The following is a 57,671-nucleotide window of genomic DNA, read 5'->3' on the forward strand; positions in this document are numbered from 1 at the left end:
CTGGGCCCGCCTCAAGCACCTGGCCTACCAGGCCAACACCACCGTCTACCAACTCAAGCAAGGACTGCTCGACGACTACCTGCGCCGCGAGCTGGCTCAGCCCACACTCCGGTTTGCGTAAGTCCTAAAAGTAAGATAATGCACTATACTTTCTTGGTTTTTAATAACAAAAGCATTGTTATTTTCAAAATCTATCTCGAATTCTCTTACAATATCTACAAAAGGGTCAAATGAATTGCGTAATTGTGGCTGTAAGAACCGAAAACGATCAAGTATTTCAGATGGTTGCGTTTTTGCCTGTATCGCTATTGAAGTGATGAGCTGAGTTGTTATGTTTCCTGCATAATTTGTATGAATGTATTTGTCTGGGTGATAGCCTATGGTAAATAGATCAAATTCCGTCACGTAGTAATCAAACAAGTATTCTTGTATTTCAGGAAGAGAAATGTTGTAGTTTTGGTAGTTCTTAAGCGATGATATAACCTTCCCTAACGTCATTTTCAATTCATATGACTTGGCAAATACATGCTTTAGGTCAGTAGTCCCGGCTATCCACCCCCTATATGTTACTAATTTAGTGCTGAGTATCTTTTCATCCAGCTTTTCTTTCAGTACAAGAGGATTTTTGAAGTCATGCTTAGTGGATGGAAATCCAAAGACATGAAATCTATTGATTATTTCACCTAATTCTTCAGGAGATATGTTTAAAGATTTTGAATTATTATAAACGGTAATTATTGGGAATATCCATTCATCAAGGGGAGTTGAGGTTTGCAAGTAATACACGCTATTCAATATGTCGTAGTCATGGGCTGCAAATTTGTGTTGAATGAAAGGCGAATTCTCGTCAACATGTTTATTTAAAATTATACCCTCAAATAAATTAATTCTTGAATCAACTATTGTTTGATGGAAATTTTGATAAAGCTCATGCCTTATCGTGAATTTATCAGTTTCGGAATGTTGATTAATAAGAAAAATTATTTTGTAGTCCATTGGCCATACCCCTATTTGATTAATATCAGTTGTTAATTTTTTTTCAATGTTATCAAGAGGCAGAATAATACTGGCTCTTTTAGCAATTGTAATGCGAATGAAATCATCTACTAGTTTGGGGTAGTAACTTGATAAGAAGGACAAATGATAGTGTGACAACAAGTTACTGTTAGAATGAAGAGTATCTAAACATTTGAAATTCACAGCGCCTTTAATTCTACTTAGAACCAACTCGTTGTATTTATTTTGATTTAAGTAACTGTTTCTAGATATAGACAATCTTTGCTTATCGCCATTTCGACTATTTATAATAAATGGCTGAGAGAGAGATGTGACTTGTATACCATCCTGCAATGAAATGCCTTGGTGATAGTGTAGCGAGTTACTGTTTTGGCGACCACGAACCAATAGATATACACCTTCGTTGTCAGTTTCTAAAGCAAGGTCTCCAGAATAATTCGCACCTAAATTTATTTGGTTTGGGTGCCATGTTTCCTCTTTTTTGTCTTCTACGATAGATGTTCGAAACTCGCTTATATAAAGCCAGTTATACAAAGAATGGATTAGGGAGACCTCTTTGGTAGGATGTAAGTAGATCCTGATTATAGTTCCGCCTTTTTCAAGAGTGGGCTCATCTGCTATAGTTCTCACCCTGCAGAGGTTACCACTTCCTTCTATGGTGAGTTCAATGGGTTGTTTTAGCTCACCGTATCTGTCCATTCTTTTCGTTTTTACGATGATTTTATCGGACATTAAAAAATAGCTAAATACTCCTATTCCAAATTGGCTATTTGGAAAATCCTCTATCTTTGGGCTTGTCTGACTCCACAAGAATTTTTCCTCATTATACTCTTTTTGGTCGGTATACCTCTTCCCTGCTTTGGTAAAGCTGTTGCGTATCTCTTTAATGCCCATGCCTACTCCGTTGTCAGAGCACTCAATATATGTACGCCCGTTTTCTTCGCCTTTTCGAAAAACAATCTCGCCTTGCCAAGTATTCTGTGACGAGTTAGATGTTTGCGCTAAATATTGAAGTCTAGACCTTCTATAACGACAAGCATCAAGTGCATTTTGGTAGAGCTCTCTTATGAATACATGTTGGCTTCCGTAAATCGAGCCTCCAATGAGCAGTTCTTTGACTTCGCTCTCCGAAAGCCGGAACGACAAATGTGGAACTTCAAATAAATTCTTTCCTTTTCTGTCTTTTTCAATTTCAATCTTCTCACTTGAGAATAAAGGAAGGGTGAAATTATGAAATGAACCCGGGTAGAATTTTTTAAGAAATATGTTTAATAAATTACAATGATTGTTCAACAGGTCAATTTGATGCCTAATTGCAAAGTCTATAGCAGGATGCGTAGTTGTAATATGCACCTCGCACAACTCATTGTCTCGTTCCCAAAAAAGCTCGTTGATAGATGATGCGATTGCGTCAACAGATAAGTCTTGGTCAACACCTAAGTAGTCAACAATAACCTCATTAAGGTTGGCAATGTCAAATGACATACGCTCCGCTATAGACAAGACAGCTGCTAATAATGCCTCGTTAATGGTGATGTTATTGCCGGAGGTCCCTTTAAGTATTTTTTTGTCTTTTACAACGCCCTCTTCATCTTTATTAAATGCGTATGCTTCTTTAAAAAAATAACTAACAAAAACACTAAAATCAATTTTCAATAGAGTATTAATAAATTCTGTATTTGGTTCAGGAAAATGCTTTTTGAAATCCAAATTATAATCAAAGAGGCCGTCTTCTTCGATAGATTTCCATGCTTTTGGAGTGTTTATAATGGATTTTCGGAGCAACCAGTACGCAACGGCTTTGGCTTCAGATTGCTTTTCTTCAATGATAAAAGACTGAATCTTTCTTTTAAACCTAGAATACTTTTGGAGGCTATAGTCATAGTTGTTTCTCCAAATTCCTCCTAATTCTGTACTCTCAAAACTTATGGGATCAAATTCATTTGTGCTATTGTGAATTCCCGAAACAATTATTATCTCCTTTAATATCGATATTGTATAAAATACCGATAGCTCATAATTGTTAAAGTTGTGCTCACCACATATCTTGAGAAAGCTAGTGGAAAGGTGGTTTAGGTTATTTGTTTTGAACCATGGGGTATTAGCATAGTCTTCTGGCAGAGATGTGATTACAAACTCCCAGGACTTATGGGCAAAGAATGCCAACTGCTCCTTTTCAATTTCATCCAGGCCTTGGTAGAAAGGGTTTTCGTATAGTATAGAAGCCCATGGATGGGTCGGCTTAGCCGTAGGAGATTGTTGCTTGAGTGCGATTTGCCTTTCAGTCCAGAAGCTATTATCAGTAGCAATGATGATTTTAAAATCATCAGCGATGAATTTCAATGAAAGTTGTCTAATTTCTTGAGCTTTTTTGGTTGCATGCTTTATCAACCCTTTATCATTAAAATAGGGTACAACTAGTACCCAATAATGGATAATGGTATTGCCGAAGACCTTTTGCAGTTCTTTTTGATTTTCAATCAGCTTTTTTATGTCTTGAGTTATTTTGTCACGTTGCTTTTCATATAGATTATCATTACCATCAGCTGAGTAGCATTGATAAGCCTTCCCATCTGTTGAGAAACCTTCTATCCCATGGTCACCATGGGTCTTATCAGGAACCTTCTGATAATCTGTGCTATATTTAATATGTAACAGGTCTTCAATGTAATCCTGCCATTCAACACCTTTCATTTTTGTGCTAGTTTAAAGTTTTTTGTGTACGCACTCGAAGATACCATAAATTGCTAGTTGAGGACTAGGCTAGACGGTGTTGTGGACTTGTGTGCGAAACTAGCGGGTATGGAAATTTGACGTGGTATAGTAATGACGGACAGAAGAAGGACGTATATCTCTTGTGCTATGGCAACAAAATCCAGCGGGGCGTCGTCCGACAAACGGCGTAAACACGACGAAGCCTTCAAGGATGAAGCGCCGCGCCTGGCCAGCGAGAGCCGCAGCACGCCGGCGGCGGCCCGGCAGCTGGGTCGTACCCGGTAGGGCATCAGCCCCAAGCTGCTCTATCGTTGGCAGCAAGCACAGCTCGTGGCCGAAGTAGGCAGTGTGGAAGTGGCCCGCGACCCAGAGGTCCGCGCCCTGCGCGCCGCCAATAAGTGGCTGGCGCAGGAGCTGGACATTTTCAAAAAAGCCTTGGTCATCTTCGGCCTGCCGACCCGGTGAGCACATCGTCCCGCGGGCCGCTCACGTGCCTGTGCGCAAGCTGGCCTTCTTATAGCAGCGGGGGGATAAAATGACGCTAAGCGGGAATTTCTTTGAAAAGCCTTATTTTTGACGAGCTTAGGTTATTCCGTATGCGCTATTTTCTACCCGGCTGGCTTTTATTCCTTCTTGTAAATTTCAGTCACGCTGGGCAAGCGCAAGCGTGGCAGCCGCCAAATACCGACTTGGGTAGCCTGGTCCCCAAGCCCCAGGGCTCGCAGTTGCCTACTACGGGTAGTTCTCTGGAGCAGCAACAGGCCCGGACCCGCGCCATCAACCAAGCATCCATTGACCAGGTGGACCGCTACATTGCTACCCAACAGCAGCGGGAACGAGCACTGCAGCAAGAAATCCAGGTGGAGCAACAGCGCCGCGCCAGCGAGGAGCAAGCCCGTCAACAGTACAAGCTGGCCAATCAGCAACTCTACGAATCGACGTACCAGACGCTGCAAGGAATGCTGGAAGGTCGCCGGCACTGGGATTTGAAGCGGGCCGTCTTCCTGACTGAAAACGCCTTCATGAACGGGGGCCTGGACTACACCCAATTCAGTACCGACATTCACGAACTAACGCAAATCTGCCGAGGCCTTGCGGCGGACTCGGCGCGGCCCGACCTAGCGGCGCGCTTTATGGCCCTGCATCGGCTCATGACCGATACCATCCGGGTAACCTACAACGGCAAGCTGGCCTCGGTGCATATGCCGCCGCGCTACGATTTCAAGGACTTTTGGGGCCGGGAGGACTACACCATGCAGTTTGTGAACAAGCTGCTGGCGACTAATGGTGGCCAATGCCATTCTATGCCGCTGCTCTACAAGCTGGTAGCCGATGAGTTAGGCATCAAGTCATACCTGAGCATGGCCCCGAGCCATTCCTACATTCAGGTGAAAGACAATCGGGGGGTACTATATAGCTACGAAACCACACGCGGCTTTTTCGTCAGCGATTCCTACTAAATGAGTTCGGGCTTCATCAAGGCGGGTGCCCTGAAACATCGCTCCTACCTGGACACACTCACGCGAAGCGAAACGATGGCCTGCCGTGTGTTCGACTTAGCCCAAAGTTATGCCTGGCGCTACGGCCACGATGCTTTTTCGGCCAAGTGCGCGGCTCTGGGGCTGCGCTATTACCCGCAAAGTGTTCAAGGTCGGATGCTGGCCCATGATGCGGCCTTGATGGCGCTTATGGTCGCGGTTAAGACCAATGGCCAGCCGACCGAAGCCCAAGCCCGACTGAACCCGAAACTTCGCCCGCTTATGGAAGAAGTCGAGCGGCGGGCGCGGGCAGTCGATGAACTGGGCCACGAGGAAATGCCGGCCGACCAGTACGCCCGCTGGCTAAAGCAAGTTGAGCAGGAACAAACTCGTGTGGCTGGTCAGCAAGCCGCCTTCCGTTTCGAGCAAACCGCCAAGAAATAAGCTCCTATGCCTCACACTACCCGTTTTCTCTTATACTGCCTGCTGCTGGCGCTTTCGGCTGCCTGTGCCCGGCGTCCGGTCGCGTTGGAGCCGCTGGCCCTGCGCAGCAGCGCCTACCACGTTGCGGTGCCTGACCGGGGGCCAGTGCCGACGCAGCTCCCGGGCCTTCGACGGGCAGCAGTTCCTGCACCCGTTGCGGTGCCTTCGGCGGCGGACATTACCCATGATGCTTACGAGCAAGCCTATCAAGAACTCGCAAAAATGCTGGATGGCCGTTACCCGCTTAGCTTCAAGCGGGCAGTCTTTTTATCTGAAAACGCCTACTTCGACAACCGCCTCAGCTACGAGGAATTTAATACCAATATTACGGCCCTTAGCCAGTTAGCACGGTTGCTAAAAACAGCTAACGACCCCTATTTGCTATACGAACGGGCCGATAAAGAGCTAGTAGCCCGAAACGCGGCCATTTTTATGATGATGAAGGACACTACCCGGTTAGGCAAGGGTCGCCAAGTGCTTCCTTTTCGCTATGATTTTGAAGATTTTAACGGAGATTCGGATTGGCGTCAAATGTTTGTCAGCAAGCTATTGGTCGCCCACAAAGGGAATTGCCACTCACTACCGTTTCTCTATAAAATTATTGCGGACGAGAATGGTGCACCTACCTGGCTGTCGCTGGCTCCCAACCATATTTACCTAAAGCAGCACAACCTAAAAGATGGGTGGTATAACACGGAGCTAACCAGCCGCACCTTTCCAAATGATGCCTGGCTTACGGCTTCGGGCTATATCAGTAAGGAAACCATTGTAAGCGGTATTTACATGGATACGCTCAGCGCCAAACAAAATGTAGTCCTTTGCCTAGTGGACCTAGCTAAAGGATATGAGCGTCGTTTGGGACCGGCTTCGGCCGAATCTTTTACCCTGAAATGTACGGAGTTGGCCTTGCAATATTTCCCCCACTACATCAATGCCCAACTGCTGCGGGCTGAGGCCCTGCGGCATCGGTTCGAGCGCCAACAAAGTACCGTTACATCTCAACAGGCTTTTGCCGCAATGGAAGCGGCCTACACCCATATCTTCGAGACTGGTTACCGCGAAATGCCGGCTCAAATGTACGCGGACTGGCTACAAGCTGTGGTCAGAGAAAAAGCCAAATACCAAACCCAACACTAGCCCGGTAATATGCGAAACAATTACTCACTTACGTTGCTGGTGGGACTAGCCCTGCCGCTGGCTGCCCATGCACAACAACCATTTGAGCGGTTTGGGGTTAAGGTAAAGGTGGTTACGCTTAGCAATGGGCGTTACCCGGAGTTCTTTGGCAATGACAGCCTGCGGCGCATTGGCTCGGTTGTCTATAATACCCGCATGCGGCGAATCGCTTACTTGCTGCCAGCTGATTCACTCGTGGGTAGGCCAAAAGCTGAGGTCACTAGCCGCTGGCTGGTAGTGGACCCTTTGGCTGAACAGTTCTCCCATATCACTCCTTATGCCTACGTGTCGAACAATCCAGTTAATAAAATCGACCCCGATGGACGAGCAGAGAAAGATGTTATCCTGGGCGGCCCTAAAGCACAAGAAACGTTCAGGCAACTTGCCGCTTCAGTAGCAAGTTCTCTCACCCTGACAATGGACGCGGGGGGAAAAGTCAGTTATACCCAAGTCGGGAACAATCCACCTACTGCGGGTGCTCAACAGTTAATGGGCGCGGTTGATGACCATTCCGTCACCGTTAATGTTAATTCGGTGGGAACTGACCAGCAATTGACCGCTGACGGTGCCATAATAGCCGGTGGTGCTTTTATGGGTAACACGGTTACGCCAGGGGCGGCAGGAGAGAAAGCAACGGTTCAGACCAATCAAACCATTGTTCAGCCTGTTTTGGAGACAATGGATAACTACTTCAACCAGCCTGGCGCCACAACCTTGCACGAAGTAAATGAATCCTACGTTGGTGGAACTATGTCGCAACAATCCGGTACATCTTCTGGCAGGTCAGGCGCCCCCGGTAGTGTTTATCCCGCTGCCCATAATGCCGCGCAAGAGACCTCCCCGCAATCCGGTCAATACAATGTCAGGTTTTTTGATAGACAAGGAAACCCCATGACCACACGGGCTGCTGAGAACTCACCGGCTCAGGTTGGCAGAAGGGAGCATTACGTGCAGGAAGGCAGCCGACCACCGCAAGTAATTCAGACCATAACGCCCTAATACAGCCAGTACAATAATTCGTTTACCATACTTTGCCTCGATGAAGCTCTTTCTCGCTACTGCGCTCATTTGCTTTCTGGGTTGTAAAGCACCAGAATTAGCAAAGGCCGTTGTCTCGACCACAAGCGGGCGGTTCTCGGTCCAAGTTAGCGGGCCTTTGGGGAGCTACAAGGTGGCCCGTATTGATTCTATAAAAAGCGTTTATCTAATATATGCAAGGCGCAATGATACGCTTTTCAAAATCGTGTCAGATAAAGAAACGCCGAAGAGTTGCGCTAACATCAGACCGGGCCAATACTACAAATTCCAGTTACGTTCATTGCTCTTTACTGACCTCACGCCGGCAGAGCAAGCCAAATATCCTGGCCTCAAATCATTGGATACGCACCACATGGGCGGCTTAGATTATGACGGAAAGGGCCTAGTTATTAAGCTAGAAGGTGATTCTATCCGGGACTTGTATTACGCCAAGAACATTTCTGGCCTCTGTTTTAAGTAGAAGTGAGAGTAGCTATTTTTTGCTTTTGTCTGCTGTGTTTTGCAAATCTGGCTGTGGCACAAGTAAGCCTGGTAGTGCCGACCACCAGTAAGACCGATATAAAAAGTGTCTTGTACTGGAATAAGTTGACAGTTTTTCACCTTAAAAACTGTTCTCATGCAAGAGCATATTCAGGAGTTACTGCAACGCTTTCAGTACAGCGAGCAACTCAAGGAAACAGCGGTGTTTCGCATCCTCTTTGGCGGGGAAGACCCAACTCATGTGATGGTGGATTTGGACATCCATAACCGCTATACCCTGCTGAATTGGGTGAGTTTGTATCGGCAGAAGATGCAAACAGGTCTGCTTACTTTACCTGCCATGACGAAAACTCAGAAGCAGGATCTACAGGCGCTAAAACAGCGCAACACCGAACTCGAGCAAGCGTTGCAACAAGCAAACTTGCTGATTTTGGCACTTAATACGATGATTGAGGTAGCCGAGAAAGAGTTAAAGCTGCCCATCCGAAAAACGTCTGGTACCAAACAGTGCTGAAGCTCAGGCATAATGAGATTGCAAAGGTGAGCGTCGGCCGCCTTTGTCAGCTGTTTGGGGTAAGCCGACAAGCGTTTCACCAGCGCGAACACTACACGCAACGTTCGATTAGCCAATCGATGCTCGTGTTGGATGTGGTCGTGGCGTTGCGGAAGGAGATTCCGGGTCTAGGAACGCGGAAGCTGTATTTGCTGCTTCAGGAGCCACTCGCCAAGAGTGGCATTCATATGGGCCGGGATAAATTGCACCGCTTGCTGCAAGACCATGGACTAACCCTGCGGCAAAAGCGGCAATCGCCCAAGACCACGAACTCAAACCACAACTTTCATAAATACCCTAACTTACTGTTAGACAAGCTTATTTCGGCTCCCAACCAAGTATGGGTCTGCGATATCACCTATCTGTGTATTGCACTAGGTTTCGGCTACTTATCTCTCATCACGGATGCCTACTCCAAACTGATTGTGGGCTATTGTCTGTATCCATTGTTAACCAATGAAGGGTGCTTGAAGGCATTGGACATGGCCTTGACGCAGGAACGGCCCCCCGGAGCGGAACTGATTCACCATTCCGATCGAGGCAGTCAATACGGCAGCTTTCACTACATCCACAAGTTGAAAGAAGCGGGAATCGCAATCAGTATGACGCAGCACGGCGATCCGTATGAAAATGCCATTGCCGAACGCGTGAATGGCATTCTAAAAACAGATTTTCGGCTAAGTCGCGTCTTTCACAGCTTTACAGAAGCGGCACAAGCCGTGAAAGAAAGCATTCATAACTACAACCATCTGCGGCCGCATATGAGCTGCGGCTATTTAACGCCGGCGGCAGCTCATACCAGCGATCAACCTTTGAAAAAACATTGGAAGCCGAAGGTGTATAACACACCAAGATCCTCTTCGAAATCGAGCTAATTTTCTTATCTATAACTGTCAACAAAATTTCAGGATCGGACAACGGTCAACTTTTTTCAGGACGAGTCAAACTAACAAAGTGGATGCCTTTGTCCTGAAAACCCGTCACCAACGTGACCAGGTCTTTGAGTGAGCGGCCCAACCGGTCCAGCTTCCAGACCACGAGCGTGTCGCCCGCCCGCAGGCGGGTCAGCAGGTGTTGTAGCGCCGGCCGCTCTTTGGCGGACGATACCTTCTCCTGCGCGACTTCTTGGCAGCCGTAGGCCTGCAAGGCATCGGTTTGCAGGTGCAGTTGTTGGTCGGGGGTGCTGACGCGGGCGTAGCCGAAAATCACAGGCGTTATTCTAAAAAAGTCAAGAGTCGCGAAGATAACGAGTCGTTGATTTATGAGAACAACATATGAGACATTTATTGCCCAGCTTCAGCCGCCATCCAGCAGGAGCGTTCGGTGAAGCGGAAATACGCCCGTTTCCTGAGACACCCCCGACCCGCCAAAATCCGACCTCGGGGCCCTAACGGGAATTTCTGTTCTTACTCTTGCGCTACCCCGATAAGGGCGGGGTATTGCGCGGCGTCAGCTTTGCAACGGAAGGGGTAGCCCTCCGGGGCCAGGAAGTAGGCTACAAAGGGGCGCAACTGCGGGAGGCCCTGACGGCACCGGTGGAGCCGGCTATGGAGCCGGCGGTTGAGCAGAAGGATCGTCCCGGGGTATCGACCGCGCTGCCTCAGCCGGCGCCGCCTGTACGGCCGAAGCAAACCCGCCGGAAGGGGCGTAGGCAGTAGACAGGGCAGGGGGTGTCACCCTTCGTGTGCTGAGCGTGCACCTCACCGCTGACTTTCGGCCGCTCGTCAAGTAATCCGTGCCAGAGGTAAGGCGGGGCGGTAAGTTGCTTGATTCACCAAGTGGTTCAAGCGATGGAAGACGAAAAGGGGTTACGGAAAATCATGGAGTTTATGCGCCTGCTGGCCATCGGGCTGCTGGCCGTAAACATCTACTACTACTGCTTTGGCTATTTCCGCTCTCTGGGCTGGACGGCGGGCGTGGTAGAGCACCTGCTGGAGAGCTTCACGCGCAATACGTTTCTGTTCAAAGCCAGCTGGGTGAGCAAGAGCCTGGCCGTGGTATTCCTGCTGCTCAGCTGTCTGGGTACGCGCGGGCGCGCTAACCAGGAGCTTAAAGGTCGGACGGTGGCGGGCTCCGCCGCGCTGGGGTTGGTGCTGCTTTTTGGGTCTGATGCGGTGCGCAGCCTGACGCTGGGGCTCATCGTTCACGCCGACCGCGGCAGCCAGTACACCAGCGCAGCGTGCCGCGCCCGCATCGCCCAAGCCGGGGCCCTGCCCAGCTCCAGCCGGCTTGGTAACCCGTACGATAACGCCCAGGCGGAGGCTGGCTGGGGCACGCTCAAAACCGAACTGCTGCCCCACGGTACCGCCTTTGCCTCGCTCGAAGAAGCCCGCTTGTAAGTGGCCCACTACCTCGACATGTACTTCAACCTCGACCGCCGCCACTCCGCCCTGGGCTACCGCTCGCCCCAGCAATTTGAACACGACCTAAAAATCAGCCTACATTAGCTCACTGTCCGTTTTAACTGAACCATCCCAGGGACATGCGGTATCGGTAGACCTTCCGCTGGCAGTGGTTTATAGCTGATTGACAGCATCTGCCCCACACTTTTTGATGCTCTCCAACCTGGAGGCCAGCCATTTGCGTTGTCGGTATAAGCTGCGTAAGCTAATTACCTTAGTCAGTTTAGCCTACGCCTTATGCCTGAGTGTGGGCACAGTGGTCCACGCCAAACGTGCTCCGATTAAACGCAAAAATCATGGCTATCGGGCCACCAGCTTAAGCCGTCACGGCCTCAATATTTTGCGCCAACTCACCCGTCCCGTCATGAGTTCGCACGAACCGATGGCCAAGCTGGTGGATGCCTTACTGCGCTGTATTAGTTGAAAAGTCGCTCGCTATCAGTTAACTAAAATAGTAGGGTAGAGTACACATCTCGTTGTGCTTGTAACAGAAGTCAAGTACAATTCCTATTTTACTACTGCAAATACGGGTTCGTTTCGCAGCTACTGTAGCAGCAGTCGAACTGCTTTGGCATTGGATTCCAGTTCTACGATATAACTGCCGCGAGGCAATGCGGACAAATTAAGATTTGCTGCTCCGCTAATGCTTGGCAGTACGCGGCCTTGCCAGACCAGCCGACCAAGTAAGTCGTGTATCCTCACGTTCGTAGGGCGAGTAGAGATTCCTTGAATAGTAAATTTACCTTGAGTCGGATTCGGATATACAGTGAACGAAGCTGAGGCAGAGGGCGCCGTGGCTAACGTAGTTGCTGTGGCCATGACAGTAAAATCCCGAAGCTGATCGGCTACCCTGCGCGCGCATGGATCTGGCACAGCTGTTAATTGCACTGGGAAATTATAATCGGCGCAGAGTACGCGAAGCCGTAATGGTCGATTAAGTGGCGTTTGAGGGGGCAACGTGATGCTACGTGGAGAGCCACCAGATTGCAATCCATTAAATAATAATTCAGTAGCAGTGTCAAACCGACCGTCTTCGTTTACATCCAGCCAGATAAATCCTGGCATGTTATTGCCACCGTATCGATTGGTCAGCGTTACCGAGTAAGACACGTTGCGAGCTAGTACAATTGGTGCACGGGTGCACGTCTCGTCTAAATAACCTATTGCATTAGTGGGCTGGCTGTACGATAGAACCGAACTGATTATCAGGGAGTCGATAGCGCGCCCCCCCTCGGTCAATCCTGCTTGAGGCAGGCAGGCAGCCGGTTGTGGACCACTACCTACCCCGGTGACCGCAACGTACCCGGTGCGCGTGGCCGTATTCGTACCAAAGCGGTTACGCGCCGTGAGCGATACGGTGTAGGTGCCGGGCACGGTGTAGGTGTGACGTGGGTGCTGAGTGGTGGCCGACGTGCCATCACCAAAATTCCAACGCCAACTGGTGGGGCCGGCATAAGTCGTATCACGGAACTGCACCGTGCCGCTACACGAGTTAGCAAGGTCAGCGGTGAAGCCAACCAGCGGCAACGTAGCTACGGGCAGGACTACTACGGTGTAGTCTTCAGTCGAGCCCACAAAAAAGGCAGGCGTACAGGTGTCGGCGTATTCGGTGCCGAAGCTGCGGTAGCGCTGGATAGCTACCCGCAGCCGCGTGGCGCCCACTTTTGCACCCGGTGGAATGCGTACTACGAACTCGTGTAACGTTAAGCTGGGAGCGGTGCCTAGAATTTCAGCGCGAGTGAAGAACCCATCTTGGTTTGCGTCCAGCCATATCGTGACGTTCACCCACGGTCCGGGGCCGGCGAACGAAAAGGGCAACGATTCAGCCTGGAAGTTGTAGGTCCGTCCGGCCTGCAAGGCAGTGTGCTGGGCAGTGAAATCAAAGTACCCCCGCCCAGCTCCGCGAAACGCTGTATTGTTTAATGTTCCAAGCGAAACTCGGGTGAAATACGCCGGGCTGTCGGAGTTAGAGAGCCCGGAGGGTGTGCAATACGCCGGGCAGGCTTCCGCCACCACCACCGGGCGCCACGTTGTGTCTCGGCCGAAGGCATTTTCAGCTATCATGCGCACATCGTAGGTGCCGGGACGAGTGTACGTATGAGCGGGTGGCGAGGACAGAGTGCTGGTGGTGCCATCGCCAAAATCCCAGCGGTAAGCTGTGGCACCACCGGTTGTTTGGTTGGTAAACGTCACCTGAACTGCACCACAGGTAGCTGGGTGCTGCACGGTAAAGGCCGCAGCGGGCGCTGCCATGTTGCGTCGTACCACAACGCTGTAGTCTTCCGCTTGGCCGTGTTGCACTGGGGTACAAGAACCAGCAGTGGGACTACCCGGAGAGTCGGCTACAATCCGTAAACGAAGGGCACGGTCGTAAACGAGACCGGTCATGGAGGTAGAGATGTTGAGCGGAATCACAGGGTTGCGCACACTCAACCCTTGGTAAAGCAACTCGCCGGGGCCGGTCAGTTGCCCGTCGTCGTTTATATCCAGGTATACGCGCACATCCTGCGCATTAAGGCCAGTTGTCAGGTGTAACGTGTCGGGCCTTTCTGCTGTAAGTGTGGCACGCCAGGCACAGCTAAAGTCTTCATAACCGGCCTGCGCGTCGGCGGAGCGGTGGTCCAACCCCGCCAGTCGGACGCGCGTCAAACCGTACCCGCAACAATAGGCGGCTGTAGCGGGGGCGCAGGCAGCCGCCCGCGGCCCATCGGCTCGCACCGTGATATATCCGTTGCGGATGAGCGAGTCGCAGCCGCTGGAGTTGCAGGCCCGTAGACTGACCACGTAGGTGCCGGGTTGAGCATAGGTGTGCTGCGGGTGTTGCTGGGTGCTGATTGCGCCGTCTCCAAAGCGCCAATGCCATTGCGTCGGCGTGTTAAGCGTTTGGTCGCGGAAAGCGACGCTTGCCCCGCAACTAATCGAGTCTAGGGCTGCGAATCGCACCTGCGGCCGTAGCGAGGCAGTAGCTGAAACCACTACGCGGTAATCTTCTGTCTGCGAATACTGCGGCGTGGAGCAGGCGGTAGGCACAGGTGCATTGGCGTAGTCGGCAGCAATGCGTAGCCGTAAAGCCGCGCCTACGGGAGCCGTAGCAGGCACAGCGAAGGTCGCTGTATGCTGGCGGGCCGGGCCGGAACTAAGTACGAGTTCATCCGGCGTAAAGCTGCCATCGCGGTTGTAATCAATCCAAGCCCGCACGGCCTCATCGGCACTTGGGCTGGTGCGTACCACGAGCTGAAAGCTGCCGCCGCGCACGAGCCGGGCGGCCCGGGCGCGGCAGCTGTAATCCTGATAGCCGTCGACTGCTCCATTAGTTACGGTATCTAACTCGCCTAATTTTACTCTATAAATGCCCATACCAAATGATAAGTTAGACGCCGAAGCGTCATTAGGCTGACATGCGAGTATGGGCAAGCATTGAGATTTCCCCTCTGAGACTGTGAACAGCCAGAAAAGTAACATAACATGCCGAATCAATCGCTTGAAGAAATTATTTTTGAAACGATGTAAAGCTATGTGCGTCATAGTTGGTGTTTCTACATAATTTGCTCTTTCTAGCGCGACAAGTAGTCAAAGAACAAAAAAATTTAATCGAAAAATAGTCTATCAATGCATTTTTGATGTATTCAGAAGAATTTATATAGGACTTGCGCAGTTGAAATTTGCAAAGTGGCTCTAAAGCATTGAAAGCAACTTTTGCTTCTTTATTTCATCTAAAGCGAAGGTGGAAAAATAGCTATCATGCGCTGGAATCAAAGCTGAAATTTCAACTGCGTAATTCCCATTATATAAATTTATTTTCTGTAATATAGGACAGGTGTAACTGTGTAGCATATTGTGTTTTCTTTAAATACCCCTGAACTACACGCTTGTTTATGTAATTCAGGAAGTTTATTAAATTTTTTTGATATTATTTTTTTCACCTTTTTAGGGGAAAAAAAATCGTAAGAACTGCTAGAAATCATTATAAGTTCAATATAGTTGCAATTGTCCATTAATTCTACTAATGCTGTTTCAAATCCAACAGCTTTAAACCAAATATTTTTTGTATATATTGGTATTTCAACTTTAAAATTGCCATTTAAATCTGTCTTTCCTATCTCGACTGTATCATTAATTAAAATAAAGGAATATGACAAAGGTGCTAGACTTTCATCTACTAGAATGCCCTTAACTGTTTTGTTCTGAGCGCAAATTTCATTTGTTAAAAAAATGAAAGCAAAGCAGGTAAGTATTATCTTATTCATTTTATTGTGCTTTCTGTTTGTGTTTACTTTCGAGGTCTGTACTCATGAGTATAATCATATTCTTGTGGTGTTGCTTGCCCTAGGGCTCTATACAATATGATGAAACTTGCGTTAGGAATTCCTGGCTTATCTCTTTGCATGCCACTCACGTCATTCGACATATTCGGCGCAGATGCAGTTGACCCCAACTTTCCATCAGGATGAGTATGAAATTCTTGTAATACATTGTAATAAGAGAATTCGCCTTCATATTTTTTATGAAGTTCACCAAGGCCTCCATATGATTTGGTATTTGTATTATTCATATATTTTCCTAAAAGCATATCTGTGACTTTACCATTGCCACTAGATGAATACGAAAAACCTTTTATTTCTACCCCAACATATTCTGAAAGTTTTAAAGCAAAAGACTTCACTCCTTCTACTGAGGGTTGATTTTTCCCTCCTGTTTCAATTATATTATCCTTATTTCTAAAGTTTTGTCCATCTTTAAGTATGCCCTGCTCTATTCCACTAACTGCAACTTTAAAATCTCCGTTTTTTCTTTTCAGGATTTCACCATCCTTGTTAGTTCTTAATATTCTATCAGGTTCATTATTTATTTCACCTACTTGTTTAACCTCACCTGTCCTCTTATTAAACGTAAAATCAGTTAGCCCATTTGGGTCAAATCTGTTTATGGGATTATTTTGCACAAAATTATAAGGCGTTAGCCATTCTCGTTTCTCTGTCATTGGATCTACCACATGCCATCGTCCTAATTGCGCATCGTACATTCGGGCGCCATAATCGAGCCAATTAAGTCCAAAGTCCTCTTGCTTTTCTTTACCATTATACTGAAACCGGCTATTTGGAACACCATCCGTTTCAATTCCCACTAAATTAAGTCCCCACGGATCGTAATGGTTTTCCTGAAATGTTACGGGATCCACTGGGCGTAAGGCTAAATCGTCAAAGTAAGCTGGGGTACCACTCTCGTTGATTAACGATACACGTACGTAGCCCGCACTATCTGCTTTTACTCCGGCTTCTAAATGTTGCCATTCCTCCGTAGCAATTCGTTGCAGGGGGCGGTGTATCACCTTCACTAATTGGCTATCCTGGTCAAATAGTTCGTACCGCAGGAAGGCGTTGGGTAACTCGCTCCGACGCGGTTTCAGGAGTTGCGGCACTATTGCCAGCGAAAGACCAACATAGGGAAATGCCCGCTTCAGGGATGATTTATTGGCTTCCGGTAAGCTGGGGTGAGCCGCCACCTGTGAACCCGCTGCCAAGGCGCTGGTACGCAACAGTGCGCCGACCGGCGTCTTGTCGTAACGCCCATACACGTCCGCGGTGACGCTATCGCCAGGCTGCACGTTTAGGGTAATGCTGGGCCCTACGCGCCGGCCTTCAGCCGCTGATAGCCGGGCCACGTAGCGGCCCGTGCGGGCTTGTTGTGCATCCTGCTGCCGAGTTTCGGCAATGTGTTCGAAATCATGCTCTTCCTGTTCGGCATTGCTTGGCTCCATGCCTGCCGTGATTTGCGTTTCGTTGCCGCTCGGGTCGTTGGAATCGCGGAAAGCGAAACGTAAGTTGCCGAGGTGATCCTTTAAGTGGTACTCATACTTCCACTTAAGGCGAGTGGCGTTGGGCTGATAAATGACCCGTCCTTCGGCTGTAGAGGCGAAAGAAGGCACGCCCTGCTCGTACACAAATGTACCGGTATAGTCCGTTGTGTTGGTCAACGCATTATTGGTGTACACGCGCTTTTGCAGCTTCACGCCGCCAGCTGTATACGTATACTCGATGCGGTTGCCGTTTGGAGTGCTAACGCTGCCAAACTCTATTTTCTCCGGCAGGTTTAGAATGTTGTAAGTAATCCGGTAAATGCCTTTGTTGAGGTCTTGTTCCAGGTTACCGTTGGCATCATATCCGAACTCCGCTTGTCCGCTGCTGCCGTAGCGCACGTTATTATCTTCAAAATCGTGGGTTGCTGCCGTTACTTGGGTATCATCAACGCTTTGCAATCGGTTGCTCAGCTTACCAGTGGCGTCACGGTAACTATAATTCAGCGCGTCAAGGTCGCCGTACTGCGTTGCGTTGCCGGGGGCGCTAACTAACCCTTTACGCTGCAATTCCAGGATGTTACCGTTGGCGTCGTAGCGTACCAAGGGAATGGTGTAATTGGTATTGTGAATGTCCCAGCGGCTCTCCGAGCGTATCGGATCGTATTCGTGCGTGCGATACTGGGCCTCCGTAATACGCTTAAATTGGTCGTATTTGTAACTATAGCCGCGCAAGGTTTGGCCAGTGGCCGTATTTCCGGTACGCCACATTACTTCCGAAATATTGCCATCGAATTGCGCCACACTGGATGGCAGGTTGTGGTTGGCGTTGTACATCAACTCCATACCGAATAGATCGGGATCGGTTTTAGTTAAATCGTCCTCGTTCGGGTCGGCATCGTTGAACCGATTATTTGGATCGTTGGACAAGTTCCGATTATTAATGTTCGTCAGCCAGCCGCGAATATTATAGCGGTAGTCTACTGATTGGAGGAAATTGATGCCTTGGTCGGTACTGTGTAGCTTCTTATCTACCAGTTGCCCCAGCCTATTGTATTCATTACGAGCCAGTATAATCATGCCTTGCCCGTCAGTATTCTGTCTTACTTCCTCCAGCCGGCTCATATGGTCGTAGGAGTATTCCGTGCGAATAGTACGCGTTAGCCCACCGCGCGTATGGTCTAATACCGACGCGACCACATTGCCTATAAAATCGTACGTGGTAGTCACACGTTCAGTGCCACCAACTCCGTTGGAACTGATCGTCTGTAAGGGCCGAAAATCCGGATCGTGATACGTTTTGCTAAGCAACCAGCCACTGGCGGAGCCATTGCTGAGTTGCCGCTGTTTGTTGCCTGTCACCAGCCCACGGGTGGCCACGGCTCGATCTCCAGAGCCAGTAAAGTTCAGAGATGGATTTGCTAAAGCGTTGTAGTTATGATCGTCGTAGTAGGTAACGGTAAGCAAATCACCTTCACCTATGTTGCGAGGGTATGATTCGTTTAAACTGTATCCCGTATCGCTGTTGTCGCGTTTTTCAGAGAAAACTACTTCTTGGGGTGAGTCCAGGGCTGCTTGCACCGCACCTTGGCTTATGCCTGGCAAACTGGTAATTCCCGTTAACACGATCCGGCCCAATTCGTCATACTTGGCGAAGGACCATTTGCCGGTAGCGGCTTGTTTCGCATCCTGGGTTAACACCACTTGATTGCGTTGGTTATATGCAAGCCGCACCGCACCGCTGCCGGGCACTTGTTTTTCAGTAACCCTACCTTGGCCATCATAATCGTAGCGGAAACACCAGCGGGCACTGAAGTCAGACAATGCCGCGGCTGTCGGAGACCAGGCGTCAGGCACCGTTATTTCCTGCATTCCAGCCGGCGAAATTACTAGGCGTAAACGGTTGAAATCATCGTACACGTAATGAGTCAGCAAATCGCCTGAGCCGTCGAGTGGTGCGTAGGTAGCGACTACCATTAATGTCTTGGAAGAACCTACGCACGGGTCACCTAAGTAATCGATGTTAATGCGCACATCAAGGCGCTGAGTGTTCTGGCGTAGTTGACTTGCCACGTACTGACGAACCTGGGTCGTTACATCGGCTGAGCAACTGCCGAAGCGAAAATCAGTACAGGATGCACCCGGTACGCCCACGGTTCCAAAGGTTGCCGATTGAATGCCCGTCAGCCGCATGCCGGCAGGGGCCTGTAATACTAGGTCCCCACCATTGTTTTCACCCTTAGTGGCGCATACGATGCCGCTCTGCGCCACTTGGCGTTTCAGAACGATCAACCCGTCTCTGGTACTGTACTGTACCGTCAATGCATCCTGCTCGTCATACACTTCCGCGGACTTCAGGGTGCCGGGTTTGTAGAAAGCAGGCTTGGACTGCCGGGTTGCTCCTCCTGACAAAGGGCCCGTTTCAAGCTTTTCGTGTGATTGTGAGATCGGGGCATAGGGCCCTGACAACTCTGTGCCTATTTCTTCCAGCTTCCGGCTCTCCGGCAAAACCAAAACATCCTTAATGTAACCCTGAAAGAACGTAGAACAGCACGGTCGACCGCCGATCCACAGGTCGTTGTTGCCGGGATCGGCATCGCCTACGGCGGAATTCACGTAAAAACTGTTGCCCACCGCTACGCGGTTAAGGTATACCTGCGCCCGATTGGTGTTAGCGTTGAAGGAAAAGGCCACGTGCGTCCATTGATTCAACGGGGCGGTACCTCCGCTGTTGATCCACTCCCAGTGGTTGGACGAGTTTGCCACGGCCCAACGAATGGTGCCGTCAGGGAAACGGGCAATTTCGTACTCGCCTTCTTTGTTAATAATAATGCCTTCTTTGTTAGCGGTGGGATATATCCACGCTTCCAAGGTGAACTCGCGCTGCATCCGGAATGCCGAGCTCCCTAAGCCCGAGTCTTTAACAATTACTCGGCCGCTTAAGCCGTCAAACCAAGTTAGGTTCTCGGCGGAAGAGACTATTCCTGTGGCATGATCGTAGTTGAAGCGCCGTACCTCCCCGAATTCATTAGTACGATCCACCAATTTTTTAGTGTGATCGGAACCTTGGGCAGGCTGCCATGCTTGACCAACTGCTCCTTGCTTCACTATTCGATTTAGCGGGGAAGGCTCATATACCGTGCGTTCATAAGGATGATCATCGTTTGCGATTTGGTCACCGGTAGTGGTTACATCGTAAAAGGCTGCTTGTTGCTGCATGGCGTTGGCTTGAAACAAGCCATTATTACCCGTACCAGCGCTCCCCCCGGCGTAAGGCAAATATTTAACAGCGGGCCGGCCCAGCGCGTCGTAGGCGATGGGCGTAACAACATCTTGGTAATCAGTATTTGCGCGCGTGATAACTTCTTGTGTTGCACGCCCCAACTCGTCGTAGTACACAATTTTCTGCTGACGCGTGTCCGCCGTCAGAGCCCCAACTTGCGCCACCGTTTGGATCCCCCTCACTGTAGGGGTATTGGTAATAACATAATTCTTATTTTGCGTCACGGTTACCGTGACCGAAACTGGTGCGCTGGTCTGCCCTGAATTTGAGGTTCCTACCACCGTATAGGTGGTTGTGGCTGCCGGCGTTGCAACTACCGTTGATCCGGTCGTGCGGTCTAAGCCTGTTGCTGGTGTCCACGTGTAAGAACAAGCACCAGTGGCGGTTAAACTCACCGAGTAGCCAGCGTCTACGCTAGCGCTTTGGGGACTTATTTGGAGTGAAGGAGCGCCGTTGATGACTCCGTTGATAGTGGTAGTAATCCTGTTCCATCCAGTATTCGATACTCCTTCGGTCACGAGGTAGTATACTCCCGGGTTTAAAGTTTGAACCATGGAGGCAGAAGAACTGCCTGGACAAAGCAAACCCAAGCCTCGGTTCGAAGCCAGCAGCCCCCCGTTGACATTAAGCAAATAGAGGTTGGTTGGTATTCCCTGCGAACCACAGTTGGACAAGTCAACGGTCATGGTGTTGACCAGCGTAAAGCGGTAGTAGATATCGTCGCTTGCGTCGCCATATTCATTGCCGTAGCAATTGGAGCTGATGTTGCCAAGGGTGCTGCTGAATGGTACGTTGCACTGTAGGTTTCCTACATCTATCGGGTTGCTAATCGTTGCTCCAACAGGGGGCGGATTGACAGCCGCTACTCGCAAGTTCAAGTACACCATCCCCGTACCGGTACCGGGCTTCTCTCCCACTAGGTAGTAGGTGCCAGCAGCCAGGTTTTGAGTAAATCCGCATGAGGTACTCCGCGTTATTTCTTGGCCCTGAGCATTCAGCAGGTAGAAGTAACTGGTGGTGCTAGAAGGGCCGCAGGTAGTGACTTGGGCCGTACCGGGCGCCGCCATATCAAACCGCCAGTAGATGTCATCGCTGGGCTGGCCGTATTGATTGCCATAGCACTGATCTGGAGTGTTATACCGACTGACATCGCTGAAATTCAACCCACAGCCACTGCTCCCTATGTTAATGGGGTTGCTGATGGTTGCTCCTAGCGGAACGATATTGCACTGGGCCACAGCAATAATTGGCAACATCAAGGCCAGAAAAAGCCATGAACTCAGCAAGTATAAAGTTTTCATATTCACAAGATTTAGGCTAGCGACTTACTGCTTGTAGCGGTAGTCGTACTGTTTGACAATGTTGCCCTGGTGGTCTTTGATGACCCGCAGGCGCATTAGCCCGTCGTATTCATAAATGGTGGCTTGGTTGTTAGCGTTGGACACGCTCGTTACCCCGACCATCGGATCGTATGTGTAAGTTTCCATGCGGGCGTCACTTGCATGAACGCGGATGTCGTCAATCCACACGTTTGTTCCGGCAACTCCTGCTGACCTAAAAAGGCCGGGGCGAATAATCAATTCGCCCACGTCGGTGGTGACGTCCACTTCTTTTTGCAAAAAAACCCATTTGCCGCTGGTCGTACCGGGCGTTTGTACGAAGTCGATGTATGAGTCAGCATACAGATCGGCACCACCGCGGCGCTTCATAAATAGAAAGAGTTGTGCACGCGGGCCGTCGCTGTATACCCAACAGGAAAAAACAAACTTGCGAGTAGCCGTTGCGGTGGGAAGAACAACTTTCTCCGGCCCAAACTCAAACATTGCCCCAGAGCCGTGGTTCGTGAAGCGGGCTGAACGCCGGCCAGTATGACGAAGGCTGAAATCAGTGGCCAAATTGGGCCCCCAACCTGTTTGGTTATCCTCGAAATTGTGGTAAATAACTTGATCGGTTGAGGTTTGGGAAATAAGCGCGGTAGGTAGCAGTTGATTATAGCCCCAACGGTATGCTTTAGTGACGTTGCCCGGAGTTTGGGTGCCAAGCACGTTCCCCAAGGCATCGTAAGCTGTGAATTCTGCTTTGAGCTTCAAGCCGGCATCAAGCACAGGGACGCCGTTCGCGTTTGTAAATTGAGGCCAGTCATACCCCATTGTCCTAAAGGGGAGCTGGGTGACGTTAGTTCGGGGGCGTTCTTCCTCGGTGGCGTAATACCGGTAGGGCTGGGGTATGGAACCCACCATTTTGTACGTTTGCAGGGTAGCATTGGTGAATTGTCCGTTGCGGTACGAGAACGTATGCACGGGTGCGCCAACGATGAAGCGCTCCAGTAGCGCTTTCATCGCGTAGTTTTCTTTGTCTGCAGGTGCACCAGCTGGGTAAGAGAAATCAAATGGGTAGCCGTAGTACGTGCCTAACTGCTGGCCCTTGCTATCAATGGTAGTTTGCCCAGACAGCAAGCGATAATTGTTGTATTGATTGGTTTTTCTGGTCGTAACAGCAGTTCTGCCGTAAGAGTCAAACTCGGTAATGGTTTCACCAGTGGGCAGGTAAGAATACGTGTACAGCTTATAAGGAGTGATTTCGTAAAGAATAGCGTGCCGAGTGCAGCTACTGAACGCTGCGGCGCGTAGCGCGCGCACACTCTCATTGGCTTTGTTAACAGCTGTGTAAGTTAATTCCCGTATTCTCACGGGCAAATCGGTGTTGGTATAAGATGCCTCCCGGAGCAGTTTTCCGCGTTCTTCCTCGGTGGAAGAATAGGGTTCGTAGGCGGTCTGCGTGCCTACGCTTACCCACGCCGTTTGATCAAAATTGCCGGTATCAAAATTACTGTATGAATAGATCTTGTAACTGCCGTCGCCTAGCACTTCGGCCACTTCGCTGTAGCCGATGTGGGACCCTCTGCTGTTACTGCTCTCGGGTAACACGCTTTGGGACGAAAACCGGGTGTTACAATAATTGAACGTTGTCCCGTTTAACCCATCGAATCCTTCTTGGCAGACATTGGAAAACTCGTAGCGCGTGGCCCCCCCTAGGACCCCACTCGATGGCAAGGTCTGTGGATTTACCACCTTCGAATTATAGCCCCGTACATAGAAATAGCGCTTCTCCAATCGCTCGTTTGGGCGATCTGGTGAATAGCTGGTCACCTTTTTAAGTCGCACGCCACCTGCTGCTTTGGGCGTGTTGAGCGTGGGGGCTAGCGTTCTTTCCTCGGTTAGTTCCTTTTGGTAAGTATGCTGTTCGAATTCAAATTGGGTTATTCCACCAGTCGGGTATTTTATCTGCGAAAGCATACCGAGCAGGGAAACGGCAGGGACATTATTCGCTGGCTCTCTTTCTGTGAAATAATTTGGGTTGTAACTCTGAGTGGAGATAATACTGGGGTGTTGATGACTAGGGTGAATAAAGGATGACGAGCGATTGTTAAAGAAGCCCCAATGGTCCGTCTTCGTTGACAAATAAGGGGGGAGGCTACCATATATACCATTATTAATGTTGTAGGAGAATTCATAGGCTGGCTTTGGTTCGCCTGACGTCCCGGTTTCCTGAATTGAGCGAAGCATCAAGCGTTCGTCAGTTCGGTTATTGTAACTCAAATGGAAATACTGCGGAGCTAATCCGTTGCGATAAATCGATATAGTGCTAAGCTTTTGCCACTTAATGCGTGGCATAAAGTTTGGATAATTGTCGGCAGTTGATGAGGGCTGTTTGATATTAAAATAATAATCACCCTGCACGAAAGGCATGTAGCCCACCCGCCCCGGCTGTACAGTGCTGTACCATTTGCCAAACACTTGGGTGTAATTGTAGTCGTAAAAGCGGCTTTCGTAAGGTAGTTCATCTGAATCAGTCCGCAAAAACCCAATGCTGCCATTTGCTCCAGAAATAGAAGTCAAATACACGGGGCGAATCAGCTTGCCGCCGCAATTGCCTGCTATGTTGGTATAAAGCTGAGTTCCTGATAATGAATTATTGCAAGCATATGAATCAGACGCTAAGGTATAGCCGAAGAGTTGCAGAATAGGAACTTTCACTTCATTGGAACGGATATTTATGTTGGCGGACAAGTACAATTGAGTTACATAGGGGCCAGCACTGTAATTGAAATTGATTATCCGCCCATTTTTATCGATAACCCGAGTAAGATGCCAAGAATTAGCTACCCATACGTCAGTGTTCTGGTTGAACAAACCAATACTGTATTCGATAGCGTTGGCGCTGCCGCCAAAGATGTATTGCGTGCCTGCCCCATCGGTAATGGTAAAGCCCTTAAAGGAACGGGGATACGAACGGCCGCCGGAGACATAGCGGGTGTACAAGGGCCCGGTAAACGGTATGTCCAGCATTGGGTCTGTCGCTTCGACCGTCACCTTCAACGGCTGGTCACTTTTAACCTTCCATTGTTTGGTTGGTGATGTTGCATCCAAATAGAATGAACCACTAATTCCCAAAAAACTAAAGTTGAACTCATCAGGTTCGGTGTCACGTATCGACTCACCTAGGGCAATGTCGATCAATTGTTGCTTAGTCGCCTGATCATAATCGCAAGGTGGTACGTTGCTGCAGCCCAAAATGCGGTTGGCGTTGTAATAAAAGCCTGCCTGCGTAAAGTGCGGATCTCCCACTTCGTCAAATTCATCCATTTGATCTTTGACAATGCGGGTGATCGCCCCGCCTGCGTTCAACGTCCAGCCCAATCCAACCCACCCAGGATGAACGTCAGGGCGAAAGCCACTGGCGTGATAGGATAAAGAGACAGGTACGCTGATGTTGCCTTCGGATAGGGTATGAATGGGAACCTCAATGCTGGGCAGTCCGGAGAACAACGACACCGGCACTTCACCGTACATGCCTAAACCAGCCGCATTAGGACTTTGCAAACTAGCGGGCTCTCCCGGAAAACTGGTGACTGGAATCTGAGCTTGTAGTGCCGCCGAGTATAGTAATAGGGTCCAGGTTAGTAGTTTTTTTATCATAAGGAAGGAAATGGATTGTGAGCAGGAAGAAACCTAAGCCGTTAGCAACGGGTAATTAGCGGCGGGGAGATGTCTCCGCGTGTAATTTGCGTGGCGATGCGCACGTTTCCCATATGAGTTCCACGCTCGGTTGTGCAAGCCGTTTGCAAAGGAATCAGAACGCGTTCGCTGAGGCCGCACGCGCAAGGCAACTTGCCGACCATCGAGTGTTATGTTATTATAGTCTCCTTACGGTAACTTGTAAATGCCTATCGGTTCAGCAGTGGTGAGAAGCTTAGTTGGCTGGTGGTTAAACCATGCATGCATTCGTTTAACACAATGGCAATCGGGCTTCGGTAAAATGGAACAGTGAGTATGGCGGTTAAGCAAAGCTAGGCGTGCGCACCCATCAACGCTGCGGGCAGCAGCTACCAATCCATCGGACACTATACCGAACGCAATTAAGATGCTGCAGCTTTCTCGGCAAGCTGAATATCGCTTGGGACCGCTGTGGCAACGGAGAATTGTGAACCGGTGGTGGGCGTTGCCACCACCATTGAGCAGCATGGGCGCGATGAACCATTCCAGACTGACCATCGAGCGAATGCAGGAAAAGCGACTTAATTTGGCAGTTTGAGAGGCTTTTACAAGGGTTGGAATGGGTACTCTCGTTGCAAAGCCGTGTAAAGCGGACCTGAGGGGCGAAACTTAAGATAGCCGAAGGCAGCTCAAGGGTGCAGCAATATTACGAACTCATTGCAATTTTCCATCACTGCATCAAATCATAAAGCACTAGAGCCTGTTATGCATTGGTGGCGTAATTTGGGGGTATGGCACAGCGAATTGACGTCCTCCCACAAAACCGGACCGCTGTAAAGTAGAGAAATCAGGCCCTTGTTGTATCTTAAAATCAAGAGACACGTGCCATGAAAAAGACAAAATTCACCGAGGCCCAGATCGTGTTTGCCTTGCGTCAGGCCGACACCGGCGTGGCCGTTGCGGAGGTGTGCCGGAAGATGGGCATCAGCGAGGCGACCTACTACAATTGGAAGAAGAAATACGGCGGGCTAGGGGTGCCTGAGTTGCGCCGGTTGAAGCAGTTGGAAGAAGAGAATTTGCACCTCAAGCAGCTGGTGGCCGACCTGAGCCTGGACAAGCAGATGCTGCAGGACGTACTGAAAAAAAAGTTCTGAAGCCCGTGCAGCGTCGACACGCGGCTCACCACCTGATCGACGCCTACCGCATCTCGACCCGTCGGGCCTGCCAGGTCGTATCGCTGCAGCGCTCGAGCTGGTACTACCGACCGCACGGGCGGGACGACACGGTGCTGCGCCGGCGGTTGCGGGAGCTAGCCCAGATCCGGGTGCGCTACGGCTGCCAGCGCCTGTTCACATTGCTGCGACGAGAAGGCTGGCCGGACAATCATAAGCGCGTCCACCGCCTCTACTGCCTGGAAGGGCTGCATTTACGTAGCAAACGTCCCAAGCGCAGCCGGGCCGCGGCGCACCGGCTGGAGCGGGTCGAATTGCAGCGGCCGCACCAGAGCTGGAGCATGGATGTTGTGGCTGATCAGCTCTTCGATGGGCGCAAGATTCGCGCCTTAACGATAGTCGATAACTTTAGTCGCCAGTGTCTGGCCCTTCAGGCTGGGCAGTCGCTGAAAGGCGAAGACGTGGTGGCTGTGATGAGCCGCCTGCAGCAAACGCGGGGCGTCGTACCTGAGCGCATCCAGGTCGATAACGGCAGCGAGTTTATCAGTAAAGCGCTGGATAAATGGGCCTATGAGCAGCGGGTCACGCTGGACTTCTCGCGGCCCGGCAAACCGACGGACAACCCGTATATTGAGTCGTTCAACGGTAGTTTTCGGGACGAGTGCCTGAACGTACACTGGTTCCTGTCGCTGACTGACGCGCAGGAGAAAATCGAGCAGTGGCGGCAGGAGTATAACAGCTTCCGACCACACAGCTCGTTGCAGAATTTAACGCCCGATCAGGTCATGGCGGCAGCCACTACTGTCGAGCTTCAGAACGCCTGATTCTCTACTGCGGGCCGGTCCAGCAATTGGGAGGAGGTCACGAACACATTCGCATCCAAATCCAAATGCCTACGCGGGCGGGCAATCAGCCCACCGTCATTTAACACAAGTTATTACCAAACAAGCATTTATATATTCGATATACATTACGCGAATGAACACCTTCTAATGGTTGGATAATCATTGTCATACCACAAAAAAGGGTATGTACCCAGTATTCACATCACGATCCGTAGTGCAACGTGGCGATTTTTCTGTTTTAGAAGCTCCACGACAGAGTAATTTCCCAATCCAAGATTGAAGAACAGGTAATTCTCTACCAAGGACCTCTCTTCCTCACTAGCTTCAATCAATTCCACCTGTCTGATTGCTTTAGCTTCAGCAGGAGTGTCTGGCAGTAGTTCAATGATTACCCGCCAGTTTCCGTTTCCCAAAGACTGCTTGTCCACTAACCTGTGCTTCATGTTGTTGGCTTAAGGCTTCTTGATATAGCGTGTGTCATTTACATCTAATACCTGTTTTATATCAGCAACATCAATAAATATCTCATCGTCACAACCCATTTCTTTGATTTTAACCCGCACCATACCTCCATAAAACCCAATTACGGTCCAGTAAAGGTCGCAGTCAGTAATCCCATTTCTCTTGAATCTGACGTGGTTGCCCACTTTGAGATCAGCCAATGTGTATTGGGGCTGCTTCATCTTGAGTAATGTTGCGTGATCAGTCTTAAAGGTACTACGCTTTACAAAACGGTACTGGCTTATAATTTCGGACTGCGTCGTTTTACCAGCGGTACTTTTTGCTCCTTAAAGGTTCGTTGTGGCTGCTCTAGCTTCACTAGCTGCTGCACACTCTGCGCTAACGCAACCGCGTGCACCATGAGCGCGGTTTCCTGTTTAAGCACTGGGTGCTTGGAGACTTCCAGGGCTGCCTGCTGAATGCTATTTCCTTGCTCAGCGGCCGTAGCCTGGCCATTTAATACCTGGCTCATCTGTTGTAGCAGTTGATTACCGCGCGTAGTATCGCCCCGGTCAATATCCCGTAGGGCTCCCCCGATGATATACGCACTAGCCTGCAGTACCCGCTGCGCTTCCATGCGCTGCATATCGGGCGTGGGCCCAGCCAGCGGCCGCGCCTGGCTGGGGTCGCGCCAGTGGGCGGCTTCCGGGCCCGGTAGTGGGGTAATACCCGAGCGTAGGAGTAAAGTCAGCGGTTCCAGATTCTTCGCCGGCTGCCCGGGCCCGTGGGGCCGGATGATAGCTAAGTCGCGCGCGTTGTTGAGCTGAGCAGCCGCGGCCGGCCTTAATTCGACCTGGTACCCGGCCTGCCGGCCCAGCACGGCCAGTACTCCCTGAATCGTGCGCCCGTTGCCCTCGCGGAAGGTGTGCGCATGATTGTACTGGTCGAAGTAGTATGCTGTACGTTCAGCGAACTGCGCCGGGCTTAAGCCTCGTAGGGTATTTTCCTGTTGCAGTTGGGCGCCAATAGCATCCAGCCGCTGGTCGAGCTGCGCGTAGGGCGCGTACCGCATCATGTCGCCCTGCGGATTGAGCACGAAGGCCGGTTTCTGCCCCTGAAAAGGCCCTTCGGGTCCGTGGGCCCGGGTTTGGCCGGCCCAGTCATACACGTCCTGAAACAGGGTGTGGTGGATCTGCTTCAGGTGCGCGGCGTTGAACTGGCCGGGTATCTCCAACGTGCCCGCCAGCAATTGGGCCATGATCGGAATGGAATAGTCCGCTTCTACCTGGCGCAGCTGCTCGGCGTTGGTAATGCCCAGCCGATTGTAGATAATCTGGTCGCGGGCGTTGAAGAATCCGTCCTGAATAGCCACAAGCTGCTGGTCTAGTAAAAAATAACCCGTCCGGGTTCAGCCCGGACGGGTTTCGATGTTCCAGGCGGGCCTTAGGTCAGAAAGTCCTGCTCCGGCTGCATTTCCGCGCGGCGCGGAGTGATAGTAGGGGTGCTACTAGTTCCGGAAGTAGCCTGGGCGGCTGCCGCTGCTACGCGGGGGGCATCCTGGCGCCGCAACTCCTCGGTGACGCCTTGCAGGGTCAGCTCCCCTGCCACGTAGCGGGCATACAGCGCTTCCGCCCGGACACTGGGCACGGCTCCCTGCGCCACGCTCCAGGCCCGGGCATTATCGATTAGCTCCTGCCGCTGGGCCGGGGTTTTCTCCCGCTCGGAAAAGGTGATGGGCTCTTGCATAATGGGACTGATTAAGCGCGTGAGTACACTGTAAGTAACGTTTTTACTGGCCGAAAGGCTCCCACTGGAGGCCTATTCGGCATTTGCCAGAAACTGCAGCTGGGCGCGAAACGTGGCCAGGGCTTCGGCATCCGGCAGCAGAAAGCACGGCGTCTTACTGGCCGGTGGGTACTGCAACAGCTCGGTGGGCACCGCCAGGCAGCTCAGCAGCCGCTGGAGCAGGCGCGGCTCCTCGCGTTTGAGCTTGCCGTTTTTCAGGTTGATGATGTTGGGGTACGTGAGCTGATGCGCCGCGCAAAAGGGCTTCAAGCCCCCGTTGCCCAGCATTTTCAACCGCCCCTGCGCGTAGCAAAGCGCCTCGGCGTAGGACACGGTCAGCTGTAAGTCGGGGAAGGGCAGCGGGGCTACTACCAAGCATTCTGCTTCCATGTGGGTTCAGGAGTAAGCGGGTCGGGGTAGTCGTCGCGGCGGCCTGCGCAGCATCTAGACCCAACTGTTGGCCTATAATTTCCGGTGCCTTCGCAACCCGGTGAACACTACGAAGCTACCAACTGCGGGCAGGCCCGGGGCGAAAAAAGGACGAATGGTAAAAAGTTAGCCGCGAAATGCACCACGACTACGCGAACGGCTCCACGCGTACTCTCCAGAAGACCAATGAGTGCCAGGTCGCGCCTCAGTGCTGCTGCTTGGGGCGCCCCAGCTGCGGCGCCGGCACCGCTACGGGATGCTGCATCTGGTAGTAGGCCAGTTCAAACACGGTGGGCAGGTCTAGCTTGGCTAGCTCGGCCAGACGCTGGAGCTCTTCCAGGGTAGCGGTTTCGGGCCGCTGCATGCGCAGGGCCAGGGTGCGCGGCACCACTTTCCAGGCCTCCGATACCTCCTTGCGGGTACCCAGCGAATGAATCAGCTCCGCCAGCGAGCGGCAGGCCACGGGCACTTTACGGGGCTGCTCGCGTTCCAAGGGCAGCACCTGAACGGTAAGCGGCGCGGTTGTAGGGGTCTTCATGCTGTAAAAGAAAGAAGCTAAATTGGCATAATTACGGCCCGGCGCAATTATCGCATAAGAGGTGGCGTTTCTCCCTCGGTTTCCAACTTATAATACGTGGTTTTTCCATTGGCTACTGCTGCCCTGATGCCCGTCTCCCTGGCGGCTGGCAGGAAGCAGTCAACCATAGAGTTGGTTCTTCCCCCTACCCGATCACCGCCCACTTCGGCCAGTGAGTCAGTAGCAAAAAGGTAGCTGCCGATTAGCGAAAGGATAGTTTTTGTAAGTCAACTCTCCGGCTTCATGCTCTAGCTTCTCCACTGACGTGAGGCATGGTCCGGCAGTGCAAACCGCATATTGTCCTTGGTAAACAAACGTTTCCAGCTAATTGAAGCAGTTTTTAGGGTTATTTCCCAGCATCCAGGAGAAGCCGAAAGGATAGAAATGGTAAGTCAAACAAGGATGTGTCGCGGCCCCTTTAGCCCTAGTCTGACAGGAATAGTGCCCTCAGGTACTGGAAACGCTTACCATTTCTATCCTTTCGGCGAAGTCCGGCTGGTCTGGCTTACCATTTCTATCCTTTCGCGCATCCGGAAACCCGATTAGCCAAACAATTTCTATCCTTTCGCTAACCAGTTACTAATCGCCGACCAGCTTTGCCGGCCGCTATGCCATAAAACTGTAATTTCTTCTGGTGCTCTAGTAGCAGCAGAATCAGGTAAAATGGCTCTAGCATAGCCTGAAGGCCGTTTTTATACTATCTTCAGGCCTACTGCTGTATAGCATACAGGCCTTACAGGCAATAAAAAGTAAAATTTTTCTTTAAATAGTGCAATTCCGTTTTGTGCTAGAATATGCCTTCTGTCTTGTTGTCTTCTTGTCTCGCCCTCCCCGTTTTGTACCCCCTAAAAGCCTTTTGAAATTCAGACATCAACAACTTTGTGATTTTTTTTTATTTGTCAAGTATTTACTCTATTTGCAGGGTTCACAAGTAATTGATCTTCTATATCTTATGCCCTCTTAAGGATAGAAATGGTAAGTGAAAGGATAGCTTTCGTAAGCGAGAAAGATAGAAATGGTAAGCGAAAGGATAGAAATGGTAAGTGAAAGGATAGCTTTCGTAAGTCGAAGGGATAGAGATGGTAAGCGAAAGGATAGAACAGTAGGGAAGGCTTCCTTTTAACTGCTGCAAGTTGCTTATATTTGGCTGTAGAAGCTACTTGTCCCCCTCCCCATGAGCGTTCCGGCCACTTCTGAAACTTCCTTCCTGGAAATCCGGCAGCACAATGCCATCACCACGGCGCGCTACGAGATGAGCGCCTGCGAGATGGACATTGTCTTCTCGCTTTTGTCGGTGCTGCGCAAGGAAGACAAAGCCGGTACCATCTACCGCATCCGGGTTAAGGAGCTGGAGCAGCTAACGGGCCGGGTCTGGAACTATCAGCGCCTGCTGGAAGCTACCTCTAACCTGCGCAGCCGTGAGTACCACATCGAGGACAACAAGCACGTGCTGCAGGTGGGTCTGCTGGCTTCGGCTCTCTACATCAAGGGCGAGGGAATCATCGAGCTGGAAATCTCGGAGCGCATGCGGCGCTACCTGATTGATTTGAAGAACAACTTCACGTCCTACCGCCTGCAGTCGGTATTCAGTTTGTCGAGCAAGTACGCCAAGCGCATCTACCAGATTGCCTCGCAGTGGAAGGACATCGGGGAAACCAAAACCTTCACCCTAGACGAGTTCAAGATCATGCTCTCGCTCAAGGACCCCAAGGGCCAGGAGCCGGAGCAGTACGAGAAGATTTCCGCCCTGCAGAAGTACGTGCTCGACGTGGCCACCAACCAGATCAACGAGCACACTGACCTACGCATCAACTACGAGCTGATTAAGAAGGGGCGCTCTTACCAAAGCATCAAGTTCTTCGTCAACGACCAGGTGCCCCAGCAACTGCCCATTCCCTTCGAGGACGGGGCTGAAGAAGAAAAGCAGCGCCGGGCCCTGCAGAACCTGGAAGAGCTGGAAATCCGGGACCCAAAACTGGTGAGCCAGATTCTGGGGGATGCCAAGAAGCTAAATGCCCTCTTCTCCTTCTGCTACAAGCACAAAACCGGTAAAGTGAAGGCCGACAAGAACCCGGGCGGGTTGTTTCTCAAGATGGTGGGCTTGCGCTAAGGCTTGGGCTGCGCGCTGGCGTCGCCACAATGGTGGCCTTGGTTAAAAGTTTGGTACAAAAGGGAAAGAGCCATAACCTTGGCCCTGGGCATTTGGTCGGTACCGCCCGGGGGCGGCACTTAGCCCCAGCTTACTCTTCATCCTGCGGCGGATAGTCCGGTATCCAGTCATCGGGACTGCCGACAACCGGCGCCGGCGCGGGCTGGTAGGGCTCCAGCTCCCGGCCGAAGCAGTGGCCCAGCGTGACGCCGGGGCACTGCCGCTGAAACCAGGCGGGAAGCACCTCGGGAGCACACACCACGCCTAGAAAGCCCTCGGCGTGAAAGTAAGCTTTCACCTCGGCCGGTCCGAAGCCATTCAGGTAGATGTGCACGCGGGCACCGATGGGCGGCACCTCGCCACGGCCGGACCACTGCAGCCCGGCCGGTAAGCCCGCCAAAGTGGGATACCCTACCCACGCCGGGCAGGCTTGCGGCTCCCCCACCCAGGCAGTGGGGCTAAGAGTGGGCTGACGGGCGGCGGAAGCGGCAGTAGTTGACATAATGGACTAGTGAATGGTACGTGGTGACATGGCGGCCCCCTTGACGGCTGATGCCGGGGCCGGGTATTTTCCTTTTGTTGGCGCGCCAGGGTGCCGGCTGACTTATTGCCAGCCGGTACCCTCTCCCCTATCAGGCCGCTTCGGGCAGGGCTTCGGCGCTGCCGGCTTCGTAGCTAGGCACAATGCCCAGAATGTGGTTAGCAGCCTTCTGGGCCTGGCTGGCGGCGGAAATAATCAGGCGCTTATCATTGCGCAGGGCCTGCAGCCAATTGGCCAGGTAGGCGGCGTTGCTGGGTTCCGTTACGGCCAGGTTCAGGCCGGCGGCGTTGCTGAGGAAGGCGGCGCCCAGCTCGGCCACCAATTCTTCCTTGGCGTAGGTTTCGCTACCGAAAGCGGCCTTTTCCGTGAGCGTGGCCCGGTCAAGGCGCCGGGCGTGGCCGGTGGAGTGGGCCAGCTCGTGAAACAGGGTCGTATAAAAATCCTCGGGCGTGTGGAAGTTCGCCGGCTCGGGCACGGTTACCGTGTCGGTGCTGGTGCGGTAGTGGGGCTCACTGCCGGCGTAGCGGATGCGGGGGCCACCGGCATACCCAGTTACAATCTGCTCGGCGGCCTGCTGGGGCGTGTGCACGCGCTGCACCGGCTCGGGCAGCTTCCACTCCACCCCGTCAATCTGGGCAATGTTGAAAACGGTGGAATACTGCAGAATGGCCACCTTTTTCTCCTTGCCTTGGGCATCTTCCTTCTTCGATACCTTGAAGAATACCACGGGCATACCCTTCTCGCCCTTGCGCACCTGGCCACCCAGCTCGCGGGCCTGGTTGTAGGTCAGGTAATAGGGTTGCTCATGCTGGAGCATGGCCAGCAGCAGGGCATTAATGCCTTGATACACGTGCTGGCTGCGGTAGTTGCGGGGCGCGCCGCGTTCCGCGTTCCACGACTGTTTCCACGGGGCTACGCCGCTTTCCAGGGCCAGGATAATCCGGTTGGTGATGATGTCATACACATCGGTGCGGGGGGCGGCAACGGGGGCATTTTTCATAAACCAAAGGCGGGGTAAGTGGTGAGAAAAGCGTTAGTAGAGGTAATCGGGGTGGGCAGCCGGGCCGAGCTCCCGGACCTCGCGGGCCAGCTGGGCATCTTCCCAGGCCTCGCTTTCCTGCAGGGCCAGCAGCTTCCAGCGCAGCAGTTGAGTGGCATCGGTACAGGCGCTGAGCAGCGGCTCGGCCTTCTGGCGGCGCTCCGGGCTGAAGGCGGGATGATTGAGCACTTCGCGCAGGTTCCGACGAGCCGCAGATACCAGGAGCGCACAAGCAGGGAAAAGAGGCGTTATAGCCATGACTACCAGATGGTTTCAGGTGCGTTGCTTATGCTTATTAAACGTAAAGGCACTCCTTATAGTTGCTTTTTTAGCTTATTTATTAATGCTTTTTTAGCTTATTTATGGCACAGTGATTAGCTTTTTCCCTTTTGTTCTTATCAGGCTTCTCCCTGGTACCTTGGCGTGATCTGACTGCCGGGCCAATTCAGTTTAGCTGCTGGCGGCGGCTGAACGCCAGCTCCGTTCAACAAGTCTTCGCGGCCGGGTATTATCTTAGGGCTTCTTACTGCACTCTTTCTCAAACTATAATGCTGCTGCTGCTCGGCTGGCTGGCCTACTACACCTTGCACAGCGTGCTGGCAGCCACCAGCGTCAAAGCAGCCGTGGCCGCCCGCTGGCCCCTATTCACCCGCTACTATCGCCTGGCCTATAACGTGCTAGCCGCGGTACTGCTTGCCGGCCTGCTCTTCTATCAGCAACAGCGGCCCGCCACTGCCCTCTGGGAGCAACGGTCCGGTCTGCTGATTACTGGCTATGCGCTGCTACTGGGCGGGACGGGACTCGGCCTGCTGGCCTTGCGGGGCTATAACCTAGCCGAATTTGGCGGCTGGGGCTACCTGCGGCCTGGGAACTTACCTGTCAGCACCGACCTGAACACATCAGGGCTCAACGCCCGGATGCGGCACCCGCTTTACACGGGACTGCTGCTGGCCCTGGCTGGGTACCTGCTGGTAGCGCCTACCCTGCCCCACCTGATAAGCGTGGCCTGTTCGGCGCTTTACGTGCTGGTCGGGGTCCGGCTGGAAGAGCGGAAGCTGCGCCATCACTTTGGCCAAGCCTACACCCACTACCAGACGCGGGTTCCCATGCTGCTACCCCGACTACGCAAAGACTAAGCGTCCGGGTCGTCTTCCTTCGCTTCCGGGGCCGAGCCCGGCGCTCCGCGGCAGACTGTTACGCGCCAGCATCCGACCTGCCATCAGGCGCTGGCGCATCCACGGGGCGGGGCGGCCTGAAAAACAGCTGGTAGAAGCCCAGGATGCGTCCTTTGTCGAGCAGGAAAAACAGGGCCGTGCAGCCGACTGTGGTAGCCACGATGACGGCAAAGGTGATGGTCTGGATGACGGCCCCGCCCGGCAGCCCGCGCTGAGCCGGCAGCGTGGCCAGCACGGCTGCCCCCAGCCCCTTGGGAATCATGATGCTCATCAGGGCCATATCGAACTGGGGCGTCTGGCGGTCAGCGGCGGCCAGCACCACCGGAATCCGGACCAGGAACAGCACCAGGGCCATCGATACCCCCAGCGCAATCAGCCACGGGTCATCGAGCACAATGGATAGCCCCACGTAGACGAAAAAGAACGTGCGCAGCAGAAACACGATTTCCGCGAAAAAGTCCTTTTCCACTCTCGTCAGCTCCACCGTACGCGCGGGCAGGACCGCCCGCAGCCAGCCGCGCCGCAGCAACGGCAGATTGCCCACCGCAATGCCAAAAAACAGCACCGCAATCGGCCCGCTGAATTGCAGCAGCTCCACCACGCCGTACAGGATGAAGGCAAAAGCCGGGGTGGAAAACCGGGTTTTCAGCAGCGTAGGCACCCGGTTGAGCAGCGCCAGCCAGAGGTAGCCGCCGCCGGTCCCGGCCAGCAGCGCGCCCACCAGCGCCAGCACCAGCTGGCCGGCCAGCGTAACTACATTGAACGAGGAACTGGTATAGAAGCTGATCAGGGCAATGGGAATGCCCAGCGTGTACACGTCACTAAACGCCGATTCCATGACCAGCGTGGTAGCCGTCTGGGGCAAAATAGTGACCTGCCGGGCCAGCGTCGTCACCACGGCCGAGGACGTGCCGCCCAGGATGGTGCCCAGAATCAGGCAGCTCAGAAAGTCCAGGTCGGTCAGCCATTGGGCCAGCGCCGACACCACCAGCGCCGTGACCACGAAGTTGAGCGTCGTCAGCAGCACCGTGCCCCGCAGCGCCGAGCGCAGCTGCTCGAAGCGCACTTCCAGTCCGCTCTCAAACAGGATAAACACCAGCACCAGATTGGTGAATACCCGCCCCGCCCGGCCAAACGCGCTGGGATCAATCAAATGAAACACCGGCCCCAGCAGCATGCCTACCAGCAGCAGCCCCACGACGTCGGGTACTTTGGTGCGCTGGAAGAGCTGGGCCAGGTAATGGCCCAGAAAGATCAGGAAGCCGATGAGAATGATCAGGAGCGGGGTAGTCATTGGCAGGGAAATACCCAGGGGATGCGCGAGCCGTCCTTAACGGGAAAGGAAATTCCGGGATAAAGTACCCACTTTCAACGCCCGGCCTGCACCTGCTACCGCAAACCGGGCAGCCTCCCACAGGAAGCTGCCCGGTTTGGGGCAGGTCGCGCGCGGCAAACAGCTACATTTTCACCTGCTTGGCCAGATCGTCCAGGGCCGCCCTGAACTCGGGCGTGTCGTACTCGGCCATGCCGTCGTGGCGGGCGGCCACCTGCCCGTCCGGGTCCAGAATGACGGTGGAGGGAATCGAATTGGAATCAAAGGGTGGCGCGAGCGGGCCGGCGGGAAAGTACACCGGGAAGGTGTAGCCCTGGCGCTTGAGCATGGCCTGGGCCTTGGCGGGGTTTTCGTCGAGTGAAATCATCACGAAAGCCACCTTCCTGGGGTCCATCTTCTTATAGAGGGCGTGAATGCCGGGCATCTCGGCCACGCAGGGCGGACACCAGCTGGCCCACAGGTTCACGAATACCACCTTGCCTTTCAGCTCGCTTAGATTGACGTGTTTGCCATCGAGGGTGAGCAGGGGCAGATTATGGGGGTAAGCATTGGTGCCCGTGGCGGAAACGGGCGTGGCAGCAGGTGCCGCCACCGCGGCCGGCACGTCCGCTTTCCACAGGCCCGTGGCCAGCAGGCCGCGCTGGATGCCACCCAGTACCGGGGTGCGCAGGGGCGTGAACAACACAAGGGCGAACAGGGCTATAGGCAGCCACTGCAACAGCTTTTTACGATTCATGAGCAAAGGATTTAAACGCGCAACAACAAACAAATGAAAAAACGTTCATATATCAAACTCCGGCGGGCTTGTCTTTGGCAACCGTAACGGGCTGGCCGTCGGGCACCTGCTCCGCGGCTTCGCGAATCAGCTCATCGCCGGGCGCCAGCGGCCCAAACACCACCACGGTGTCGCGGCTCAGCAGCTGGCCCTTGCGCACGGGTACCCACTGGGCGCGTCCCTGCTGCACGCGTACTACCTGGGCCTGCTTGGGCGCGTCCGGGGTGGCGAATACGGCCGAGGTGGGCACCGCTACGGCTTTCGCATCGGTGGGCAGCGCTACCAGCACCTGGGCGTACATGCCGGCCTTCAGGCGGCCGTCGGCATTGGGCACGTCCATTTCCACCAGCTCCGAGCGCACGGTCTGGCTCAGGCGGCTGGCGTTGCGAAGGAACACCCCGGTGAAGGTCTGCCCGGGAAAGGCCGGTACCGTGAACGGCACCGAAGCGCCGGGCTGCAGCCACTGCCCGGCGGCGGCTTCGGGCACGGCCACTTCCAGGCGCAGGGTGCGGCTGTTTTCCAGCGAGAACATGGGCGCAGCCGGCTGGCCCCCACCCGGCCCCACCAGGGCCCCGGCCGACACGTTGCGGGCCGTAATGGTGCCGCTAAAGGGGGCGCGCACCACCAGGTAGTTGCTCAGCTCCCGGCTGGCCTGCAGCTCGGAATAGGCAGCCTGCACGCCTGCCTGGTCGGCCTGCATCTCGGCGCGGGCCCGCTCCAGGTCATTGGGCGAGATGGTGCCCGGCTCCTGGCTGGTGCGCAATAGCCGTTCGTAGCTGGCCTTAGTGCCAGAAAGCTTGGCTTGGGCCGCCTGCCAGCGTGAGCGGGCCCGCGCCAGTTGGGCGGCCAGCTCCGGGGCTTCGAGCACGGCCAGCGTCTGGCCTCTGGTCACCCGCGAGCCGCGGTCTACTATAACCTGTTTCACGAAAGCCCCCACGCGGGGGAAAAGGTCAACCTGCTCATAAGGCTTGAGCTCGGCGGGCAGCCGCAGCCGGCGCACGGCCGGAGCGGCACTGAGCCGGAAGGTAGTAACAGCGGCCGGGGCGGCGGGAGAGGACTTTTCAGCGGTGGGCTCCGAGGCCCCGGACGAGCAGCTGCCCAGCGCGCCGCTCAGCAGCAGGCCCACCAGTGACAAGGAAGCAGGTTGAGGTGAATGGGCAATCAATTTCAGGAAGGCATTCATATAGACTCAGTAGAAAGAAAGAGAAGATTAAGCGGCCTGTCGGGTACGGGCGGGCAGCAGGGAGCCGGATTCGTAGCCCACCCGGCGCATGGCCCAGCCGAACACGTGGGGCAGCACCAGCAGCGAGGCCAGCGTGGAGGCGATGAGCCCGCCGATGACGGCCTGGCCCAGCGGGGCAATCTGGTCACCCCCTTCGCCCAGGCCCGAGGCCATGGGCAGCATGCCGGCAATCATGGCAATGCTGGTCATCAGAATGGGCCGGATGCGGGTGTCGGCGGCCAGGCGCGCGGCCAGCGGCACGTCGCGGTGCTCGTGGCGCAAATGGTCGGCACTGGTGACGAGCAGAATGGCGTTGGCCACCGACACGCCCACGCTCATAATCATGCCCATGTAGGACTGCAGGTTGAGCGTGGCGCCACAAGCCAGCAGCATCAGCAGGGAGCCCGCCACCACGGCCGGCACCACCGAGAGCACCACCAGCGAGAGGCGGAAGGACTGGAAGTTGGCCGCCAGCAGCAGAAAGATGACCACGATGGCCATACCGAGGCCCGTCTGCAGGCTGCTCATGGTGTCTTCCAGCAACTGGGGCTGGCCCACCAGATTCGCCATTACCCCGCGCGCGGGCTCCCCGACTTGCTGCAGGGCCTGGCGCACGGCCTGGGCGGCGGTGCCCAGGTCGCGGTCCTGCACGTTGGCCGTGATACTTACCAAACGATAAGGCCCCTGACGGTCAATCTGGCCGGGCATCATGCGCGCCGACACCGTGGCCACCTCCCCGATGGTGGGGCGGGCCTGCCCGGCCTTGACGGGCAGGGCTTCCAGATCCTGCAGCTGGGTGAGCTGGTCTTCGGGCAGTTGCACCTGCACCTGGTAGCCCAGGCCGGACTTGGGGTCGAGCCAGAGGTTTTTGCTGGTAAAGCGCGAGGACGAGGTGGCGGCCACCACCGACTGCGTAATTTCCTGGCTGGTGAGCCCGAACTGGGCGGCCCGCTCCCGGTCCACGTCGATGCGCAAAGCCGGGTACTGCAAGGGCTGGGCAATCTGCACGTCGCGCAGGAAGGGAATCTGCCGGAGCTCGGCCAGCACCTTGCGGGCGTGGCCGGCGGCCTCTTTGAGGTTTTTGCCCCCCACGTTTACCTGGATGGGCGTCGGCGCGCCGTCGCTCATCACCTTTTCCACTAGCTCAATCGGCTCGAAGCTTAACTGTAACCCCGGCTGCGCTTCGTGGATGCGTTTCCGTAACCGCTCCTTGAGCTGGCTCAGCTTCACGTGCACGCCCTCCTTCAGGGCCACCTGCATCAGGGCCTCGTGGGGGCCGGTGGTAAAGACGAACACCGAGTTGACGGCAAAGCTGGCCGGCTGGGTGCCCACGAAGGTGGAGGAGATTTCCACGTTGTCGGGGCCGACTTCTTTATTGATGATGGCCTGCACGGCCGCCACCGTCTGCTCGGTCTTTTCCAGGCGGGTGCCCACCTTCTCGCGCAGTCGCAGCTGAAACTGCCCGCTATTAGCCTGAGGAAAGATATCGGTGCCGATGAAAGCAAACCCGGCGCCCACAACCAGCACCGATAAGGTCAGGTAGCCCAGCACCACGCCCCGCTGCCGGCCCTGGGCCCGGACAAGCAGGCGCTGGTAGGCGGCCTGGAAGCGGGCGAAGAAACCGGTTTGTTCAGCCGGCGCGGCGTGACCGTGGCCGGCGGCCGGGACATGGTCCTTCATCAGCCAGTTGGCCATCACCGGCACCAGCGTCTGCGAAAGCAGAAACGAGGCCACCATGGCAAAGCCCACGGCCAGCGACAACGGCAGGAACATGGCCCGGGGCACGCCTTCCATAATCAGGGCCGGCGCAAACACGGCCAGGATGCAGAGCAGAATCAGCAGCTTGGGCAGGGCAATTTCGCGGGCCGCGTCCCAGATGGCCTGGGCCTTCGGTTTGCCGCGCTCCAAGTGCTGGTGAATGTTTTCGATGGTCACCGTGGCCTCGTCCACCAGCACGCCGATGGCCAGCGCCAGCCCCGAGAGGGTCATGATGTTGAGCGTCTGCCCGAAGAGTCGAAGCAGAATCACCGCCGACAACACGGAAAGCGGAATAGTGGTCACTACAATCACCACGCTGCGCCAGTCGCGCAGAAACAGCAGCACCATAAGGCCGGTGAGCACCGCGCCCAGGATGCCTTCGGTCACGAGGCTCTTGAGGGAGTTGGCCACGTAGGTGCTTTGGTCGAAGGCATAGCTGAGCTTCACGTCCTCGGGCAGCAGGGCCCGCAGGGTGGGCAGCTTGTCCTTGACCTGCTGCACTACTTTGAGGGTGGAGGCATCGGCCTTTTTGATGACCGGCATATAAATGGCCCGCTTGCCGTTGATGACGGCGTAGCCCGTCGTGACGTCGGCGGCGTCCTCCACCGTGGCCACATCCCGCAAATACACGCCGGGTCCGGCGCCGGTGCGCAGGGGCACGTCCAAAAAGTCGGCCGGGTTTTCAATCAGCGAGTTCACCGGGGCCATGTAGGCCACGTCGCCCATCTTCACGTTGCCGGCCGCTGAGGGCTGGTTGCTGCTGACGATGGCCTTGACCACGTCGTCGGGCGTGAGCTGGTAACCGCGCAGCTTGGCCGGGTCGGCCTTGACTACGATAGTGCGGATGTTGCCGCCGAACGGGGCCGTCGACGTGACGCCCGGAATGGTGGTGAACATGGGCCGGATGCGGCTGGCGGCCAGATCCTGGAGCTGGGTCAGGGAGCTTTTCTCGCTTTCCAGCACCAGCTGACCCACCGGTAGGGAGCTGGCATCGAAGCGCACTACTTGCGGGGGCAGGGTGCCGGTGGGCATAAACGCCGTGGCCCGCGAGACCTGGGTGGCCACCTCGGCCGCGGCCTGGGCCATGTCGGTGCCGGGGTAAAAGGAGAGCTTGATCAGGGTCAGGCCCTGGATGCTTTTGGTTTCAATCTTTTTGACCCCGGACACGAACAGGAAGTTGTTCTGAAACTGGTTGGCCATGAAGCCGTCGAGCTGCTCGGGCGAGAGCCCGCCGTAGGGCTCGGCCACGTAGATGGCCGGCACGTCCATGCCGGGGAAGATGTCCACGGCAATGTCGCGCACGGCGGCAAAGGCGAAAAAGAGGATGGCCAGCATGGCCACCACCACGGTGAGGGGCCGCTGCAGGGCCGACCGGATGAGTTCGTACATGCGGCTAGGGCGTTACGGGGGTGAAAAACAAGGAAAAGTCGCCGGCGGCGGCGGTTTGCAGCAGCACGGCCTGCCAGGCGGCGTTGGCGGTGAGCACCTGGTCCTGCTCGGCCTGCTGCAGCCCGTACAGCGCCTGCGTCACGTCGACCACGGTGGCGAGGCCCGAGTTATAAAGGGCCAGCTTCTGGCGGTAAGCCTGGCGGGCGGCCGCGAGCTGCAGCGGGGCCTGACGGGCGCGCTCGGCGGCCAGCTGCCGGCGCTGCCGGGCCAGGGAAGCCTGGTTGCTGAGCTCCAGCTGCTGCTGGCGGTATTCGGCCTGCAGACCCTGAGTGCGCAGGTTTTCGGCCTTGGCCTGGGCCTGCACGCGGGGCCAGTCGAGCAGATCGAACACCACGCCCACGCCTATCGCGTAATTGAAGCGGGTGAGGGCGGCCCCGCCCAGTCCGTAGTCGGTCTGCCCGTTGTAGCCCAGGCCGGAGCCCCGGCCCCAGGTGGCACCCAGCAGGGAAAGCCGGGGCCGGTACTGGCGGCGGATGACGGTTTCGCGGGCCTGGCCCAGGTCTACCGCCCGCTGCTGCAGGCCCAGCGTGGGGTGCGTGGCCGTGGGCGGCACCTGCGCGGGCGGCAGCGTGTGGTTGTAGAGCGTATCGGGCTGCCAGGTGGTGCCGGGCTGGCCCAGCAGGGTGGAAAGGCGGGCCTGGCGGTCGGCTTCCTGCTCGCGGGCGGTTAGCAGCGCCAGCTTTGACTGCGCCTCAGCAGCGCGGGCCAGCGTGCTGTCTACGCCCGGGCGCAGGCCGTTCAGGGCCAGCCGGGTGATGGTCTTTTTCAGTACGGTTACCCGGCGTACGTCCTGCTCGCGTACCCGGCGCAGACTTTGGGTAGCCAGCAAATCGAGGTAGGTCTGGGCCACCCGCAGCTGCTGGGTGAACAGCTCGTTGTCGGCGTCGGCCTGGGCGTAGCCGCGGGCCGCTTCGGCGCGGGCCCGCTGGGCGGGGTACTGGCCAAAGGTCACCGGGCTCCATTCGGCCAGGGCCGTGCCCATACTGCCGAACACGGCATTGTAGGAGTTTACCCCGCTCAGCGAGCCGCTGCTGGGGATGATGGTGCCGATGGGCAGCATGGTGCCGGCCACGGCGTTGGTGGAGCCGTAACTCACCTGCCCGCTGAGCCGCATGGAGGGCAGGCGCTGGGTTTTCGTTTGAGTGAGGTCGGCCTCGGCGGCCTGCACCTGGTAGGCTTTGGCCTGCAGACGCGGGGCCTGGGTGCGGGCCAGCTCCAGGGCTTCTGACAGGGATAACGGCCGGCCGGCAGCCGGCCTCGCCGGGAGCTGTTGCGCCCGGCCGACTGGTCCCGCCAGCAGCAAGGCTATCAGTAGCCGCCGACTACCCGACGGCAGGAGCCGGGCAAAGGATACAAAAGGGAAAAACATAGGGTCCGAGAAATCAGAACAGAAATCCGGGCCGGGCACACCGGGGTGCCGCCGGCCGGTTGATGGGCAGATTTGCTGGGGTTCTCAGGAAAAGGTGGGGCTGCCCGGAGGCCGCAGCCGGGGCAACGGAAGAGTGCCGCATGAGGCGGCAGGCCGGCCAGGGTATAAAAAAACCGGTTACCGCCCCCCTAGCAGGAAGCAATTAACCGGGTAGGCACCCGGCTCCACAACGCATTTTCCTAAGAAAAGCGAACGGGCGGAGCCTTGTTGGGGTGGTTGGCAAACGAGAGCTCGGGACCGGCATTCGGGCCGCGGGCAGGGTTGAGCGGGGGCTCATCGGCCGGAAACAGGAGGCCGAAATACAGAGCCGGAAAGTCAGCGCCCAGCGAGAGGTCGAGCGGCAGCAGCTTGGTTTTTACCACCGACGCTTGGTCGGCCTGGGGGTCGGCCTGCACCGTCTGCAGCTTCTTTTTGCAGAGGCCGGTTCGGGACGACTCCTGCTGGCTGCTGTAGTCCGGGGTTGATGCCAGAACCCGGGCAGGCAGCGGCTGGCAATGCAAGGTAATTCCCGCATAAAGCAGCAACAGCAAATGGGCCAGCAATCGAGACATAGACAACGGGTGCAGGTGCAAAGGTGCACACTTTTGCCGGAACGCAACCGGGGCAAAGGCGCGCCAGCACGGTCAATGGTTGCTGGCCAGCCTCAAATTACCATTCACGAGCACCGGCAACTAGCCTAAAAAATCAGGTTGAGTGGTCCCGGCGCGCCAGGCTCCCGCCGCCTGACGGCAGTACATATTTACTTCGCCACCACCTGCACCCGTGCCAGCTTTGGAGGTGCTAGGCTACCGCGCCGCCGTAGCCCCGCCTCTACCACCTGCGTCACACCCTTGTCCAGCTTCTGAATATTCTGCCCCTTCGCGAAGGTGGTGTAGCGGTGGATGCCGCTGAGCATCCCGTTGTGCGTAACCACCCGGTAGGGGCGCTGCGGGTCCAGGGGCTGCCCGTTCACCTGCACCCCGCTCACCCGCTGGCCCACGGGCCGGTTCAGGTCAGCCGTCCAGTCCAGCCCGCTGGATTGCAGCAGCCCCCCTACCCGCGCCAGGTCGTCGCCGGGGTTCTGGTTGGTAGCCGTTTGCTCCAGCAGCTGCCGCACCTGCGCGCCGGTCAGCTCCAGCGTGACTAGTTTGGAAGGGTGCGGAAGCAGCGTGTAGAGCATTTCGCGGGTAACGGGGCCGGGCTCCAGCGACACGCCATAGCCCACGCCGGGCAGGAAAGCCAGCTCGGCACCGGTGGCCTCGCGCAGCAGCTCGCCAGCGAGCTGGTCGAAGGGGCTGGCCGATTTGTACTGCCGCCCGATGCGGCCGGTGGCGGTGGCCAGTACCGCTTCCAACTGCGCTCTATGCGGGGCTCGCAACGAGTCCACGAGCTGCGCAATAGTCGCGTCAGCTGGAAATTCCTTCGTCCAAAGGGTGGGCGCGGTGCCCTCGACGCTGGTTATTTTGCCCGCCTTCACCTGCACGGTGAGCTGGCCCAGCACAGCCGCGTCCGACAGGGCCTGTACCACCCAGACCTTACCTACTTGGCGGGGCGGCGCAATCCGGTCGTGGGAGTGGGCCCCCACCACCAGGTCGATGCCGGGCACCTCGCGGGCTAGCCGCTCATCCACCTTAGTACCCTGGTGGGAGAGAACCACGACCACGTCGGCGCGGGCGCGCAAGGCCGGCACGTAGTGCCGGGCCGCCTCCAGACCGCTGCTAAACGTCAGTTCTTTCGTGTTGTCCGGGTTACCGGTCTGGGCCGTATTGTGGTAGGCCAGGGCCAGCACGCCCACGCGCACCCCGCCCACGGTAAACACCTGGGTGGGTTCACCCAGAAACGGCTGGCCGGTGGCCTTGTCCGTCACGTTGGCCCCGCGTATGGGAAAGCGGGCCAGCTGCTGCAGTTCGCGGGTGCGGGCCGCGCCGTAGTCGAAATCGTGGTTGCCCAAGGCCATGAACTGGTAGCCCAGCGCGTTCATCAGCCGGATATTGGCCGCTCCCTTGGTCAGGTTGGCCAACAAGTCGTCGCTGAACGTGTCGCCCCCATCCAGCAGCAGTACGTTGCCGGCGCCCCGCTCCTGCCGCACTCGCTGCACGGCCGTGGCCAGGTGGGCGAAGCCACCGACCTGCCCGGCGCGCTCAAACGAGGACGGGCTGCGACCCGGGTCGCCGGTCTGGGCGGTGGCGTTGCCGGGGCTCACGGCGAAGGGCCGGTGCCGACCGTGGATATCGTTAGTGTGCAGAATGGTGAAGGAGCCGCTGACCGTAGCCGCCTCCTGGCGGGATAACGCACGCTGGCAGCTACTCAGCACCCAGGACGCCGCCAGGACAATTGCGCCTAGCATTAGCCGACGTTTCAAAAGCCAACGTTTCAGATCTGGGAAGCGGGATGAAGTGGTAATGGGACAAGTAGTGGAAAGGGCCTGCATGCGAACGTGAAATATTTTGGAACCAACAAGAGCGACAAATTTGCATACATGAACAAATGATCATACATTTGTTGTGCCTTATGACACCGACTACCACCTCCGCCGATTTGAACCTGACCACCGAGAAGATGGAGAAGGTGGCCTTTATTCTCAAGACCACGGCCCATCCCACCCGCATTGCCATTGTGCAGCTGCTGGCCAACCAGCAAAGCCTGTCGGTGACGGACATCTGCGAGCAACTGGGCTCGGAGCAGAGCCTGACCTCGCACCACCTCACGGGCATGAAGCTCAAGGGCATTCTCAGCTCCCACCGCGAAGGCAAAAACATCTTCTACTCGCTGAAGATGCGCGAAGTGGTGGACGTGATTCAGTGCCTGGCCGGCTGCACCTTCCTGTAGGAAGGCGGCCTTTTTTTGGCCCTAATACATGAATAGACCTTCATAAATACATACGTTCACTCGTTCATCCATGTTGCATTACCTCGGCTACTTCGCGGCTATTTTCATCGGCCTCTCCCTCGGCATCATGGGCGGGGGTGGCTCCATCCTCACGGTGCCGGTGCTGGTGTACCTGATGGGCGTGAGCCCGGTGCTGAGCACGGCCTACTCCCTGTTCGTGGTGGGCAGCACTTCCGTGGTAGGGGCTTCGGGCTACTTCCGCAAGGGGCTGGTGTCGCTGAAAACAGCCATCGTGTTCCTGATTCCCTCGCTGCTGGCCGTGTTTGCCGTGCGCAAGCTGCTGATGCCGGCTATACCCCACGAGTTGTTTACCATCGGCAGCCTCGTCTTCACCAAGGATTTGCTGGTGCTGGTGGCCTTTGCTGTGCTGATGGTGGTAGCCGCCACCTCCATGATCCGCAGCAAGCAGGCCGAGCAGGTGCTGGACGAGGAGCTGCACCAGAAGCACGCCTTCAACTACCCGCTCATTCTAGGCATCGGGCTGGTGGTGGGCACGCTCACGGGCTTCGTGGGCGCGGGCGGCGGCTTCCTCATTATCCCGGCCCTGGTGCTGGGCGCGCGCCTGCCCATGAAACTGGCCGTGGGCACGTCGCTGGCCATCATCGCCCTGAACTCGCTCATCGGCTTTACCGGCGATTTGAGCGCGGGCACCCCCATCGCCTGGAGCTTTCTGCTCGGCTTTCTGGCCTTTGCCCTGGTCGGCATCGTGCTGGGCACCTACCTGGCCCGCTTCATTCCGGGCGCCAAACTCAAGCCGGCCTTCGGCTGGTTCACGCTGGCCATGGGCACGTTTATTCTGCTGCGCGAGCTGGTGTTCAGTCACGCGTAATCTTTTCTCCTCCAGCAACCGATCATCTTTTCCCACTCCACTTTTTTCAACCCGTTTGCCGTTATGAAAATCGAACAGTTTGAAGACAAGGGCCTGGCCCACTTTTCCTACGCCATCCTGAGCGAGTGCGCCCGCGAAATCGTGCTCATCGACCCCGCCCGCGACCCGCAGCCCTACTACGACTACGCCAACGCCAATGACGCCAGGATTGTGAGCGTCATCGAAACCCACCCCCACGCCGACTTCGTGAGCAGCCACCTGGAAATTGCCCAGCAGACCGGCGCCGTTATCCGCGTGAGCCGGCTGCTGGGGGCCGATTACGCCCACGAGGCCTTCGATGAGGGCCAGGAGTTTGCGGTGGGTAAGCTCACGTTCCGGGCCCTGAACACGCCCGGCCACTCGCCCGACTCCATCAGCATCGTGGTGAGCCGTGAGGGCCAGGATGAGGCCGTATTCACCGGCGATACGCTCTTTATCGGCGACGTGGGCCGCCCCGACCTGCGCGAGAAAGCCGGCAACATGACCGCCAAGCGCGAGGAGCTGGCCCGGCAGATGTACCACTCGCTGCGCGACAAGCTGATGCCGCTGGCCGGCACCGTGCTGGTGTACCCGGCCCACGGCGCGGGCAGCCTCTGCGGCAAGGCCCTGAGCGGGGCCAACAGCAGCACCATCGCCGACGAGAAGTTCGGCAACCCCATGCTGCGGGACATGAGCGAGGAAGAGTTCGTGCGCGAGCTGCTCCAGGACCAGCCCTTCATTCCTAAGTACTTCGGCTACGACGTGGCCCTCAACAAAGCCGGCGCGCCCGCCTACGCCCCCAGCGTGCAGCAGGTGCCGCGCCTGGAAGCCGGCACCGAGCTGGAGGCCGGCGTGGTCGTTGTCGACTCGCGCCCTGAAGCCGAGTTCAAGCAGGGCCACGTAGAAGGCGCCATCAACATCCAGCAGGGTGGCAAGTTTGAAACCTGGCTGGGCTCCATCGTGGGCCCCGAGGAGCGGTTCTACCTGCTGGCCGCCGACGAGGCCACGCTCGAGGACCTGATCCAGAAAACCGCCAAAATCGGGTACGAAGCCCTGATTAAAGGCGCGCTGGTGGGTACCCCGGCGACCGAGGCCACGATTCCTCAGCTGGACGTGGACGCTTTCCGCCAGCATCCCGAGAACTACACCATCGTGGACATCCGCAACGCTACCGAGCACCGCGACGAGCCCATTTTTGCCGGCGCCCTGAGCATTCCGCTGCCCGAGCTGCGGGAGCGGGCTTCTGAAATCCCCTCCGGTAAGCCCGTGGTGGTGCACTGCGCCGGCGGCTACCGCTCGGCGGCGGGCTCCAGCATCGTGGCCGACGCGCTGCCCGAGGAGGCTACGGTCTACGACCTGGGCGAGGCCGTGAAGTCGTTCCAGTCGGCTTCGGCAGCCCATTAGGGAAGTCTTGATTCGCGCCTGGGGGAAACGGTGGCCCCGGTTGTCCGCCGCCTTGCTCATTTGCCTTTTCTCGTTTGCCATGTTTGACTTTTTGAAACCCTCGGCCCCGGCCTATCAGAACCTGACGCCCGCCCAGTTTGCTGAAGGGCTGCGCCGCCACCCGGTTACGCTGCTGGACGTGCGCCGCCCCGACGAGTTTGCCGGCGGCCACCTGCCCGGGGCCGTGAACATCGATGTCACCGGCCCCGACTTCGCCCGCCGCGTGGCCGCCCTCGACAAAACCAAGCCCACCTATGTGTACTGCCGCAGCGGGGCCCGCTCGGCCACGGCCGCCACGCAGCTCACCAAGGCCGGCTTTGCCGACGTGGCCAACCTGCTGGGCGGCGTGCTCGACTGGCCCCACGCGCTGGTGCGCTAGATTGGTCGCCCAGCCTGTTACCTGCCAACCCGCCCGGCCGGCGGCCCTGCTGCCGGCCGGGCTTTCGTTTCCCCACTTTTCTTCTGAACTGCTTTCTATGCTGGAATTGATTCGTCAGCCCTGGCCCTGGTACGTGGCCGGCCCGCTGATTGGCCTGACGGTACCGGCCCTGCTGCTGGTGGGCAACAAGGCCCTGGGCATCAGCTCCTCGCTGCGCCACGTGTGCGCGGCCTGCGTGCCGGCCGGCATCCCGTTTCTGAATTACAACTGGCGCGCCGAAATCTGGAACCTGTGGTTTGTGCTCGGCATCGGCCTGGGCGGCTACGTGGGCTACCAGCTGCTGGGCCACCCCGACACCATTGCCATTTCGGCCGAAACCGTGCGCGACCTCAAAGCCCAGATGGGCCTGACCGACTTCTCGGGTTTGCTGCCCAGGGAGCTGTTTGCCCTGGAAAACCTCTCGAACTGGAAAGGCTGGGTGTTTCTGGTGCTGGGCGGCTTTTTAGTCGGCTTCGGCACGCGCTACGCCGGGGGCTGCACCTCGGGGCACGCCATTTCGGGCCTCTCCAACCTGCAGTGGGTGTCGCTGGTGGCCGTCATTGCCTTCTTCGTGGGCGGGCTGCTCATGACCTGGTTGTTCTACCCGATGATGTTCTAATTCCCCTTGCCATGAGCGTTCCTTCGCTGCCCGTTGAGTTCTGGGATGCCCGCTACGAAAGCGAGCAGTACGCCTACGGCACCGAGCCCAACGCCTACTTCCGTCAGCAGCTGGACCGGCTGCCGCCCGGACGCCTGCTGCTGCTGGCCGAAGGCGAGGGCCGCAACGCCGTATACGCCGCCCGGCGCGGCTGGCAGGTCACGGCCGTGGACTTCAGCGACGAGGCCCGGGCCAAAGCCCAGCGCCTGGCCGTGGCCCAGGGCGTCCACCTGAACTACCTGGTAGCCGACCTGACGGACCTCACCTGGCAGCAGCCCGGCGCTTACGAGGCCATCGGGCTGATTTACGCCCACCTGCCGCCCCTGGCCCGCCGGGCCGTGCACGCGGCGGCGGCCGCCAGCCTGGCCCCGGGCGGGCACCTGCTGCTGGAGGCCTTCAGCCCCCGGCAACTGGGCCTGGCTTCCGGCGGCCCCAAGGCGGCCGAGCTGCTCTACGAGCCGGCCGATCTGGCCCGCGACTTTGCCGCCCTGCACGTGCTGCACAACCAGGAAGCGGCCGTGGTGCTGCACGAGGGTGCCTTTCACGCCGGCCCGGCCCAAGTGGTGCGCCTGCTGGCGAGCCGCTCTTAATCTCTTCTTCTGCTACTTCACATGAAAAATCTTAAATACCTGGTGCTGGGCGTGTTGTTCGGTATTATCCTGACCAAGAGCGAAGTCATCAGCTGGTTCCGCATCCAGGAGATGTTCCGCTTCCAGGCCTTCCACATGTACGGGGTCATCGGCTCGGCCATTGTCGTGGGCATGCTCTCCATCCAGCTCATCAAGCGCAACCACCTCAAAAGCCTGGACGGCGAGCCCATTCGCATTGCCGACAAGAAATTCAACCACGGTACCTGGATCGGGGGTACCATCTTCGGGCTGGGCTGGGCCCTGACCGGCGCCTGCCCGGGCCCGCTGTTCGCGCAGCTGGGCAGCGGCGTGGCCTCGGCCGCCGTGCTGATTCTGGCCGCCCTGGCCGGCACCTGGGCCTACAGCGCCCTGCGCGAGCGGCTACCCCTGTAGCCGGTACGGGGTATTGTCCTCTCCTTCACTACTTTTTCCAGCCTCCGCCTCTCATGGAGCCCTCTCAGGAACCCATCGTTGCGCGCCTGTCCGGGTTGGTGCGCGTGCTGCTGCTGCTGACGGCTGTGCTGGTGCTGGTAGCCACCATCGTACTGACCCGCTATTACGGGCCCGCACTGGCCTCATCGCCCCCCACTGTAGCCGATGAGGCCAGTCAGGGGCCGCCCCCGGTGGGCAGCTACCACCGGCCCGCCACCCCGGCCCCGGACACGGCCACGATTCCGCGCACGGCCGCCGGCCGGCAGATCCGCTACGGCCGCGAGCTGATTGCCCACACCGCCCGTTTTCTGGGGCCACAGGGCTCCGTCGCGCACCTGACTAACGGCCTGAACTGCCAGAACTGTCACCTTGAGGCGGGCACCCGGGGCTTTGCCAACAACTACCTGGCCGTGGCCGCCACCTACCCCAAGCTGCGGGCCCGCTCGGGCACGCTGGTCACCACGCAAATGCGGGTGAACGACTGCCTGGAGCGCAGCCTCAACGGCCGGGCCTTACCTGACAGCAGCCGGGAGATGCGCGCCATCGTGGCCTACATCAACTGGCTGGGACAGGGCATTCCGAAGGGCAAAAAAGTGTACGGCACGGGCTTCCTGAAGCTGGCCTACCTGGACCGGGCCGCCGATCCGGAGGTGGGCCGGGCCGTGTTTGCGGCCAAGTGCCAGAGCTGCCACGGCCTCGAGGGGGAAGGCAGGATGCTGGCCGACGGGCGCGAATACCAATACCCACCGCTGTGGGGCCCGCGCAGCTACAACGACGGGGCGGGTTTGTACCGCGTCACCAACCTGGCCCGCTACGTGAAAGCAGCCATGCCGTACGGGGCCAGCTTCGACCATCCGCAGCTGACTGATGCGCAGGCCTGGGACGTGGCTGCCTTCGTCAATTCCCGTCCCCGGCCCCACCTGGTCACCCCCCACGACTGGCCCGACATCCGCAAAAAGCCCGTGGATCATCCGTTCGGGCCCTACGCCGATGCTTTTTCGGCGCGTCAGCACAAGTTCGGGCCTTACCAGCCCATTGAGGACGCCCGCCCCACGTCCTCTGCCGCCAACTAATTTTCCCGCTCATGCTTCGCTCCCTTCGTTTGGTAGCAGCCGGGCTGGGCCTGCTGCTGCCGCTGGCGGCCCGGGCGCAGCAGGCCCAGCCGGCCCCCACCCTGCCCACTACCGGCCGCGACCGGACCAAGCCCTACGCACCGCCGCAGCCGGCTGCCGACACCGTGCGCGCCCGCACCCTGGCCGAGGCCTTCGGCAAGGGCCACTGGCACGGCCGGGTCCGCAATTACTTCATGGCCACGCTCAATCAGGGCAGCCATCCCGATTACTATGCCAATGGCCTCGGGGCCGGGGTTCGGTTTGAAACGGCTCCGTTGCACGGCTTGCAGCTGGGGGCCGGCGGCTTTTTCTGGACCAACCTGGCGTCCAACGACCTGGCCACCCCGGATGCCCGCACCCAGGCCGTGAGCCGCTACGAGGTGGGGCTCTTTGACGTGACCAACCCCACGCGGCGCCGGCTGACCGGCCGGGCGGAGGAGCTGTTTTTGCGCTACCGCTGGCGGCAGTCCACCCTCACGCTGGGCCGGCAGCTGCTGACCACGCCCCTGCTTAACCCCCAGGACGGTCGCCTGAGTCCCAACTACGCGCAAGGGCTGTGGCTGGAATTCCGCGAGCTGCCCGCTACTACGCTCACCGCCGGCTGGCTCACGCACCTGGCCGTTCGCTCCACTACCGACTGGTCGTCGGTAGCCGGCTCGGTGGGCCTCTATCCCATGGGCGTAACGGAAGCCGGCCAGCGGGCTGCCTACGCGGGCCAGTTGCGCAGCCGCGGCATCGGCGTCGCGGGAGTAACGCACCAGTGGGGCGCGCGCACCACCGTGCAGGCCTGGAATTACTACGCCGACAACCTGTTCAATGCCAGCTTCGCGGAGCTGACTGCTACCCGGCCCGCCGGGGCGGGGCAACTGAGCGGCGGCACGCAGTACCACTACCAGCGCACGGTGGGCCGCGGCGGCAACCCGGACCCGCGCCTGGCCTACAGCGCCCCCGGCCGGCAGGCCCACGCCCTGAGCGCCCGCCTGGGCTACCAGCGCGGGGCCTGGAGCGTGAGCGGCAATTACACCCGCATCACCCGCACGGGGCGCTTTCTGTTTCCGCGCGAGTGGGGCCGCGAGCCATTCTACACCTTCCTGCCCCGGGAGCGGGAAGAGGGCTTCGGGGGGCTGGATGCGGCGGCCCTGCTGGCCAGCTACTCGTTTGCACGGGTACCAGGTCTTAAAGTTGAAGCCGGCTACGGCCATTATTACCTGCCCGATGTGCGCAATACCCGCCTCAACAAGTACGGCATGCCGTCTTACAGCCAATTGAATACCTCCCTGAGCTATCCGTTCCGGGGGTGGGCCCGGGGCCTGCGCGGGCAGGTGCTGTACGTGCACAAAGGCCGGCTGGGCGACACCTACGGGGAGGCCCGCTACGTGGTCAATAAAGTGAATATGCACCTGCTTAACCTGATTCTCAACTACGATTTCTAGCTGACTTGCCGCATGCTGTATCCCCAACTGTAGCTCCGGTACTGCAGCCATTATAACTACAGGTAATAGCGCATAACTATTTGCAGTTATGCGCGGGCCCCGACTGCTCGTACCTTACGAATCAGCTGCCATCCGCTTTCTCCGCTCATGCCTACCGCTACTACTTCCCCGGCTACCACCCCGGTATCGAACTGGGCCCCGCTGCTGCTGACGCCCCGCCCTGTTCTGGGCAAGCGCGTGACCCTACAGCAGGTGTTGTTCGTGCTGGGCGGCCTGTTCTGCCTCACCCCCTGGGCCTCGCCCCCGGTAGCCCTGGGCCTGGGCCTGCTGCTGGCGTTACTGGTGGGCAACCCTTACCTGCCGCGCACCCGTGCCCTGACGGCTAGGCTGCTGCAGTATTCGGTCGTGGGCCTGGGCTTTGGCATGAATGCCCACGCGGCCGTGCAGGCCGGACGGGAAGGGCTGCTGTTCACCGTGGCCTCCATCCTGGGGACGCTGCTGCTGGGCTACGTAGTGGGACAGGCCCTGAAGCTGAACCGGCGCGTGACGCACCTGATTTCCTGCGGTACGGCCATTTGCGGGGGCTCGGCCATTGCCGCGGTGGGGCCGGTGGTGCACGCCAGCGAGGAAGAGATGTCGGTGTCGCTGGGTACCGTGTTCGTGCTGAACGCCGTGGCCCTGTTTGCATTCCCCTTTATCGGGCACGCGCTGGGCTTGACGCAAAACCAGTTCGGACTGTGGGCCGCCATTGCCATCCACGACACCAGCTCGGTGGTGGGCGCGGCCACGGCCTACGGCGACCAGGCCCTGCAGGTAGCTACCACCGTGAAGCTGGCGCGCGCCCTGTGGATTATCCCCGTGGCGCTGGGCACGGCCCTGGCCTTTCGGGAAAAGAACGTGCAGGTGAAAATCCCTTACTTTATCCTGGGTTTCGTGGCGGCCATGCTGCTCAACACCTTCGTGCCGGCCCTGCGGCCCCTGAGCCCCTACCTGGTGCAGCTGGCCAAAATCGGTTTGACCCTGACGCTGTTTTTCATTGGGGCGGGCATGTCAGCGAAGGTCATACGGGCGGTAGGCCCCCGGCCCTACGTGCTCGGCATCACCCTGTGGATGCTGATTTCCAGTATTTCCCTCTACGTTATTCTGCACACGGTTTAGCTGACTCCCCCCGGACCCAGTACGCTTCTCACTTCCTTTCTACCGTCATGAGCTCTACCCGTTTTCTGCTTGCCGCGCTGCTCGTCAGCGGTTTTTCCCTGGAAGCATCCGCCCAGGCTCTCAAACCATCGGCCGATCAGCTGGCCTTCGAGCGGGGTACTTTTGCGGGAGCTACCGCCGACAAAAGCCACTACCACGTCGTGTATCAGCTTGACAGCGACGATCCGAAGCTGATCAAGATGACGCTGCGCAACATGAAGAACGCGCTGGAGGACCCGCGCCTGAAAGGCAAGCTGCAAATGGAGCTGGTCGCCTACGCCGGCGGCACGAACGTCTTTCGCAAAGACCAGCCCTACGAGCCGGAGCTGCAGGCCCTAAAGGCACAGGGCGTGATTCTGGCCCAGTGCCTGAATACGCTCAGGGAGCGTAACATCAGCAAGGAAGACCTTTTTCCCTTTGTGAGCTACGTGCCCACCGGCAACGGGGAGCTGATTATTCGTCAGGCCCAGGGCTGGGCGCTGGTACATCCGTAGCTCCGACTTGTAGCTTTCTCCCGACATGCCAACTGCCCGACTGGGTTTGCGTGCGAATTGGCCCCAGTTCAGTTTGCTCGTAGTCGGAAGCGCCTTCGTCCTGTCCTAAGAAATGTTCGCTGTCCCGGCCTACGTACCAGATCCGCGTGAAAGACTCCCATATCCCCGTTTATTGCATCGACTCCTACCCGGACGGGCAGGGCCAGGAGGAATTCTACGCCCAGCGTCTGGAAACCCTCATTGCCCGCTTTGCCGGCATTGACAAGGCGCATACGCACGACTTTTACATGCTGCTCTACGTGCGGCAGGGCACCGGTACGCACACCATCGACTTTGTGACGTATCCGGTACAGCCCGGCAGCCTGTTTTTCCTGGCCCCAGGTCAAATGCACAGCTGGGATCTGAGCGCCGACTGTACGGGCTACCTGCTCTTCTTTGAGGAAGCCTTTTACCTGCACAGCTACCCGGCCAGCCGCTTGCGCGAATACCCATTTTTCAAGTCGTTGCGGGCTCCACTCGTGCAACTGCCCGCCCAGCATCCGCCGTTTCCCAGCTTACTGGAACAAGTGCTCCAGGAATCGGAAAGCTACTTTGACAACCGCCTGCAAGTGCTGCGGGCCTGTTTGTACGTGTTGCTGGAACTGGCGGCCCGCTACGCCCAGGCCGACGATACGCCGGGTGGGGCCAACCCACGCCAGGCCCAGCAGCTACGGGCTTTTGAAACCCTGCTCGAGCAACACTTCCGCGCCGAGAAAACCGTGCAGGCCTATGCGCAGTGGCTGAATATAACCCCTAACCACCTTAATGCCCTTTGCCGCCAGCAGCGGGGTCACACGGCCAGCGACCTGATTCAGCGGCGGGTGCAGGTGGAGGCCCAGCGGCTGCTGGTGCACTCCGAGCAGCCCGTGAAGCAGATTGCCACCGACCTGGGTTTCCGGGATGCCTCCTACTTCGGCCGCTTCTTTCGCAAGCGCACGGGCATCACCCCGGAACAATTCCGGGACAATCGTTGATATGTGGGATATATTCCCTGTTTTGTGTCTTTATACGCATTATCACAGGCTGTACATTTGTAAATGTACCAGATAAGCCTTGGCCTTCGCTAGCGTATTACCTGGTGCGTAATCAGCCCCCGGCATATGAAAAAAGCGGCCCTCTCTTTTCCATTGCTTTTCATTGAGCGTCTGGTCTGGCTGGCAATTCCCCTCGCTACCACGGCCGCTCTCCTGCTGGTCTGGCTCAGAAAACTGGTGTAGCCGACGACGCCTACGGTGTGGTCCGGGCTTCTCCGGTTCGTCCGCTAACAACGGTCTCCGGGTCGCAGCCAATGGCTTCGCGGCCGGTGTTTGCGGCGCGGCACTTCCATCTCTTCTCCTTCTTTTTTATGACAGTCCTTGGTATTGTGCTGGTAGTGGTTCTGTTGCTGGTCGTATTCGCCCTGCTTCTCCGGCTCCAGCTGCTGACCTCCATCTTTTCCGGCAACTCCACCCGCGACATTGGCTGGGGTAACCGCGTCAATGCGGCGCTGATGCTGGTATTCCTGATTGGCGGGGGCGCCTGGCTGGCGTGGTCGGCCGTCAGTAGCTACTCCCGGCTCGATATTCCAATTGCTTCCGTGCACGGAGCTGATGTTGACCGGCTGTTCTGGACGACCATGATCATCCTGGGAGTGGCGTTCGTGCTCGTGCAGGTATTCCTGTTCGTGTACGCCTACAAGTATCAGCACAAAGAAGGGAAGCGGGCATTTTTCTACTCGCACAATAATCGTCTGGAAGTTATCTGGACGCTGATTCCGGCCATTGTTTTTGCCGGTTTGGTATTCGCGGGCTGGAAGCAGTGGAGCCGTATCACGGGGCCGGCTCCCAAGGACGCGGTGGTGCTGGAGGTAATGGGCAAGCAGTTTAACTGGCTGGTGCGCTATCCGGGCCGCGACCAGAAACTGGGGGTGGTCAACTACCGCCTGATTGACGCGGTAAATGAGTTTGGGTTCGATTTAAGCGATAAGCGGGGGCTCGACGACTTTACGGCCGGGGAGATTCACATTCCCAAGGGCCACCCGATCATGCTCAAGATTCGCTCACGCGACGTCCTGCACTCGGTGTACATGCCCCAGTTCCGGTTGCAGATGTACGCCGTGCCGGGGATGCCCACCAACTTCTGGTTCATTCCCACCAAAACCACGGACGAAATGCGCGCGCAGACGGGCAACCCCAACTTCAATTATGAGCTGGCCTGCAACCAGGTGTGCGGCCGGGGGCATTTTGCCATGAAGATGATCGTGGTAGTGGATGAGCCGGATGATTACGTGGCCTGGTTTGGTCAGCAAAAGTCCTTCTCATCCCAAAACCCCGAGGTGCTGGCCGCCTTGCGGGCACAACCCACCCTGCTGCCGGCCCAAACGGCCGCCGTTTCCTCCGCTACCGTGCGCGCCAGCGGTAGCCTGGCAGCCCGCGCGGCGCACTAACAACCCGATCCTTCCGTCTTTTCTTTTGCGTAGTCATGGAAAACACCCCCAATCTTTCTCCGGAACTGCCTTCCAACAGCGGGGCCGCTCTGCCGGCAGCTCCGGCGACCAGTCCGGCTACGCTGCCGCACGAGCAAGCTG

General features: G+C 56.5%; 50 protein-coding genes and 1 pseudogene (1 of these 51 running past the window's edge). 29 read left to right on the forward strand and 22 right to left on the reverse strand.

From position 1 onward, the window contains the following. Window positions 1–121 (forward strand): annotated as a pseudogene (locus tag KLP40_RS21720) (IS701 family transposase); the annotation flags it as partial. Here the strand turns inward: KLP40_RS21720 and KLP40_RS17985 are convergent. Then, the gene (locus KLP40_RS17985; protein ID WP_215595218.1) at window positions 97–3,711 is read right to left on the reverse strand and encodes an HD domain-containing protein; all 3,615 of its coding nucleotides are present in this window, start codon (window positions 3,709–3,711) and stop codon (window positions 97–99) included. The pseudogene KLP40_RS21720 and the gene KLP40_RS17985 sit on opposite strands and share 25 nt — an antisense overlap. 168 nt (window positions 3,712–3,879) lie before the next feature. On the opposite strand from KLP40_RS17985, the gene KLP40_RS17990 reads away from it, so the two are divergent. The 9 genes from KLP40_RS17990 (at window position 3,880) to KLP40_RS18025 (ending at window position 9,815) form a co-directional block, all read left to right on the forward strand. Then, entirely contained in the window at window positions 3,880–4,017 is a 138-nt protein-coding gene (locus tag KLP40_RS17990) for a hypothetical protein (protein ID WP_215595219.1), read from the forward strand. A 45-nt stretch (window positions 4,018–4,062) separates the two neighbouring features. After that, window positions 4,063–4,197 carry a hypothetical protein gene (locus KLP40_RS21460; protein WP_262898966.1) on the forward strand — a complete coding sequence of 45 codons (135 nt, stop codon included), beginning with the start codon at window positions 4,063–4,065 and terminating at the stop codon, window positions 4,195–4,197. A 224-nt stretch (window positions 4,198–4,421) separates the two neighbouring features. Next, window positions 4,422–5,192 carry a hypothetical protein gene (locus tag KLP40_RS17995; RefSeq protein WP_215595220.1) on the forward strand — a complete coding sequence of 257 codons (771 nt, stop codon included), beginning with the start codon at window positions 4,422–4,424 and terminating at the stop codon, window positions 5,190–5,192. Beyond that, window positions 5,193–5,654, forward strand: a complete 462-nt coding sequence (locus KLP40_RS18000; protein ID WP_215595221.1) for a hypothetical protein — start codon at window positions 5,193–5,195, stop codon at window positions 5,652–5,654. Between the two features lie 6 nt (window positions 5,655–5,660). Next, a complete protein-coding gene (locus KLP40_RS18005) occupies window positions 5,661–6,830 on the forward strand; it encodes a hypothetical protein (RefSeq protein ID WP_215595222.1) in 1,170 nt (389 codons plus the stop codon). A gap of 9 nt (window positions 6,831–6,839) precedes the next feature. Further along, window positions 6,840–7,868: an RHS repeat-associated core domain-containing protein gene (locus tag KLP40_RS18010; protein WP_215595223.1), complete on the forward strand. Its 1,029-nt coding sequence runs from the start codon at window positions 6,840–6,842 to the stop codon at window positions 7,866–7,868. A gap of 40 nt (window positions 7,869–7,908) precedes the next feature. Continuing rightward, window positions 7,909–8,367, forward strand: a complete 459-nt coding sequence (locus KLP40_RS18015; protein ID WP_215595224.1) for a hypothetical protein — start codon at window positions 7,909–7,911, stop codon at window positions 8,365–8,367. 156 nt (window positions 8,368–8,523) lie between these two features. After that, the gene (locus KLP40_RS18020) at window positions 8,524–8,901 is read left to right on the forward strand and encodes a transposase (protein WP_215595225.1); all 378 of its coding nucleotides are present in this window, start codon (window positions 8,524–8,526) and stop codon (window positions 8,899–8,901) included. Next, complete coding sequence (locus tag KLP40_RS18025; RefSeq protein ID WP_215595226.1) at window positions 8,895–9,815, forward strand: IS3 family transposase; 921 nt, start codon at window positions 8,895–8,897, stop codon at window positions 9,813–9,815. Before KLP40_RS18020 ends, KLP40_RS18025 begins: the two co-directional genes overlap by 7 nt. Window positions 9,816–9,861: 46 nt before the next feature. Here the strand turns inward: KLP40_RS18025 and KLP40_RS18030 are convergent, their stop codons facing one another. Next, window positions 9,862–10,149: a recombinase family protein gene (locus KLP40_RS18030; RefSeq protein ID WP_215595227.1), complete on the reverse strand. Its 288-nt coding sequence runs from the start codon at window positions 10,147–10,149 to the stop codon at window positions 9,862–9,864. A gap of 581 nt (window positions 10,150–10,730) precedes the next feature. On the opposite strand from KLP40_RS18030, the gene KLP40_RS18035 reads away from it, so the two are divergent. Beyond that, a complete protein-coding gene (locus KLP40_RS18035) occupies window positions 10,731–11,279 on the forward strand; it encodes a YWFCY domain-containing protein (protein ID WP_215595228.1) in 549 nt (182 codons plus the stop codon). A gap of 214 nt (window positions 11,280–11,493) precedes the next feature. After that, the gene (locus KLP40_RS18040; RefSeq protein WP_215595229.1) at window positions 11,494–11,766 is read left to right on the forward strand and encodes a hypothetical protein; all 273 of its coding nucleotides are present in this window, start codon (window positions 11,494–11,496) and stop codon (window positions 11,764–11,766) included. 119 nt (window positions 11,767–11,885) lie between these two features. Here KLP40_RS18040 and KLP40_RS18045 read toward each other — a convergent pair whose 3' ends face one another. From KLP40_RS18045 to KLP40_RS18060, 4 genes are all read right to left on the reverse strand, one after another. After that, a complete protein-coding gene (locus KLP40_RS18045; RefSeq protein ID WP_215595230.1) occupies window positions 11,886–14,867 on the reverse strand; it encodes a PKD domain-containing protein in 2,982 nt (993 codons plus the stop codon). Between the two features lie 269 nt (window positions 14,868–15,136). Next, window positions 15,137–15,589, reverse strand: coding sequence for a hypothetical protein (locus KLP40_RS18050; protein ID WP_215595231.1), 453 nt, complete (start codon window positions 15,587–15,589; stop codon window positions 15,137–15,139). A gap of 23 nt (window positions 15,590–15,612) precedes the next feature. Continuing rightward, window positions 15,613–21,720 carry a DUF6443 domain-containing protein gene (locus KLP40_RS18055; protein ID WP_215595232.1) on the reverse strand — a complete coding sequence of 2,036 codons (6,108 nt, stop codon included), beginning with the start codon at window positions 21,718–21,720 and terminating at the stop codon, window positions 15,613–15,615. Between the two features lie 24 nt (window positions 21,721–21,744). Next, complete coding sequence (locus KLP40_RS18060; protein WP_215595233.1) at window positions 21,745–25,398, reverse strand: RHS repeat domain-containing protein; 3,654 nt, start codon at window positions 25,396–25,398, stop codon at window positions 21,745–21,747. Between the two features lie 905 nt (window positions 25,399–26,303). Between KLP40_RS18060 and KLP40_RS18065 the strand changes: the two genes are divergently transcribed. Beyond that, window positions 26,304–27,412 (forward strand): IS3 family transposase gene (locus KLP40_RS18065; protein WP_215595234.1). Its coding sequence is split into 2 segments (ribosomal slippage): window positions 26,304–26,559 and window positions 26,559–27,412, totalling 1,110 coding nucleotides; the frame shifts between segments, so codons are not numbered across the junction. Window positions 27,413–27,630: 218 nt separating this feature from the next. Here the strand turns inward: KLP40_RS18065 and KLP40_RS18070 are convergent. The 6 genes from KLP40_RS18070 to KLP40_RS18095 all read right to left on the reverse strand — a co-directional run bounded on the left by KLP40_RS18070 (window position 27,631) and on the right by KLP40_RS18095 (window position 30,626). After that, window positions 27,631–27,876 (reverse strand): hypothetical protein, encoded by a 246-nt coding sequence (locus KLP40_RS18070; RefSeq protein WP_215595235.1) that lies wholly within the window; start codon window positions 27,874–27,876, stop codon window positions 27,631–27,633. Window positions 27,877–27,885: 9 nt separating this feature from the next. Then, window positions 27,886–28,116 (reverse strand): hypothetical protein, encoded by a 231-nt coding sequence (locus KLP40_RS18075; protein ID WP_215595236.1) that lies wholly within the window; start codon window positions 28,114–28,116, stop codon window positions 27,886–27,888. Window positions 28,117–28,175: 59 nt separating this feature from the next. Beyond that, window positions 28,176–29,246 carry a Fic/DOC family protein gene (locus KLP40_RS18080; RefSeq protein ID WP_215595237.1) on the reverse strand — a complete coding sequence of 357 codons (1,071 nt, stop codon included), beginning with the start codon at window positions 29,244–29,246 and terminating at the stop codon, window positions 28,176–28,178. Between the two features lie 71 nt (window positions 29,247–29,317). Continuing rightward, window positions 29,318–29,620: an antitoxin VbhA family protein gene (locus KLP40_RS18085; RefSeq protein WP_215595238.1), complete on the reverse strand. Its 303-nt coding sequence runs from the start codon at window positions 29,618–29,620 to the stop codon at window positions 29,318–29,320. A gap of 72 nt (window positions 29,621–29,692) precedes the next feature. Further along, window positions 29,693–30,049, reverse strand: coding sequence for a hypothetical protein (locus KLP40_RS18090; protein WP_215595239.1), 357 nt, complete (start codon window positions 30,047–30,049; stop codon window positions 29,693–29,695). A gap of 244 nt (window positions 30,050–30,293) precedes the next feature. Then, on the reverse strand, window positions 30,294–30,626 hold the full coding sequence (locus tag KLP40_RS18095) for a hypothetical protein (RefSeq protein WP_215595240.1): 333 nt from the start codon (window positions 30,624–30,626) through the stop codon (window positions 30,294–30,296). 1,213 nt (window positions 30,627–31,839) lie between these two features. Between KLP40_RS18095 and KLP40_RS18100 the strand changes: the two genes are divergently transcribed. Then, window positions 31,840–32,775, forward strand: a complete 936-nt coding sequence (locus KLP40_RS18100) for a replication initiation protein (RefSeq protein WP_215595241.1) — start codon at window positions 31,840–31,842, stop codon at window positions 32,773–32,775. A 130-nt stretch (window positions 32,776–32,905) separates the two neighbouring features. On the opposite strand, the gene KLP40_RS18105 is transcribed toward KLP40_RS18100, so the two are convergent. From KLP40_RS18105 to KLP40_RS18115, 3 genes are all read right to left on the reverse strand, one after another. Further along, window positions 32,906–33,316: a hypothetical protein gene (locus KLP40_RS18105; RefSeq protein WP_215595242.1), complete on the reverse strand. Its 411-nt coding sequence runs from the start codon at window positions 33,314–33,316 to the stop codon at window positions 32,906–32,908. 130 nt (window positions 33,317–33,446) lie between these two features. Further along, a complete protein-coding gene (locus KLP40_RS18110; protein ID WP_215595243.1) occupies window positions 33,447–34,355 on the reverse strand; it encodes an ArdC family protein in 909 nt (302 codons plus the stop codon). Window positions 34,356–34,388: 33 nt separating this feature from the next. Then, a complete protein-coding gene (locus tag KLP40_RS18115; protein WP_215595244.1) occupies window positions 34,389–34,583 on the reverse strand; it encodes a hypothetical protein in 195 nt (64 codons plus the stop codon). A gap of 359 nt (window positions 34,584–34,942) precedes the next feature. Here KLP40_RS18115 and KLP40_RS18120 point away from each other — a divergent pair, with 359 nt between their 5' ends. Beyond that, window positions 34,943–35,530, forward strand: a complete 588-nt coding sequence (locus KLP40_RS18120; protein ID WP_215595245.1) for a methyltransferase family protein — start codon at window positions 34,943–34,945, stop codon at window positions 35,528–35,530. Window positions 35,531–35,588: 58 nt separating this feature from the next. Here KLP40_RS18120 and KLP40_RS18125 read toward each other — a convergent pair whose 3' ends face one another. The 7 genes from KLP40_RS18125 to KLP40_RS18155 form a co-directional block, all read right to left on the reverse strand. Continuing rightward, entirely contained in the window at window positions 35,589–36,863 is a 1,275-nt protein-coding gene (locus tag KLP40_RS18125; RefSeq protein ID WP_215595246.1) for a cation:proton antiporter domain-containing protein, read from the reverse strand. Between the two features lie 163 nt (window positions 36,864–37,026). Then, window positions 37,027–37,638 (reverse strand): TlpA family protein disulfide reductase, encoded by a 612-nt coding sequence (locus KLP40_RS18130; RefSeq protein ID WP_215595247.1) that lies wholly within the window; start codon window positions 37,636–37,638, stop codon window positions 37,027–37,029. A 52-nt stretch (window positions 37,639–37,690) separates the two neighbouring features. Beyond that, window positions 37,691–38,860, reverse strand: coding sequence for an efflux RND transporter periplasmic adaptor subunit (locus tag KLP40_RS18135; RefSeq protein WP_215595248.1), 1,170 nt, complete (start codon window positions 38,858–38,860; stop codon window positions 37,691–37,693). 27 nt (window positions 38,861–38,887) lie between these two features. Further along, the gene (locus KLP40_RS18140; RefSeq protein ID WP_215595249.1) at window positions 38,888–42,046 is read right to left on the reverse strand and encodes an efflux RND transporter permease subunit; all 3,159 of its coding nucleotides are present in this window, start codon (window positions 42,044–42,046) and stop codon (window positions 38,888–38,890) included. A 4-nt stretch (window positions 42,047–42,050) separates the two neighbouring features. Continuing rightward, window positions 42,051–43,475, reverse strand: a complete 1,425-nt coding sequence (locus KLP40_RS18145; protein WP_215595250.1) for a TolC family protein — start codon at window positions 43,473–43,475, stop codon at window positions 42,051–42,053. Window positions 43,476–43,714: 239 nt separating this feature from the next. Next, window positions 43,715–44,086, reverse strand: coding sequence for a hypothetical protein (locus tag KLP40_RS18150; RefSeq protein ID WP_215595251.1), 372 nt, complete (start codon window positions 44,084–44,086; stop codon window positions 43,715–43,717). A gap of 188 nt (window positions 44,087–44,274) precedes the next feature. Continuing rightward, the gene (locus tag KLP40_RS18155) at window positions 44,275–45,861 is read right to left on the reverse strand and encodes a bifunctional metallophosphatase/5'-nucleotidase (protein WP_215595252.1); all 1,587 of its coding nucleotides are present in this window, start codon (window positions 45,859–45,861) and stop codon (window positions 44,275–44,277) included. A 164-nt stretch (window positions 45,862–46,025) separates the two neighbouring features. Between KLP40_RS18155 and KLP40_RS18160 the strand changes: the two genes are divergently transcribed. The 14 genes from KLP40_RS18160 to KLP40_RS18225 form a co-directional block, all read left to right on the forward strand. Continuing rightward, complete coding sequence (locus KLP40_RS18160) at window positions 46,026–46,343, forward strand: ArsR/SmtB family transcription factor (RefSeq protein WP_246558995.1); 318 nt, start codon at window positions 46,026–46,028, stop codon at window positions 46,341–46,343. Between the two features lie 70 nt (window positions 46,344–46,413). After that, the gene (locus tag KLP40_RS18165) at window positions 46,414–47,232 is read left to right on the forward strand and encodes a sulfite exporter TauE/SafE family protein (protein WP_215595253.1); all 819 of its coding nucleotides are present in this window, start codon (window positions 46,414–46,416) and stop codon (window positions 47,230–47,232) included. Between the two features lie 63 nt (window positions 47,233–47,295). Next, window positions 47,296–48,654, forward strand: a complete 1,359-nt coding sequence (locus KLP40_RS18170; RefSeq protein ID WP_215595254.1) for an MBL fold metallo-hydrolase — start codon at window positions 47,296–47,298, stop codon at window positions 48,652–48,654. Between the two features lie 79 nt (window positions 48,655–48,733). Continuing rightward, window positions 48,734–49,072 (forward strand): rhodanese-like domain-containing protein, encoded by a 339-nt coding sequence (locus KLP40_RS18175; protein WP_215595255.1) that lies wholly within the window; start codon window positions 48,734–48,736, stop codon window positions 49,070–49,072. A 97-nt stretch (window positions 49,073–49,169) separates the two neighbouring features. Continuing rightward, window positions 49,170–49,730, forward strand: a complete 561-nt coding sequence (locus tag KLP40_RS18180) for a YeeE/YedE family protein (protein ID WP_215595256.1) — start codon at window positions 49,170–49,172, stop codon at window positions 49,728–49,730. Between the two features lie 11 nt (window positions 49,731–49,741). After that, entirely contained in the window at window positions 49,742–50,359 is a 618-nt protein-coding gene (locus KLP40_RS18185; protein ID WP_215595257.1) for a class I SAM-dependent methyltransferase, read from the forward strand. A 21-nt stretch (window positions 50,360–50,380) separates the two neighbouring features. After that, window positions 50,381–50,791 carry a DUF6691 family protein gene (locus KLP40_RS18190; RefSeq protein ID WP_215595258.1) on the forward strand — a complete coding sequence of 137 codons (411 nt, stop codon included), beginning with the start codon at window positions 50,381–50,383 and terminating at the stop codon, window positions 50,789–50,791. Between the two features lie 53 nt (window positions 50,792–50,844). After that, entirely contained in the window at window positions 50,845–51,903 is a 1,059-nt protein-coding gene (locus tag KLP40_RS18195; RefSeq protein WP_215595259.1) for a c-type cytochrome, read from the forward strand. An 11-nt stretch (window positions 51,904–51,914) separates the two neighbouring features. Continuing rightward, window positions 51,915–53,375, forward strand: a complete 1,461-nt coding sequence (locus KLP40_RS18200) for an OprD family outer membrane porin (RefSeq protein ID WP_215595260.1) — start codon at window positions 51,915–51,917, stop codon at window positions 53,373–53,375. Window positions 53,376–53,522: 147 nt separating this feature from the next. Next, window positions 53,523–54,533, forward strand: coding sequence for a YeiH family protein (locus KLP40_RS18205; RefSeq protein WP_215595261.1), 1,011 nt, complete (start codon window positions 53,523–53,525; stop codon window positions 54,531–54,533). Window positions 54,534–54,580: 47 nt separating this feature from the next. Further along, window positions 54,581–55,066, forward strand: coding sequence for a DsrE family protein (locus KLP40_RS18210; protein WP_215595262.1), 486 nt, complete (start codon window positions 54,581–54,583; stop codon window positions 55,064–55,066). Between the two features lie 146 nt (window positions 55,067–55,212). Next, window positions 55,213–56,079, forward strand: a complete 867-nt coding sequence (locus KLP40_RS18215) for a helix-turn-helix domain-containing protein (RefSeq protein ID WP_215595263.1) — start codon at window positions 55,213–55,215, stop codon at window positions 56,077–56,079. Window positions 56,080–56,450: 371 nt separating this feature from the next. Continuing rightward, window positions 56,451–57,530 (forward strand): cytochrome c oxidase subunit II, encoded by a 1,080-nt coding sequence (locus KLP40_RS18220; RefSeq protein ID WP_215595264.1) that lies wholly within the window; start codon window positions 56,451–56,453, stop codon window positions 57,528–57,530. A 35-nt stretch (window positions 57,531–57,565) separates the two neighbouring features. Next, a protein-coding gene (locus KLP40_RS18225; RefSeq protein ID WP_215595265.1) for a cytochrome c oxidase subunit I crosses the window boundary here: on the forward strand, window positions 57,566–57,671 show its 5' end (the start). The gene runs 1,787 nt beyond the window's last position; only the first 106 of its 1,893 coding nucleotides appear in the window; it begins with the start codon at window positions 57,566–57,568; its stop codon lies beyond the right edge, outside the window.

This window comes from Hymenobacter piscis (assembly GCF_018760735.1).
Taxonomy (GTDB): Bacteria; Bacteroidota; Bacteroidia; order Cytophagales; family Hymenobacteraceae; genus Hymenobacter; species Hymenobacter piscis.

Coding starts and splice junctions, on each gene's coding strand:
- KLP40_RS18070 (WP_215595235.1), bottom strand. CDS start 27,876: ATGAAGCACAGGTTAGTGGACAAGCAGTCTTTGGGAAACGGAAACTGG.
- KLP40_RS17985 (WP_215595218.1), bottom strand. CDS start 3,711: ATGAAAGGTGTTGAATGGCAGGATTACATTGAAGACCTGTTACATATT.
- KLP40_RS18180 (WP_215595256.1), top strand. CDS start 49,170: ATGCTGGAATTGATTCGTCAGCCCTGGCCCTGGTACGTGGCCGGCCCG.
- KLP40_RS18125 (WP_215595246.1), bottom strand. CDS start 36,863: ATGACTACCCCGCTCCTGATCATTCTCATCGGCTTCCTGATCTTTCTG.
- KLP40_RS18145 (WP_215595250.1), bottom strand. CDS start 43,475: ATGTTTTTCCCTTTTGTATCCTTTGCCCGGCTCCTGCCGTCGGGTAGT.
- KLP40_RS18165 (WP_215595253.1), top strand. CDS start 46,414: ATGTTGCATTACCTCGGCTACTTCGCGGCTATTTTCATCGGCCTCTCC.
- KLP40_RS18155 (WP_215595252.1), bottom strand. CDS start 45,861: ATGCTAGGCGCAATTGTCCTGGCGGCGTCCTGGGTGCTGAGTAGCTGC.
- KLP40_RS18195 (WP_215595259.1), top strand. CDS start 50,845: ATGGAGCCCTCTCAGGAACCCATCGTTGCGCGCCTGTCCGGGTTGGTG.
- KLP40_RS18100 (WP_215595241.1), top strand. CDS start 31,840: ATGAGCGTTCCGGCCACTTCTGAAACTTCCTTCCTGGAAATCCGGCAG.
- KLP40_RS18185 (WP_215595257.1), top strand. CDS start 49,742: ATGAGCGTTCCTTCGCTGCCCGTTGAGTTCTGGGATGCCCGCTACGAA.
- KLP40_RS18140 (WP_215595249.1), bottom strand. CDS start 42,046: ATGTACGAACTCATCCGGTCGGCCCTGCAGCGGCCCCTCACCGTGGTG.
- KLP40_RS18040 (WP_215595229.1), top strand. CDS start 11,494: ATGCTCTCCAACCTGGAGGCCAGCCATTTGCGTTGTCGGTATAAGCTG.
- KLP40_RS18055 (WP_215595232.1), bottom strand. CDS start 21,720: ATGAAAACTTTATACTTGCTGAGTTCATGGCTTTTTCTGGCCTTGATG.
- KLP40_RS18020 (WP_215595225.1), top strand. CDS start 8,524: ATGCAAGAGCATATTCAGGAGTTACTGCAACGCTTTCAGTACAGCGAG.
- KLP40_RS18210 (WP_215595262.1), top strand. CDS start 54,581: ATGAGCTCTACCCGTTTTCTGCTTGCCGCGCTGCTCGTCAGCGGTTTT.
- KLP40_RS18060 (WP_215595233.1), bottom strand. CDS start 25,398: ATGATAAAAAAACTACTAACCTGGACCCTATTACTATACTCGGCGGCA.
- KLP40_RS18000 (WP_215595221.1), top strand. CDS start 5,193: ATGAGTTCGGGCTTCATCAAGGCGGGTGCCCTGAAACATCGCTCCTAC.
- KLP40_RS18200 (WP_215595260.1), top strand. CDS start 51,915: ATGCTTCGCTCCCTTCGTTTGGTAGCAGCCGGGCTGGGCCTGCTGCTG.
- KLP40_RS18005 (WP_215595222.1), top strand. CDS start 5,661: ATGCCTCACACTACCCGTTTTCTCTTATACTGCCTGCTGCTGGCGCTT.
- KLP40_RS18190 (WP_215595258.1), top strand. CDS start 50,381: ATGAAAAATCTTAAATACCTGGTGCTGGGCGTGTTGTTCGGTATTATC.
- KLP40_RS18085 (WP_215595238.1), bottom strand. CDS start 29,620: ATGCAAGAGCCCATCACCTTTTCCGAGCGGGAGAAAACCCCGGCCCAG.
- KLP40_RS18150 (WP_215595251.1), bottom strand. CDS start 44,086: ATGTCTCGATTGCTGGCCCATTTGCTGTTGCTGCTTTATGCGGGAATT.
- KLP40_RS18110 (WP_215595243.1), bottom strand. CDS start 34,355: ATGAAAAATGCCCCCGTTGCCGCCCCCCGCACCGATGTGTATGACATC.
- KLP40_RS17990 (WP_215595219.1), top strand. CDS start 3,880: ATGGCAACAAAATCCAGCGGGGCGTCGTCCGACAAACGGCGTAAACAC.
- KLP40_RS18205 (WP_215595261.1), top strand. CDS start 53,523: ATGCCTACCGCTACTACTTCCCCGGCTACCACCCCGGTATCGAACTGG.
- KLP40_RS18105 (WP_215595242.1), bottom strand. CDS start 33,316: ATGTCAACTACTGCCGCTTCCGCCGCCCGTCAGCCCACTCTTAGCCCC.
- KLP40_RS18220 (WP_215595264.1), top strand. CDS start 56,451: ATGACAGTCCTTGGTATTGTGCTGGTAGTGGTTCTGTTGCTGGTCGTA.
- KLP40_RS18015 (WP_215595224.1), top strand. CDS start 7,909: ATGAAGCTCTTTCTCGCTACTGCGCTCATTTGCTTTCTGGGTTGTAAA.
- KLP40_RS18120 (WP_215595245.1), top strand. CDS start 34,943: ATGCTGCTGCTGCTCGGCTGGCTGGCCTACTACACCTTGCACAGCGTG.
- KLP40_RS18035 (WP_215595228.1), top strand. CDS start 10,731: ATGGAAGACGAAAAGGGGTTACGGAAAATCATGGAGTTTATGCGCCTG.
- KLP40_RS18075 (WP_215595236.1), bottom strand. CDS start 28,116: ATGAAGCAGCCCCAATACACATTGGCTGATCTCAAAGTGGGCAACCAC.
- KLP40_RS18170 (WP_215595254.1), top strand. CDS start 47,296: ATGAAAATCGAACAGTTTGAAGACAAGGGCCTGGCCCACTTTTCCTAC.
- KLP40_RS18090 (WP_215595239.1), bottom strand. CDS start 30,049: ATGGAAGCAGAATGCTTGGTAGTAGCCCCGCTGCCCTTCCCCGACTTA.
- KLP40_RS18160 (WP_246558995.1), top strand. CDS start 46,026: ATGACACCGACTACCACCTCCGCCGATTTGAACCTGACCACCGAGAAG.
- KLP40_RS18095 (WP_215595240.1), bottom strand. CDS start 30,626: ATGAAGACCCCTACAACCGCGCCGCTTACCGTTCAGGTGCTGCCCTTG.
- KLP40_RS18010 (WP_215595223.1), top strand. CDS start 6,840: ATGCGAAACAATTACTCACTTACGTTGCTGGTGGGACTAGCCCTGCCG.
- KLP40_RS18130 (WP_215595247.1), bottom strand. CDS start 37,638: ATGAATCGTAAAAAGCTGTTGCAGTGGCTGCCTATAGCCCTGTTCGCC.
- KLP40_RS18175 (WP_215595255.1), top strand. CDS start 48,734: ATGTTTGACTTTTTGAAACCCTCGGCCCCGGCCTATCAGAACCTGACG.
- KLP40_RS18050 (WP_215595231.1), bottom strand. CDS start 15,589: ATGAATAAGATAATACTTACCTGCTTTGCTTTCATTTTTTTAACAAAT.
- KLP40_RS18045 (WP_215595230.1), bottom strand. CDS start 14,867: ATGACGCACATAGCTTTACATCGTTTCAAAAATAATTTCTTCAAGCGA.
- KLP40_RS18135 (WP_215595248.1), bottom strand. CDS start 38,860: ATGAATGCCTTCCTGAAATTGATTGCCCATTCACCTCAACCTGCTTCC.